Origin of the sequence: Microcoleus sp. w2-18bC1 (assembly GCF_036700365.1) — a bacterium.
Lineage (GTDB): Bacteria > Cyanobacteriota > Cyanobacteriia > Cyanobacteriales > Microcoleaceae > Microcoleus.
Genome location: NZ_JAUBOS010000001.1, coordinates 1 through 57,671 on the forward strand (window position 1 = coordinate 1; position 57,671 = coordinate 57,671).

Sequence of the window (57,671 nt, forward strand, 5' to 3'; positions counted from 1 at the left end):
ACACAATCATTCTGCCTATTCAGGACGGCGATGTCTGAGGGGTGAAACCCCTCAGACATTCGCCAACAGTCTCTTTCAACCGCCTGGTTTTTACCCCTTACAGATTTTGGGCCAGCGAACCGTTGATTCTGTTATTGTAGGCAGTAGCTAGATTATTTTGGGTTTGCGTCCATTTTTCACTACCAGGTTCGCGATTATTTAAAACCATTTGATAACCAGTAATGGCAATTTCAATATTATTCGCTCTATTCCCACTGGGAAAGTCACTAATATGAATACTCAAATTTTCAAGAAGACCGATAATTGAGCTAATTGTTTCTGAGTTTTCGCCGGCAATTAACTTCGGCGCCACTTGCTGTAAAGTCTCGGCAAAAGTAGCATTAAGGAGATGTTGTCGCCCTTCCAGCATAGGGTAAATTACTGCTATATCCCCGTTGCTATCTTGTTCGGCTTGCAATAATTCTAGGAAAAAATTTGCATACTCTTGGAAATTTTCACTGGCAGAGTTATTGCTATCTACGTCATCGTTCATATCTATGAGCGGCGCTAGGTAACTAGCTAGATGTCGGAGGAATTTAGCGCCATTTTCCCCTCCTTGTTCTGCCAAGGTTGATGCTACTAACTCGCACGTTTCCAGAAATCCGCGATCGAGTAATTCTGAGTTATCCTGTAATATTTGCGCTTCGTCTCCGTTGGGGGCATTCAGCAGGGTGTGAATTAATTGCAGATAGGCTTGGGCGCGGTTTTCGTCCATGGTGGGGAGTTGTGAATAACACCGGGATTTATTTTATCATGCTTGGGGTGGGTTTTCTGAGTTACTTCACTTGGGAATTTTAACCGCAGATGTCGGCGGATGTACGCTGATGGACGCAGATGAATTTCGTTTAGTCTGGGAGAGGTGGATGCGTCGAAACCGGGTTTTTATGGGAATACTTCGTTAGATTGGGATGAGATGGGAAAAGACCCGGTTTCTTGGGAATTGTAACCGCAGACTTTTCTTCCTGCTAACGCCTAGATAATGCTACCTTTGGCATTAATCTATCCACAATTTGCTCGATCGCAATTACTGTCCAATCGATATCAGCTTCTGTGGTTTCTCGTCCTAGAGTCAAGCGAATTCCACCCACTGCGCCGATTTCGTCATATCCCATTGCTAATAATATCGGACTGGGAGTTAGTTTGCCGCTGCTACAAGCAGAACCGGAACTAATGCCAATTCCTGCTAAATTTAGCTGCCGCACTAGAGTTTTGCCTGTGATTCGCCCTGTATCTCTCTGCTGGTAAGGGCGGGAGGAAGGGGAGATTATGCAAAAACTGACGTGGTGCGGCAGCCGACAATATCGATCACCAGTTGGTACTAAACTGGGTATGTGGGATAATCGGTCAAAAAGTTGATCGCGCAATCCAATTAACCTCGGTGTTTCCACATCTATTTCCTGCAATGCTAACTCCGCCGCCACCCCAAAACCGACGATTGCCGGCAGCGCTTGTGTCCCGGAACGCATTTTCAATTCTTGGCCACCACCGCTTAACATTGGCACTAATTCAACTCCCGGACGCACGTAAAGCGCCCCGGAACCTTGTGGCCCGTAAAGTTTGTGACTCGAAAGAGAAAGCAAGTCTACGGGCAGTTTCTGTACGTCAACTTGCAGCTTGCCGGCAACTTGAACTGCGTCGGTATGAAACATGATATTGCGATCGCGCGCAATTTGTCCTAATGCCTCAATTGGTTGCAGCGTGCCAACTTCGCTTTGTCCGTAAATGATTGAAATTAACACTGTATTCGATCGCAGCGACTCTTGCAAATCCAAAGGGTGAATTCGCCCAAATTTATCCACCGGTAGGCGCGTCACTTCCCATCCCAAATGTTCGAGTTGTCGCGCCGGTTCTGCTACTGCGGAATGCTCTACGCTGGAGATAATAATATGCTGCGGCTTTGTATAAAGACGGGCAATTCCCATAATTGCCAAATTGTCCGCTTCAGTGCCACCACTCGTAAAAATTATCGATTCCGGTAGCGCGTTAATCAAGCTAGCAACCTGCATTCTTGCTAATTCTAAAGCTGTCGCAGCCCTTTGTCCCCACTCGTGCAAGCTGGAAGGATTTCCCCACTGCTGAGTGAGAGCTTTTTGCATGGCTTGAATCGCTTCTGGGCGTGTCGGCGTTGTAGCACTATAGTCGAGATAAATTTGCATGGCTTTAATTAAATGACGAACTAATAATGAATGATTGACTACCTAATGAATAAGGCACTTATCCTAAAGGCATAAATGATTATTGACTCATGACTCATGATTGTTAAATTATGACTGATCGCAACCGCCAATTGCCAACTAATAACGGCCAAGCCAACTCACAACTGTCAAATCCTAACTCCCAACAGTCAACTCTCAACTCCCAACCCTTCTCTCTTGCAAGCTGTCAACTGTCAACTGCCAACTGTCAACTGACTAATGACTTCCTGGTTTGCAGACGTTGTAGTCTTCGTGGGACAATACTTTTTGGGGAATTAAGAAAGTGCCGCAATCTTCACACAGCATTCTGTAGTTGCGAGTTACAGGAATACTGATTATTAAACGGTTGTGACGCAGGCGTTTGCCGCCGAAATCTCTGTAATTCTTATTGTCGCCCAAAGCTGCTATAATTGACCGGGCTTTAGTAACTACGTGGTCGGGCAGGCCTCTGAGATCGATGATATCTCTAGCAAATGATGCTTCCCTCTCTTGTTTTTTGGTTTGTTTTTCTGCCAGCACTTCAACGTAATGCTGCTGCGCCACCAACTCTTGCGTGCAGCGATGGCACGCTTTACCATATCCTTTGTGACCGCACGGAAAAATTGTTTTTCTTTTAGCCATAAAGCAGCGGTATAGGGTTTGACCCACGCCCCTGAATGCTGCTACCCTACCAGTGATGCTTCCGGCATCGAGGCAGTTCTACAAGACGTAAAATCTGTTCCCTTGCATAAATTTAATAAGTTGTAACTTTACTTGATCCAATAACTTTGAACTTTGGTTCGGCTAATAACCTCTATTTTGTTTAAAATTTTGTGACTGTATTTTATTATCATTTACTCGGTTTGTGTTGTGCTGGGCTGGTGGCGATCAATCTGGCGGGCTGCGGACAAACAAAGCAAGACGTGCAGAATTTACCTCTCAGTCTGGCTCCATTGCCTCAAGACCCCTTGTTGCAAGTATACTTCAATCAGTCGATCGCTTCGAGTTATACAGAGCCTTACCGCCAGCAAACTAGACCTGGAGATGATTTGGAAAAATTGGTCGCTGTGGCGATCGCCAGTGCTAGATCGACGGTAGATGTAGCGGTTCAGGAGTTTCGCTTGCCCAGTATTGCGAGGGTTTTGGCCGATCGACAGCGATCGGGAATTAAAGTGAGATTAATTGTTGAACATATGTATAGTCGCCCTTGGAGCGATTTTAGAGGTCAGGAGTTAGCGAAATTACCGGAAAGAGAGCGCGATCGTTATAGCGAATTTGTCCAACTTGCCGATCGCAATAAAGACGGTAAATTGACTGCCGATGAAATCAAGCAAAATGATGCTTTGGTAATTGTCAAGGATTCGGGTATTCCTGTAATTGATGACACTGCTGACGGCAGTAAAGGCAGCGGTTTGATGCACCACAAATTTGTGGTAATTGATGGCAAAACCGTAATCGTCACTTCTGCTAATTTTACCACAAGTGATATACATGGCGATTTCAAGACACCAGCAAGTCGCGGCAATGCGAACAATTTGGTGAGAATTGAAAATGTTCAAATAGCGCAACTATTTACTCAAGAATTTAACCTCATGTGGGGCGACGGGCCCGGAGGAAAACCGGACAGCAAGTTTGGCATCAAAAAGCCGTTTCGTCAAGTGCAAAAAGTAAGAGTAGGGAATTCGACAATTGCGGTGCAATTTTCGCCGACCTCCCAGACTTTGCCTTGGGAAAAAAGCGTTAACAGTTTGATAAATCGAACTTTGGGTAGTGCGAAAAAGTCGGTCGATTTGGCATTGTTTGTATTTTCGGCTCAGCGGTTGTCAAATACTTTGGAAATTGAAGCTAGCCGGGGAGTTGCGGTGCGAGCTTTAATTGACTCTAATTTTATTTATCGCTCTTACAGTGAAGGGTTGGATATGATGGGGGCGACTTTGATGCAAGATTGCGGGTTAGAAACTGACAATCGCCCTTGGAGAAAGCCACTGACTACTGTGGGAGTCCCGCTGTTACCAATGGGCGATCGCCTGCACCACAAATTCGGCGTTGTGGACGGCAAAACGGTGCTTACAGGTTCTCACAACTGGAGTGAGGCTGCAAATCACGGGAATGACGAGACGCTGCTGGCGATCGAGAGTCCCGTAGTTGCAGCCCATTTTGAGCGGGAGTTCGATCGGCTTTACAAAGGTGCAACCTTGGGAATTCCCGCCCGAATCAAACAGAGAATTGACGCTAAGAAAAAAGAGTGCGATTCACTACAAGCAGCATCAAAATCGGCGACAGCTAAACCTCAAATTGCTGCGGGAAAAAAGTTAGTTAATTTGAATGCCGCGACTCAGGAAGAATTAGAAACTTTGCCTGGGGTTGGCCCGAAGTTAGCCGAGAGAATTATTGCAGCGCGCAAACAGCAACCTTTCACCTCTTTGGACGACGTGGCGCGGGTTCAGGGCATTGGGGACAAGCTTTTAGAGAGATGGCGCGATCGAGTAACTTGGTAGTTAAGTTCGTACTCAGGACTTCATTCCTGACTCCACAAAGTTCGCACGCACTCAGGAGTTCAGTTTTCCCTTTCGCAACTCAGGATCAAAGACTCAAGTCCTCACTAGAAACCTATTGGATCTACTTTGACAACACATCAGCTCTCAAGTTAAAATAACTTCTAAACAAAATGCTATCTATTCAACTGAGAGGTAGAGAGAGATGGAACACGCCAGATTTGTTACGGGGAGGCCACAAATCAAATTTCTAGCTATTTTTCTGGGGGCAATTTTTTTGGCGCTAGCAGCTTTCACAGTTAGCGCCCAGCAGACTAGCGAAGCACAATTTAGGGTCAAAAACGAAAACGCTTTTAATATTAATTTAATTCAATTTAAGCGCACTGAATATGTAGGTCCGTGTGCCGGTACTGTCTTCTCCCCTGATTCGCAAAGCGCTCGATTTGTCTCCAGCAAGACTCCTCCCGGTCCTAACAGAAGGGTAATGATTAAAAATGTGACTGATGGCATGGAAACTAATCCCTATCCTTACACAGACCGAGGTTACAATAAAGGTGAGTTCTCCGAGGATTTTGGATTTAAGTTGGGTAACAGTCACAAAACAAGAACTTTTTCGGTTTTAGAGGGAGAAAATAAGTTTCTCTATGAAATTAAAGAAAATGACCAAGTTATAGAACAGGGTGCGCTTACGGCTGAAGTTTCTATACAAAACTTAGGTACTTTTCCCCGTCAGCAAATTTGTCAAGATCAGGTAGAATGTCGGGATACTTCTGATTGTCGCGATCGTAAAGGCAGAAAAAGAAGTTGCAGACAAGAGTGTTTTCCTGTTCAACAATGTCGCTGTCCTTAACTACTTTCTGTCCAAAAATTATTTTATTTAATTCAGGCCAGAAGACAAAGAGGAATAACAAACCAGAAACAAGATAAGTTATTACTCGTTACCAGGCAGAGCCTAGGAACCAGTTAAGAAAATTAATTGAGTTTTTGTGGAACAGGTCGGAGTGCCTGTTCCACGAGAAATCAAGTAATGGGGTGAAAGTAAAATGCGGCTCCTAACACGATGTATGTTGCTAAAAGCAACACTCCTTCGAGCCAATTCGATCGCCCGTCAAGACTAATTAGATTAGCAATTGTCACGGCAATGGCAACTGCAACTACTTCAAAAGGATTGAAGTTTAAATCCATCGGCTGATGAATTATTAATCCGATAATTACTAACACCGGCGCTACCAGCAAAGCAACTAGCAAACTCGAACCCATTGCGACAGAAACTGACAAATCCATATTGTTTTTCATGGCAACTCCCACCGCAGTTACATACTCGGCCGCGCCGCCAACAATCGGCAACAGAATTACCCCTGTAAACAGTGGCGTCAATCCCAATCCTTTGGTAGTTTCTTCGACAACACCCACGAAAATTTCTGATTCAAAAGCAACAGCAACAGTTGAGGCAACTAGCACTCCTATCCACAACCACAAATTCGGTTTGTGTACAGTAGATTCCTCTTTGGTATTTTGAGGATTTTCTGACTCTAGTTCTAGTAAGCTCACATCGTAAAGATAGCTGTGAGTTTTTAAGGAAAATAGCAGAGTTAGAGCGTAAACTGCAATTAGGACGATCGCAGTTATTAAGGAAAGATTCTGAATGGCTGCGGGTTCGACTCCATTGGATGTGTAAATTACCATTGTCGGCAGCAGGATGGCAATCACTGCTAGAGTCATTGTCGAACCGTTCACTCGCGCGATAATTGGCTTAAATTCTTGTTCTTTGTAGCGAATTCCTCCTAACAGCATGGAAAATCCCATGACTAAGAGCAAGTTGCTGATAATTGTACCGGTTATGCTGGCTTTCACAATGTCAATTAAGCCAGCTTTCAAGGCAACTATTGCAATAATTAATTCCGTAGCATTGCCGAAGACTGCATTTAATAAGCCGCCTATGGAGGGGCCTGTAACGATCGCCACTTCTTCTGTTGCTGTGCTCAACCAAATCGCCAGAGGTATAATGCCTAAAGCGGATGTGATGAAAACTGCGAGGGAGCCCCAGTGCAAATACTCAGCGGCGATGGAAATGGGGATGAAAATTAACAGCGCTATGGAAAGAATCTTTTTGATTGACATAGGAACTCGGATGGTGTAAAGAAGGGTGAGGTCGAGTTGTCGGGGCGATCGCAAAGTTGATTTTACACTATTCAACTATTCTCTGACAATTCTGCTGGCGAGTGCGAGCGATAAATTGGGAATATTTAACCGCAAATGCACCCAGATCGAGGCAGATTGAATATAATAGAATTATATCGACATCGGTGAAAAGATATGTCTCAATCTGTAGTGCCAGTTGTTGAATCAAAGCAAATTGATACTTCACCCACCTTGACCTTTGAAGAATACCGATTTTATCAAACTGATTCCGATCTACAATATGAACTGTACAAAGGCAAATTAATTCCGATGCCAACCGCAACAGTTTTACATATCAAAATTTGCGAATACTTAGTTTACAAATTGCAGCGTTACCTAGCTGAACACAATCTTGACTTAGTAGCAAAAACAGGTCTGGGAGTAAGAACAGAAGAAGATACCTCTCGGATTCCTGATGTAGTTGTTTGCACTCAAAGTCTTTTGGAACAAGCTGCTGCTAGACCAGGTTCTGGTATCCTCGATTTTGAGGAAAAGCCCCTGTTAGTCATAGAAGTAGTGAGTCAAAATCGGCGCGCCGATTATGTGATTAAACGAGCTGAGTACGAACTAGCTAACGTACCTGAATATGTAATTATTGACCCTACACCTAACAAAGAATTGGTGCGAGTTTTAGCCTTTCCTGAAGGTGAAGATATCTATACCCAGACAGATTTTAGGGCGGGGCAACAAATGGTATCTGTAGTATTTCCCAATCTGACATTATCAGTGAATGAAATACTGTCTCCGCCATTAGTTGAAGGGTTGATTAAAGCAGAACAAGCTCGGTTCCAGGAACTTGAGCAGCAAGCTGCGGTGGAGCGCCAACGGGCTGATGAGCAGGGCCAACGGGCTGAAAGATTGGCGGCGAGGTTGCGAGAATTAGGAGTAGATCCCGATCGCATTTAGGAGCTTGGATGACCCAGAAGTCATAAGTTAATTGTTATTAGTTATATCAAATCCGCCCTGCATCGGAATTATTCAGATATCTATGCTTTTCATCTGCGTGAATCCGCGTCAATCCCTTGTCATCTGCGGTTGCAAAATTCTATTTTTTTGACCGCAGATACAGGCAGATAAACACAGATTAACGCAGATGAGTTAGATATATCGATCGCCCTTGATACTGTGCAACTATTCAACCCAACGCACCCGCACAAAATGAGCTTCGCGTCCCCAGAAGTCGTGACTTACAGTAATATCAACAACACTCAAATTAAACGGAATAGCAGTTGTAACGTACCGCTGAGCCAGAGCTCCCACATCAGGGGCTAACTGAGCCGCAGCAGCAGCCGCTGCACCCAAACCTAAAAGTTGCAGAATGGGCCCGCGAGGCAGGGCTAAATTGATGCCAACAGCAAGTCCTGCCGTTAGCAGCATTGCCACCGACAAATTCGTGCCACAGCGGGGATGTACAGCTAAATCCCACTCTCCGCTGGCAATCCGCTGCCAAGCCTCGCGCACTGCCTGACGCAACTGTGCAATGTTAACGTGGCCATACAGATAAAACCCTTGGTCTGTGGACATCCCGCCCAATAACTCATTATCGGTTCTTGCTGTCGTCGCACCAAACGATTGGCCCAGTACCCAAACAGTAGCGTGTTCCAGAGCATGAACTTGGCGCAAAGTCAAGACTTCCTTCAAACCGGGCACAAAATTGAGTTGTCGCAACAAATCAGCATCTTGAGTGGGCTGCGGGGCAAAGTCGAAGGGAAACTGGCCGGTGCGGCCGGAAGCAGAAGCAGTAGTTGTCATATCAAAACGCCTCCATTAATTCGATTAAGTGGATATTTAACATTAGCAATTCGGTTGAGAAAAAGCCGGTCATAAATTATCAATAGTTTTGACTTTAAAACCTAGCAATGGCAGGTTTTGTGCAAAAATTATTAGCCCTCAACCTGCCCTTACTAATAGATCGCACTTATTCCCAGTTTATTGCTCTTGCCGCTGGCCGTCGCGGAATACTCCCGGAATTCGCCGGCCTCTGGTATCGATAATTGTGCCTTTACCGTGAGGCAATCCCTTGCGTAACTCTCCCTCATAGCGGATACCGTTGGAGAACGAACAGTTACCCCTGCCATCAAGTTCTTGAGTATAGAACTGTCCCGAACACCGACTGCCGTCAGCGCGGGTGAACGCTCCTGTACCTAAAGGCTTGCCTCCTAAAAATTGACCCACAAAGCGATCGCCATTAGCAAAAATGAATTGGCCTTGTCCCGTGGGCACGCCTACTTTTTGATCAAGAGAAAACGACCCTATATAGCGATCGCCATTAGTAAAAATAGCGGTCCCGGAACTAACTTTGCCATCTCGGAATATGCCCTCGACGCGGGCGTCGTCCTTAAATATAAATTGTCCTCGACCATTTGGTTTGCCCAGACGGAACTGCCCCTCATAGCGATCGCCGTTGGAATATATGTATACCCCAGCGCCACTGGGCAAACCGTTAACGAACTGTCCGATGTAGCTATCACCGCTGTCATAATCGCACCTAACTCTACCTGTAGCGATAGCTGGCACGCAGCGGCCGGTTCTAGCTTCTGTTCCTTGCGCCATTGAGGGCAAAGGATAAGTCGCGTAACTACCAATTCCCAACACTGATGCAACTAATAAAGCGATTCCACTGGTCCAAGAACGGGAAATCATCAATCAACTTGCTCCTATGCGCTGTTAGATATTATCTTCTTCTGTCCTTTGTCTTTTATCCCATTTGTTGTCAAAAGTTAGCTGAAAACCTCAATCATTTATCCTTTACGAAACTCCGGGCTTGCCATTGCGAAATACCCCCGGAAAGCGCCTACCGCTAGCATCGATCATCGTCCCGACACCGTGAGGCACTCCCTTTCGCAATTCTCCTTCATAGCGCGTCCCGTTGGGGAAAGTGCAGGTGACACTAGCATCAAGTTCTTGATTAAAAAACCTGCCAGAACAGCGAGTGCCGTCTTTGCGTACTAATACCCCTGGGCCAAAGGGGGAACCTGCAAAGAATTGTCCTTCATAGCGATCGCCATTAGTATAAAAAAATTGACCCCGCCCTGCTGGTTGGCTGCTAATAACTTTAGTCTGAAGGTTCTGGACGACTCCGAAGTCTCCCACGTAGCGCTCACCGTTGGGGAAAACCACCGTCCCAGATCTCATCGTGCCGTCTTGGAACACGCCTATGTAGCGGCCATCATCTTTAAAAATGAATGTCCCTCTACCATTGGGCACTCCCCTCCGAAATTGTCCTTCGTAGCGATCGCCATTAGCGTACACGTAAACTCCGCTGCCGTCGGGGAGGCCGTTAACGAAGTTTCCCTCGTAGTTATCGCCTGTCTCGTAATTGCATTTCACTCTTCCCGTAGGAAGGCTGCCTTGGCAGAAGGGAGAGCGTTTTTCTTCTTCGGGTTTTGGATCAGGTGTTGCTTGAGCCATTGATGGCTGGGGATTGAAGAGATTAGTAGCGCTGCCGATAGAAGAAGCAACTAATATCACCATCCCTAATTTTTGAATTGAACCGAGCATGATCAATCTCCTTGAACTTCAATTACTAATAGGGATTTTCTAGAAGCTAATACTCACTGAAAAGTCGTCTATTTTTTAATCCCTGTACTAATTTTACCTTCAGGTTTGAGATCTGCCCTAAATGCAAAAAGGCAAAAACTCTAATTTTTGCCTTTAGCATTTTTCCTGCTTTACTGTCAATTTTCAGCGTCGCGTTGAGCTATTCGGATTTGGGAGACGGCTAATAACTGCATTGGCTGGTTGTGGTTGGCGACTGGCGGGTTTTTCGCCCACACCTTTGGCTACCTCAACGCCGTTTTCCTCCAGAATCACGATCGGATCTGCTCCTTGCTTGAGATCGACCCGTTTCACCAACACTTGCCCGTTAGACAGCCGCTGCCCGACTTTGACATATCGGCTGGTTGGTTCATTCGGTACTTTGACAATCACTTGCGTCTCGTTCCCGACTTTTACCACCCCACTGACTTCAGTGCCTGTAGCGAGGTCAGTAGAAGGCGGTGGCGGAACTACTGGGATCACGGGAGGCGGCGGGGGATTTGGGTCTACCCACTGGGGCGGGCGCTTGTCTACTGGCAGTTCCGGCAGATCCGGCACTCCTATGGGTCTCGCTGCTATTGGTTGGGGCGGGCGCGGGGGTGCTGGAGGGCGACGCTGCGGATTCCGCGCATCTTGGGCTCTACCTCCTATTGGCCCAGTAGTTCCAGGGGGACGGGTGCCAGGACCTCTTCTTACCCTGGCATTGGGGTCTCTCCATTGGGGGGGGCGCTTGTCTACTGGCAGTTCCGGCAGATCCGGCACTCCTATGGGTCTCGCTGCAATGGGTTCGAGTCCAGGCGGGGATGTACGATTACGACCTAACTGAGGAGCATCTAGCCCCGGAACTATGGGTGGCAAGCCAATTTGTCCCCCGGTGCTGCCTCCGGGTAAGGAACCATTTCTGCCACCGGCACCGCCACCTAACCGAGGAGCAGTTGGCCCTGGAACTATGGGACGCGAGTCAATTTGCGCCCCATCACCTTCCGGAAGTAAATTTCCCGATCCATCTCGTAGTTGCTGAGTGCGTCCTCGACGATCCGTGCGTGACATGGGGATAACCGTCTGATTAGGCCTGTTAAGTGGGGGGGGAGCCAATAACTCGGGAAGTTCGGGTAGCACGGCAACTTGTCGCTGTGGCAGTTTGGGGAGTTCTGAGGTAGTCCCACCCGCTCCGTTGGCTCCTGGAGGGATTTGTAATACGATCGGCGGCAGCGGCCCAAAGGGGTCTAACTGAGAAGGATTGGCTGTCACAGGGCCTTGGGGCACGGGCTGAAGCGGAAGCGTTGGATTCCTGTCCTTGTTGTCGCCGATATTTGTTTGAGCCTGTCTGGCCCGTTCGTCTGGGTTGGTCGATCGAATTAACCCTGGAGGCTGGGCGGCTACTACTGGGGACGGGAAAGCCTGAGCTGCTGGGGTGGGGCTGGCAGAGGCGGTCGGAGATGGAGAGGCTGCACTGGGGCTGGGGCTGGGGCTGGCTGTGTTGCTACCCTCGTCGCCACCGCATCCTCCGATCGAGAAAGCTAGTAGTCCTATAGTCGCAAAATATAAAAGTTTGTGCATTGCCGATCGCCCCCAAATGCTTAATTTCAAGATATCCAACAAGGCTCTGCAATTACAGCCTGTTGCCGTTTATCAGTTTATCTGTGTTTCGATGTTATGTGATCGCTTGAAAATTGCCAAGTTTTCCTCACGATCAGATCGGACTCTTCGGCCGCTGGGTTTTGTGGAGCAAGTTAGGATATCAATGGCGCTCGTTGTGGGAAATATTGAAGCAATTAAGGTATTTAAGATAATGGCAAAAGTGATTCTCCAGCGGATTTGGCGATCGGGCTTGGTTTGTGCGAGCGTTTTGGTTGGTCTGGGATCGGTGGGGGGCGAGGTACATTCTGATTCACATCAGCCAGAAACTCAGGTGATGACATTGCTGCCCGATGTGAGTTCCCAGCAGCACGCGCGGCGCAGCTATCCCGTTCCCCGCAGGGGTTCCCGAAGGGTAGGGAATCGGACTATAACGGGATCGGGATTCACAACTGGCCAATTGTACTCTCAGTTTTGGAACCCATCAAATGGTGGCGCTAAACCCCCAGCAAATCAACCCCCTAAGCCACGGGGGAATCCACAGGTATTTCAAGCTAAAATCAAGCGTCGCGCTGGCGGGACGCCGGTGATTGATGTGGTATTCAATGGCAACAAGACTTTTGAGATGATTCTCGATACCGGGGCGAGCGGCACTTTGATTTCTCAGCGGATGGCTACTGCACTGGGAGTGAGGCCGGTGCGTACCATCAGAGCGGGGATCGCTGACGGTAGCGTTGTCGAGTTCCCGATCGGTCTAGTGCGATCGATTCGGGTTGGGGGTGCTGTGATCCAAAATGTCGAAGTGGCGATCGCGAAACAAATGCCCATAGGTCTGCTCGGTCACGATTTCTTTGGCAATTACGATGTCAAAATTAAAAAAGATGTTGTAGAATTTTATGTTCGCTGAAAGTGAGCGGAGTAGGCAAGGAATTTTTGCTCAACTCGTTTCCTATAAAGTGATTCGCAGCCCGGTCAAGGCTTTTAAAATTATTGGTTGAGGCGGTAGCAAAATGTAACCAAATGTGGTATTGTTCTTAGTGTTTCAAGAGCCACCGACGGTTAAACTATCCGTGAAATCCGGCCAAAAAAGCACGGCTGCTGTTGGTGAGAACGGTAACAGTCTGCGACAACGATTCACAGTACAAGCCAAGGCAATCAATTAAACAATTCGCCAAGCCGGTCGAAATAAGTTCCCAAAATGCTGTGGCTGAGGGAATTTTGGTTGGCATTGTTCAGCCGGAGCCTAGAAAATATGTAAACTGATTAGCGGCAGATGTTCCGCAAAATCGGAAATCATGACGATCGAGAAATTAATTATTGTAAATAAGGTATTCACATGGCACAAGCGTCTGTATCTCCTGTAGTGCTGATTATTCTAGACGGCTGGGGTTATCGTGAAGAACAAGACGGAAATGCGATCGCCGCTGCGAAAACACCCGTGATGGACAGTCTCTGGGCTGCTTATCCCAGAACTCTGATTAAAACATCGGGCCGGGCGGTAGGGCTGCCAGACGGGCAAATGGGTAACTCAGAGGTTGGTCACTTGAATCTGGGCGCGGGCCGCGTCGTTCCTCAAGAGTTGGTGCGGATCTCGGATGCAGTGGAAGATGGTTCTTTGCTCGACAACCGGGCGCTGGTTGAGCTTTGCGAGAAAGTCCGCGTCACGGGCGGTAAGTTGCACCTAACTGGTCTTTGTTCTGAAGGTGGGGTTCATTCCCATCTCAGTCATATTAAGGGTTTGCTGCTATTAGCAAAGGCACAGGGAATTTCTGAGGTTTGCATTCACGCGATTACAGACGGCCGTGATACAACTCCGAAAGAGGGTGTCGAAGCTCTAGGCAAGATTGAAAGTTATATCGCAGAGGTAGGGGTCGGTCGGATTGCGACTATTAGCGGTCGCTACTACGCGATGGACAGGGACAAGCGCTGGGATCGGGTGCAGCGCGCTTACGAGGTGATGACGACTGAGGGTGCTCCTGACGGTCGATCGGCTGTGGATGTGTTGCAGGCCTCCTATGCTGAAGGAGTGACCGACGAGTTTGCAGTTCCGACTCGGATTTCGCGCGGGGCGGTGGCATCCGGGGATGGGGTAATTTTCTTTAATTTTCGCCCGGACAGGGCTAGAGAATTGACTCAGGCTTTTGTATCTCCCGATTTTAAGGGGTTTGAACGGCAGTTAATTGAGCCGCTGGCGTTTGCGACTTTTACTCAGTACGACCCGAAACTTTCGGTAATGGTGGCTTTTGAACCGCAGAATTTGAACAATATTCTGGGCGAGGTGATTTCTAAGCACGGTTTGCAGCAGTTGCGGACGGCGGAAACTGAAAAGTACGCTCATGTGACTTATTTTTTTAATGGGGGTCTGGAAGAGCCTTTTATCGGGGAACACCGGGAGTTGGTGCAGAGCCCGATGGTGGGGACTTACGATGAGGCGCCCCAGATGTCGGCGGACATGGTGACGGATGGGGTGGTGACGGCTTTGGAAAGAGGCATCTATTCGTTTATGGTGATTAACTACGCTAACCCGGATATGGTTGGTCATACGGGCATGATGGATGCGACGATAATTGCGATCGAAACTGTGGATAAATGTTTGGGGCGGCTGGTGAGCGCTATTAGTAAAGCTGGGGGAACGGCAATTATTATTGCTGATCACGGAAATGCTGAGCAGATGTTTGACGAGGACGGAAATCCCTGGACGGCTCACACTACTAATCCGGTGCCGTTTATTCTGGTAGAGGGTGAAGGTCGGAAGATTCCGGGTCACGGAACGGATGTTCCTCTGAGGGCGGACGGTTGTTTGGCGGATATTGCGCCGACGATTCTGGAGCTGTTGAGGTTGCCTCAGCCCCCGGAGATGACGGGACGCTCTATGATACGATCGCCTGAGTTTGAAGTTCGTGCCAATCGCACTCCGGTGCGAGTCCGACTCTAGTAGGGACGCAGGATGAGGGACAAAGGTTTTCGCCCTTCTTCGTGTCAATTTAACGTCAAACCCAGTCACAGGATGCTGTTTGACTATTAAGCCTAGATCCCCCCTAGCCAAGGGCGGGCACGGGGGCACCGCCCCTAGGATCGGGGGAAACCGGAAATGGATCAAAGTCCCCCTTTTTAAGGGGGATTTAGGGGGATCTGGACTCAGGTAAAAACGAGATTTATCAAGGCTTTCAGGTTTAAGTTGACACCTATGGACACAGCACTGTGTCCCTGCATAAATTGCGGGCGATCGACCAAATTTGATATGATAATAAATTACTGATTACTAATTACCAATTACTCCAGATTATGAATATTGTTTCTGTGTTACAAGTTATCTGGTCTTTGTCTGCTTTAGGACTGGTGGTTTTTGTGTTGCTGCACAGTCCTAAAGGCGATGGCATTGGAGGGATTGGCGGACAAGCTCAATTGTTTACCAGCGCCAAGAGTGCAGAAACAAGTCTGAACCGGATTACTTGGGGTCTGTCTATTGTTTTTATGGGTTTGACTGTGATTTTGAGTGCTGGTTGGTTGGCGCCTAAGTTATAAGATTTGGATTTTTAACCGCAGATGAACGCAGATAGACGCAGATAATCTCAAGTTCATCTGCGTTTATTTGTGTCTATCTGCGGTTGCAAAAATGCGGTTGTGGAAAGTTACGGTAAAATCTCGATTGCTGGCTGGTTTGGGATTGGCTTTATTTTGTTTTATCCTGATAATTTTTACTCAGGTTAATACTCCGGCGGCGAATCTTTCTTCTTTCCCTAATAGTTTGCCGAATCCACAGGTTCACCCTTTGCCGCCCACGCTGGCCAATTGGCAAGATTCGACGGATAGTGGTGATTATTTTGACCAGGTTAAGCCACCAAATTTCGGTCATTTGTTGTGGTCAAAGTTTCCGATTCAGGTTTATATTGAGCGTCCTGTTGATGCTAATAAGTCTGAAGAATGGGTGGCGGCTGTGTTGGATGTGGTGCGGGAATGGGGGGTTTATTTGCCTTTGGAAGTGGTGGATAGTTCGGAGGTGGCTGATATTAGGATTTTACGTCGGGCTCCGCCTTTGCGTCAAGGGGTTTTGCGATCGCGTTCTGGAGAGGCTACCTATGAATTGTACGCCCGTCGGGATGGGGATAAAACTGTGTTATCTCATCGGTTTTCGGTTTATTTGAATCCGACTCAAGTGGGTAAGTATATTCCGGCGACGGCGCGGCACGAGTTGGGTCACGCTTTGGGAATTTGGGGTCACAGTTTGATGGAAACTGATGTGCTTTATTTTTCTCAGGTGAGAAATCCTCCGCCTATTTCAGCGAGGGATGTTAATACTTTGAAGCGGGTTTACGAACAGCCGACTCGGTTGGGGTGGTAATATTAGTTTTGATATGTAAAATCGTGTCAGTAAAAAGATGAAAGATGAAGCTTTTGGCATTGTGCCAGTTTTTGCGACTGAAACTGATAGTTTGTTTTTGTTGATTCAACATCAAGCCGGACATTGGGCGTTTCCAAAAGGTCACGCGAATCCGGGAGAATCGGCGCTAGAAACTGCGAAGCGGGAGTTTGAGGAGGAAACTGGCATCCGCGATTGTGAAGTGCTTGAGGAGCCTAGTTTTGTGGAACGTTATTCCTTTGTTAAGGAAGGGAAGCCTAGTTCTGTGGAACATTATTCCTCTGCGAAGGAAGGGGAATCAATTGAAAAGACTGTTACTTACTTTTTGGCTTTTGTAAATTCAATGGAAGTTCAGTTGCAAGTAGAGGAAGTTCAAAATTCGGCCTGGAGTTCCTTTGAGGATGCAGTTAAGCTGATTACTTTTGATGGGAATCGGCAAGTTTTAAGGGAAGTCAAAGCATTTTTGGACGCGAGGAAGGAGTGTTAATCAGTCTTGGCTACACACACTTGTTTATGTAGAATGTGCATTATTCACTTTACGCTATAAGTAGCCTGTTAAAGCACTTTTGCGTCCGCGAATGTTAATATCTAGTCCGGTTATACGATCGCAATTAAGTTTGTAGTAAGGACTTTAGTGCTTAGTGACTGCAAGCTTTAAGAGAGAGTTCGATTCCTTACTACAAACAAATTATTTGGTTAGATACCCAACTTCTTCAATAAGTCGGGTATCTAGGTATTCGGTGTGATTATTTGTTGATTTTCTGAGCTTCGGCGTGGTGTTGCAAGCGAGAAAAAACGTTATAGGCGTCGGGGCCGGGAGTATTGTGTTCGACAGCGCCGTCCATGGGGCCGTCAATGGCTTTCCAAGCAGGAATTCCGCCTTTTAGTTCGGCTACTTTTCTAAAGCCTGCTGCACGGAGAAGATTGGCGGCTTCGGCGGTTTGTTCGTCGTTTTCGCCGTAAATGTAGATATCGCGGATGGGTTCTAAACTCGATTGTGCTCGGCCGACTAATTCGTCCATTGGCATCATTACCGCGCCGGTAATGTGGCTTTTGGTGAAGCTTTCAAAATCACGAGCGTCGATGATTGTGAGTCCGGGTTCGCCCCAATCTAAACGGGCTTTGAGGTCGTGGCTAGATGCTTGAGCTTTTAAACCGGGAGGTGTGGGAGTAAAGTCGGGAAGTTTGTCTTTGATGTTGGAAATTTGGTCGGGAATAGTTTTCATGGGTAAAATTTTGTTCAATGTTTTGATTGCCATTGCAATGTAACAAGATGTTTAACTTGAATTCGTCTTTCTAAAGGCAGAATCGAGCATTGAACTAAAGTCGCAGTTACGTTGGTTTCCGGGTTATTAGCTGCGGTTGGGATCGCTACATTTGTTGAGGTTGCTAGAGCCTAGCGGGCTGTGCTTAAAATTGTTTCGGTCGCATTTTGTGCAGAGAATTTGAAGAGTCAGCGCTTGTTTGATTCGCTATTTTATCAAACAATCACATTTTAGTCAATGCCTATTATTTTTAAATGAAATTTGCATAAGTTGTGCGTACCCTCGCGCGGATTTTTGGGAAAAAGTTTAAATGTTTCTCAGCAAGGTTTCTGGTAAAATTTAAAAGTAAAAACAAGTATTTAAAGGTATGGATATGTCTGAGAAAAGTGAAATTGCGGTGCCTATAACTTTGACACCGGAAGAGCAAGCGGTGTGGGATGCGAAGGCGAAAGTTCGGGTACTGCTGAATTTGTGGGATTTGAGCGGCGGGAAGATGAAGGTGAAAAAGGGGGAGTTGACTAAGCGGATTGTGCGGACTAATGAGACGAGTCAGAGATATGTGGAAGTGCTGGGCGAGTTGCAGGCAACTGGGGCGATCGAGTATTCGCTGGTAAATCGGGTGACGCTGGTGGAATTGACGGCGAAGGGGAAAGAAGTTTTAGCGGAAGGCTTGAAAAGTAAGGATTCTCTGTTTGAGTTTGATGGTTCTCAAATTGGTACTCGGCTGGGAAATTCTTTGTTGAAGTGGATTCGGCATCAGGATGGTGCGGCAAGTGTTCGGGTTGAGAAAGCGAAGGGGGATGTAGGGACGATCGCATCCTATGACGATTTTAAGGCTGTGGCGCTGGATGTGTATGACAGCTTGAACCGGGATTATAACTTAGACGATTTAGTGCCGATTTATCGGATGCGACGGACGATCGGCGAAAGGGTAGGGCGATCGGAGTTCAATGAGTGGCTGTTGGAAATGCAGGCTCAAGATATTTTTCAGTTGATCGGCGGTGAGATGAAAGATATCACGCCTGATAAAGCTGAAGATTCGATCAAAACTGAACTTGGTGCAATTCGTTATTATGCCAAACGGCTAAATTCCTAAAATTTGCCTAAATCCTTTTGTAAATTCGTTAACCTCACACAAAAAGCCATGACTAATTCTTCTGTTTCTTCCACTGAAGAGCTTAACGCTGCTCTCTTAAGTCAGAATCCTTTTGCTAAACCTCCTTATCTGAATGCTAGTGATGTTTGGGACAAGGAATTATTTGATTTTGAAACAATAAATTCCCATGCTTCTGATACAGTTTTTCAGGTACTTGAGCAAATTCGTGCAGGTCAATATTCAACAACTTCAATTGCTATAACGGCTCAGGATGGAACTGGCAAAACTCATATTATTAGCCGTATCCGCCATCGCCTACAGAAGGATGGAGGAGGGTTATTTGTCTACGCTAACCAATATGGTGACATACATAAAATCAAGCAAGGCTTTCAGCGAATATTAGCCGAGAGCCTTAGTAATATTGGCAGAGAAGGGGTGACACAGTGGCAAGAACTCGCCACGGCAATGGCTAACCATGCTTTAAAGGTTACCAAAGCAAATGCTAAAGTTTTTTCTACTCAAGAATTTTTGGAAAAATTCAAGGCAAACACACTCCAAAAAGTGAAAACATGGGTAAAAAATTTAACCAAACAATTCCGGCAAGCCAAAAATATTAACGATCCAGATATTGTCAAGGCAATTTTCTGGACGCTTTCAGACGAACAATCACCTTATGCAATCAAATGGTTACAGGGTCAAGAGCTTGCTCAATACAAAGCTAATGAGTTGGAATTACCGAGTCAATGCCAATCTTTTGAGGCGGTTCTACAAATTTTAGATTTGATTAGTGAGTACAATGAACTTGTAATTTGCTTTGACGAATTAGATCAAGAAATCTACGACGATATTAGTGGCTTACACATCAGCCAGATTGTTGCTGGACTAATCAAAGATTTATTTCAAAATCTCAGCAGAGGTTTGATACTGAGCGTAATGATGCCTGCTCAATGGAGCAATAGAATAAAACAACTACCTGGTGGAGTGTACGGTAAGGTTTCTGCTCATGGAAATCCAATTGACTTAAAGTACATGGATGGGGAATCAATTTTTAACTTTGTTACATTTTGGATGAATAAATATTATCAACTGCGAAACTTAGTGTCTCTTGATCCCACGTATCCATTTACTAAAAGTCAACTTAGTGAGCTTGGTAAGGGAAGACCAACTGTCAGAGAGGTTTTAAACTGGTGCAAAGATCATTGTAAGCCTCCTATGGTGAAGCCTGATGATACCACGAAAGAGGAAAGCATTTCTAATCCCGTTGAAATTGCTTTTACCAAAGAGCTAGAGGAAGAGATCACAAATTATTTAGAAGAAAATTTTGTGCTGGCGGATGCTTTATTCTTTGGGTTTCAGACATTAATTGGTCACACCCTTGAAAGGGTTACAGTTAACGAAGTCACGGATAAACTTAAGAAACGTGGAGGCAAAGATGATTACATCAATTTCAAAGTAATTGGTAAAGAGGATGGAAACGATATAAGTATTGGAGTAGCAGTCCTTCAGTATGATGGTGGCCAAGCATTGGGAGCGGGATTGAAAAGGTTAAATGACTACGAAACCTTTGGTATGACTCGCGGTTGTTTGGTTCGTTCGAGAGACAAAAAAATCAGTTCACACTTAGAGCAAAAGTATCTTATACCCCTCATTAAACAGCAAGGTGGAGAGTATGTAGAACTGAAAGAAAATGAAATTAAACCGCTGTTAGCTATTCGGGCTGTTTATCAAAAACGCCAAGTAGATTACGGAGTAAGTGAGGAGCAAATATTTCAGTTTATTTTTGACAAAGGTGCTGAGAAAATGCTGGGAGTTGATAACCCCCTGCTTAAAGAAATTCTTAGCGATCCTTCCTATCAGATGCCTACTGATATGATAGCAGATGATCCCGTAACCCTGGCGGACTTTATGATGGATGATTTATCGGAAGAAATGGAGGAGGCGTGCGACAATTTGCTTAGCGATTTTAATTGATTTTTCATAAACTATCAACTTGATATTCGATAACAGTAAATCCATGTCGCTAGTCAACATTGACAAAGCTATACGTTTACCTGCCCCAGACGTAGAAGCTTTAATCCAAGGGCGAATGATTGCAGCAATAGTTTGGCGAACGTTTAATCCGGGAGAACAATATGCACTTTATCCAACCGATAATTCTAATATGCCCTTGATGAAACCTAAGCAAATGAGCTTGTTTTCAGAGTCAGGGCAATTAGAACTCCCCCTGGTAGTTTTAGATAAAGTTTCGATCAAAGCTTGGGCTAGGTGCGAATTGTGCCAAATGGTGAATGAGCCTGAATCCTTAGAGGCTTTGTCGCGGTTAACAGTCTGGAAAACAGAGGCATTACAGCAAATTCTCCAGCAGCGTCCTTTTATTTTTGTAGCTTACCTGCGGGTTTATTTGCTACCTCAGCCGCTGGAAATGTCTGTGCATCCCAGCGGCAATTTTGTACCTTTGCCAAAATCCCTAAATGTTACTGATTCAACGCCTGTTTTGAGCGATACTATCTTTGCTAAACGCCGTCAAAAGCTGGAAAAACTAGAGCCTCCTGAACATCCAGAATTGGAAGAGTTGCAAAGTGCATTAGTGCATTTATCCACCACCAACCCAAAAGCCAAACAACTAGACGCAGAAATTAAAATGTTTCTAGGTTGGTCGGAAAAATTACCCACAACACAACCAGACCCGGATTTAGATTGGATTAAAACAATTGCACAAATTGGCAACTCTAGCGATGGTAATACATTTGAAAAGTTAGTCCGCAAAAGTTTGGTAAAGCTAGGTTTTGCCAATTCTAACACCAATCCGAAAGCTAGTCTCAATCCAGAATCAACAGGGGGCGCTGGTGGTTTAGACTTTTATTGCGAGACTCCTTATCCAGTAGCGGGAGAGTGCAAAGCTAGCAAACATGAAAGTGTACCTAATAGTGTCACCGCTCAATTGGTTCATTTAGGCTTAACTCATTTGGGTCAAGATAGGTTCGATCGATCGGTTAAAATTATTTTGGCGGCTGGGCCTTTAACTAATCCAGCTAATCAAGCAGCTATTGGTAGTAAAATGAATGTAATTCGCCCTGAAACATTGCAAAAGCTGGTTGAACTGAAAGCTAAGCAACCAGGTTCGATCGATTTATTACAGTTAAAACCTTGTTTGGAACAACAGCCGTTTGGTGAGGAAGCCGATGCTAAGGTTAATCGCTATATTGACGATGTGCGGGAAAAGCTTAAAGTGCGATCGCACCTTGTCAAAATCGTGAAAAATCGTCTAGAAATCAGAGGGGTTGAAAATGTTGGAGTTGATGCTATTGATGGGGCATATTATGCTAATCCAAATCCACCTCAGCCATTGAAGCTTAAAGAAATGCACGAAATTTTAATAGAGCTTTCCTCACCATTGACGGGTTACTTAGGGCGAATTCAAGGAGAGGAGTGGCGGAGCGATCGCTTTTATTTCCTGCGCGATTTATCGCTAGATGATTGAAGCTGAGAAAGGGCGATTCCCTGCGAGATATCTTCGCTTCACGTACTTCATCCAATTTCCTACACAGCATCAGGATCTACGCCCAACTCCCGCAACCTCGCGGCCAACCTTTCAGCACGCTGTTCGACTGTTTGTAGTTGCTGCAATTGAGCTTGTTCGGCTTTAATTAACCCTTCTACCAATGGCGGATCTAAAATTTCATTGACTGATAATCTCAGATTGGGAAATACTACAGATACCATTTCCTCACCCGGCAAGTAATCTACCTGTGTATAAACGTCATCACCTTCGGGAAATGCCATAACTCGCACCCGCTGTCTGTTTTGTGTCGGATCAACAATCACATATTCCGGCACGTTAGCCTGTTCGTATTCTGTTCGTTTAAGTACATAATCTGCTCGCCGATCTTGGCTCACTACTTCTACTACAAATAAAGGTGTTTCGCTCAAGTCTAAGATGCCAGAACCGGGTCTGGCAAGAACTTGTTGCCACAAACTTTCTGTGCAAACAACTACATCGGGAATGCGGGATGTAGCATCTTCTGTTCTGACTCCCACAGAAGTTTTTACGACTAAATCCAGATTATGTTCAGCTAGGTAACGCTGCAATTTATAAACCCAAAATTCGCAGATGCTTGTATGTAATGCGCTAGCCGTTGCCATCGGTATTAATTTGCCTTTGTACAATTCATATTGTACATCGTCATTGCTTTGATAAACTCTGTACTCTTCAAAAGTTAATGTCGGCGAAGTATCGAGCTGTTTTTCTTCGACTGCTGGCACAACAGATTGAGACATATATTTTTACCTATCTCGATAGTTTTCTATTATACTCAATTTTGATTTTAACACTCAAGGCATTGAGTACGAAAAGATCGATCGCCCTTATTGACAATCAAGCAATTTGATCCGGTTAAATATTTGGTTCAGTTCACCATTTGGGCGATCGCCTCAACAAGGCTGTAGCTGCCTCACTGTCGAGAGGTTTAGAGAAAAAGTATCCCTGACCGTACTCGCAGCCGATCGCCCGCATTTGAGCCAATTGGACGGCGGTTTCGACACCTTCTGCCACTACCTCCATCCCCAAACTGCGGGCCAGCATGACGATCGCCCGCACGATTTCCAAATTTTCACCCTTTTCTCCGATGCGACTGACAAAAGAGCGATCGACCTTCAAAATATTAATCGGGAACTTGTGCAAATAACTCAGAGACGAATAACCAGTGCCGAAATCATCAATACACAGCCCGATACCCAAGTCTCTTAACTGCGAAAGCATCGCCGCCGCCGCTTCCCCATCTTCCATCACCACACTCTCAGTAATCTCCAACTTCAAACACCGAGCGTCAACACCCGTTTCCTGCAAAACTTGTTTAATTTGCTCGATCGACTCGGGTTCCGCAAACTGCCTCCCGGAAAGATTTACTGCTACAGTCAGCCGCGAATTTCCCACAGGTAAATTCAAACTTTGCCACTGAATAATTTGGCGACAGCTTTCGTTCAAAACCCACAAACCCAAAGGCATAATTAACCCTGTTTCCTCCGCCATCGCAATAAATTCCATAGGGGAAACTAAACCCCGTTCCGGGTGCAGCCAGCGCACCAAAGACTCAAATCCGATAACATAGCCAGTTTTCAAACAAACGATCGGCTGATAATAAACAGTAAAAGGACATTCCAATTTTAAAGTAGGCAATTGCGGCTTCGGACGCTCCAATCTGCGATCAATTTCACTCATCGGCGAGTTTTCCGCCGCCGTCCCACAGGCAAAATCCACTATCGAATATTTCAAATTTAGTTCTTCAACCGACTCCCGTAAATCGTGTTCCAAGTGCATCAAAGCCACAGCCTGAGTGTGCATCGCACTGGTAAAAACTTCGTAGCGAGCTTTACCGAGAGCTTTGGCGCGGTACATTGCAATATCAGCATCGCGCAAAATATCTCCCGGCCACTGATATTTGTCGGTACTCAAAGCAATGCCAATGCTAGCAGTAATTAAAACTTTATTACCTTCCAAATAAAGCGGTCGTTCGATCGTTTTGAGAATTGCCTTTGCTTGGGCGATCGCCTCATCAACACCTTTAATTTCCTCAAGCAAAATCACAAACTCATCTCCCCCCAGACGAGCCACCGTATCCCCTGGGCGCAAACAAGTCAAGAGACGGCGAGCCACAGCCACCAACAGGCGATCGCCCGTGCGGTGTCCCTGACTGTCATTAATCACCTTAAACCTGTCCAAATCCAGAAACAGCACCGCAAACTGCTCACTCGGATGCCGTTGGGCACGGGCAAAAGCTTGCCCCAACCTGTCAGTCAACAAAGCACGGTTCGGCAACTCTGTCAGCGCATCGTGCAAAGCATCGTGCAACAGTTGTTCTTCAGCCATCTTGCGCTCAGTCACGTCGTGACAGTTGACCACAATTCCCCGCACCGAAGGTTCGTTGAGCAAATTCGTCGCCACCGCTTCCAACACGCACCAGGAACCGTCCTTGTGCTGTACTCGGTATTCCGCCATTCCCAGGCTAACTTTCGGCATTTGCATGACACCTTTGAAAACTTGATCCACTATCAGCAATTCGTCAGGGTGAATCAAGTCAAAGATAGACCGGCCGAGGATTTCCGCCGTCGGGTAGCCCAAAATCCGCTCTAGGGAAGGAGAGACATAGCGGCAAAAGCCTTTCTCGTCGAGAATCACAATAATGTCTCTAGCATTTTCAATCAACGATCGAAAGCGCTTCTCGCTTTGTCGCAGCTCTTGTTCCGTGCGCTTCTGGTCGGTAATATCGGTATTCATGTAAATCAGACCGACAATTTTCCCTGTGCGGTCTTTAATAGCATCGGCCCGCAGCAAAACTTGCAAAGTTTGACCGCTTTTAGTGCAGTTAGTAATTTCACCAAACCAAGAATAACCTTGGGCGATCGTGTCGAGTACCTCCCTGGCGACTGCGGGGTCAGCAAAAACCGCCGATATACCTCCGGCTAGTCTAAATTCCTCTGGGGTGTCCCATTCAAATAGCTGAGAAAACGCTTGATTTTGATAGATGTGAGTGCCGTTCGCATCGCTGATGCCGATCGCGTCACTCGAACTTTCCACCGCCTTGCGAGTCAGCACCAGAGCTTCTTCTGCCAGCTTGCGCTCGGTAATGTCTATCCCTACCAGACAAGCTGCTTTGCCCCGATCGTACTTTTGAGCCACAATCAAATAGTATCCCTCCGACTCTCCCCCGTCGGTTTGTAGCTTAACGTTGAGTTCTTTAACCGCTTCCGTAGCGTCGCCAGCAAAAAACTCCACCACAAAACAGTTAAAATCCGAGCTAGCGCCCAGAAAACCAATATCTTGACCAACAAAAGCCGACGGCGGCAAACCATGCAGTTTGGCTAAGTGCTGGTTAACCCCCAAATAGCGCAAATCCGAGCTAATCCAAGATACTGTTCCCGGAACTGCTTCCAAAATCGTTTGCAGTTGGTCGTTAGCTTGCTGCAATGCTTGCTGCACTTCACATATGGGTTCCGCCAAGTCAGATTGAACTCCTACGAAGTGAGTCAAATTAGCGTTGTCGTCTCGCACGGGAGATAGCGATAATTTGCTCCAAAAAGGAGTGCCGTCTTTGCGGTAATTTTTAATTGGTGTCTGGATTTCTCGACCTTGGCGCAAGGCCTCGCGGATTTTAGCTACGGTAGTTCGATCGGTATCCGGACCTTGCAAAAATCGGCAATTACGCCCCAAGATTTCACTGGCGCAGTAACCTGTCATCCGTTCAAAAGCCGGATTGCAATAAATTATGGGACAATCTGGTGCATTAGCGTCAGCAATGACAATGCCACTGCTAGTAGCTGCCAAAGCTCGATCGCGCAGCCACAGGGCTTCTGATGCAGTATGGCGATCGCCGACATCCCCCACTTCACCTAAATTAGAAATTGACTGGTTCTCCCGATCTCCCATCAGCCGAACTTTCAAGCAAACCTTTACAATTTCCGAGTTGTTTCTTACTCTAACGTTTTTCAGGACTCGCGCAACGCAAATTGTATCTCCACATTTAAGTAAGCGGGATTTCACCTTACTTAGTGGTTAGTTGTATTTTGTACCCTTGCTGTTCGGCATTTAAAAAAGCACATCTTCACTTCTGCAGTGACAAACCCTCCATTCTTCTCCCCCTCAGACTCTCTCCCCCTCTCCCCTTCTCCCCGCGCCCTGGCAATCATGATCTGCAGCAGCTTATTTAGCAGGACTTGTAGCTTGAGAAGTCGGCGGCGCAATATTAATTAATGGCAAAGTTCCGCCTCCTCCCATTACTGTCGGAAACTGGCCGTTCCATTTTTCAATTGCTTGCTGCTGCAAAATTTCGGCTGTTAATGTTTGCCGCTGCAAGCGTTGAGCTTCAGCTTTACCTTTAGCACGGTTAATTTCAGCTTGAGCATCTTGGGTTGCTTTTTGAACGGAAAATTCTGCTTGTTTAGCTTCTTGTTCGGCTATTTGTTTGGATTCAATGGCTTTGCTAAATTCTGGAGAAAAGCCAAAATTTATTAACGAAACATCTCTGACGATGACGCCGTAAGGTTCCAAACGTTTTTTGAGGCTGTTGTCGATTTCTGTTTTGAGTTCGGTGCGCTTAGTGATAATTTCTTCTGCGGTTTTTTTAGAAGTTGCTGCTTTGAGAACTTCCGAAATTGCCGGACTCAGAATGCTGGTCACAATTTGTTCTTCGTCTCCAACTTGTTGAAAAACTTGATTAACTTTGGCGGGGTCAACATTCCAGTTGACTGCCAAATCTGTAGTAATGCTTTGCAAATCTTTGGATGCTGCATCGGCTTTCAAATCTGTTTTTTGTACCCGCACGCTGATAGTTTTGACAGAAGTGACGATCGGTAAAATCGGGTGGATGCCTTCATCTAAAATCACGTCTTGAACTTTCCCGAAGCGCATCATGACGCCCCGTTCCCCTGGGCCGACGAGGGCAAAAGGTCTTAAAATTAAGGCGGCGATGATGAAGACGATGCCACCGACTAAGTAGAGAGCTAGGTTGTACTGAACACTTTGCACGGTTTTCATATGTTGATTCACCTATGTTGTATTACTTGATGTTAGTTTTATATTCGATATTATCTAAGATTATAACTTCATGTTAAGGGTGCAACGACTCATAAATTCATTAATTTTTTTTCACAAAAGTCATATATTTACTAGGGTGTGGGAATCTTTTAGCTCGATGAGCGGGGATGAAAAATGGCACTTGTATAGCAATCCTTGCAGGAGTCGTAAATTTTTACCCCACTCCAACCCTCCCTGCGGGTTCGGGGAGGGAGTAAGAAATTCACCAATGATTTAGGATTGCTATAGCTGGGTGAGATTATTGATGAATAAATGTTTCAATTATCTTGACAAAGTGGATTTTTTTAGATACAGCAGAAGTAGATAGATAGATAGCTCGATCGCTCTTCGACAAGCGATCAAATGGCGATCGGAAAGAGAAAGCTTTCTAGAAAGCGAAAAAATCAGAATTCAACTGCTACTTTTTGGGTAAATTTTAATGGTAAATGGCAGGTGCGTGCCACAAAAACCTTTGCGGGTTGCTGTAAGCCACGAAAGATAGAATTTCCCTCTCCGACCTACAGACTCTATTTGTAAAATTGGCATCTGCCCGACTTGCTCAACCCTCCTGAGTAGAAAAAAAGACTCCTTGGGCAAGTTAGGAATTTATAGCGAAAAACGATAAAAATCAGAGTTTAAAAATGCCCGAAAATAAGTTAAGCTTAGATGAGAACGGTTGAAGAAAAATCAAAATGTTGCAGCGACACCCTTGGCCGCAGACAGTTGAAGAGGCGATCGCCATTCAAGAACAGCTTCGGTCAGAGGTAATTACCGAAAATCAACTGGACACAGTTCGGTACGTCGCCGGTGTAGATGTCGGCTACGACAGTGCAAACGACCTATCGCGGGCCGCTGTAACAGTTCTGAGCTTTCCCGACTTGCAATTGCAGCAGCAAGCTGTGGTTCGCAGTCCTACAACTTTTCCTTATATTCCGGGTTTCCTGTCTTTTCGAGAAGTGCCTGCAGTTCTCGAAGCTTTAGAAAATATCAGTTTGAGGCCAGACTTGATATTGTGCGACGGTCAAGGACTAGCCCATCCCCGCAGGTTCGGTCTTGCCTGCCATTTGGGGGTTTTGACAGGGATTGCCACGATCGGAGTTGCCAAAAATCGATTTATTGGAGAACATTCAGAAGTCGGACTCGACCGGGGCAGTTGGCAACCCTTGCTGCTAGAGGGATCAACGATAGGCGCAGCGCTAAGGACGCAAACAGGGGTAAAGCCGATGTATGTTTCGATAGGTCATAAGGTAAACTTGATAAGTGCGATCGAGTACGTGCTGCGCTGCGCCCCAAAATATCGCTTACCAGAAACAACTCGATCGGCAGACCAACTAACATAGGGATCAGTGGCAAGCGCGGAATGCCTCAAAAAAAAGTAAAAAGACCAAAAAAGCATCCGTCTTTGGACTTTTAATTTTTGAGGGGGCGCGGTTAAGTCGAAAAATCCTCTGAGTCTACTGCCAATCAGCTTTCGGTTCCATCCTTCCAGCGAACTAAAGAATGACTATACCTGAGAAAGAGGTATAAAAGTTGGGGGGTTTATAGAATGATTGAAAGACAGTAACCAGCTTAAAAAATTGGCGGCTCTAACTATAGTGCCCGGGCGTGAACTATTTTTAGTTCACATTTGTAAGTTATGAAATATTCATTCTGCGAGTTAAACCAAAAGCTTAGATTCGTCTGATGAGGTTTCATAATTTACCGTCGGATATCTCACCACTGACTGGGAGTAACCACGACAGTGGGAGGCGAAGGCGCGATCGAGCTAAAAAATCAGAAAAAAACAAGGAGACAGTCATGGCTGAGAAAAGCAAACGCGGATTCGCTTCTATGGATGCAGAAAAACAGCGCGCAATTGCTAGCAAAGGCGGAAAAGCTGCACACGAGAAAGGAACTGCACACGAATTCACCTCTGAAGAAGCCAGACAAGCTGGTCAAAAAGGTGGCGAAGCTGTCAGCAGAAATCGTGAACATATGGCTCAAATTGGTCGCGAAGGCGGTCGGAAAAGCCGCAAGAGCGAAGCTTAAGTCTCTCAAGGCTGGCCTTGTAATGAAAGATTGCACAGTTGCAGCGTGAGAGATAGCACTAGGACAGTAAACGTTTGAGGATGTGGGGCGATCGAAGTTACCGAGGTAGTTCGATCGCCCCACATCCAAAAATTGTTACTAGCGCACCAAAGCTTCGCAAAGGTGAAAACCCCCCAGGAATTAGTTTTTAGCAATCGCTGGCAAATCTTGAACAGCAATTTTTTAACGAAGCTGCACTGCGGTCAATAATTTTGCTGGCAACAAAAGCTGACAAGCGCCATTAAGTCTCTCAAAAAAAGCCAATAGGAGCACTAAAAGCCCCGAAGTCAGGGCTTTTTTGTATAGGTGCACATAATATTTTTAGAAGTGCGATCGAGTCTGTGTCAATAATTCTGATTAAGTTTTTTGTTGAGAAATTCCGTCCTCAAAATAAATCAGTTAATATTTTTTTATATTTTTGAGCCAACCGATACAATCATGACAAACCAGCTCACTTTAGCATGGACAGAAGCTGGGGTGCGTCAAACTCAGACAATTGAAAACGGACAGCCGAGCAAAAATCCGGGAACCGTGAGGCTAGGGCGCGATCCGGCGAAGTGCGATATAGTATTTTCGCATCCCAGCGTATCGGGGCTGCACGTTGAAATATTTTTTAATCAGGAATTGCAGGAGTATGCAGTGCGGAATTTGCGCGAAAGCAATCCGCCCCTGGTAGATGGAAAAATTCTCGCCCAAGGCGAAGCAAAATTGAAATCGGGAAGTCACATCCATTTAGGCCAAGTGCAAATCGAGGTGGTGAATGTCACGGAGGTGCAGGTAGCCGCGCCCCAGACAGTTTTGCTGGGGCCTCCCGCACCTGGTAACTTTCAGCCGACGGGGTCTTCAAAATATGGTTTGCAGTGTCCCAAGTGCAGCCGAATTTCGCCTTACGCACAGTTGAATGCGGGGTGTCCGTGGTGCGGTACTTCTTTGGCGGCGGCGGCGAGTGTGGTTATCTCTCCGTGAAAGTTGGAAAAACAGAGATGTTGCACCATTCTCAACAACGGGCAAGATGCCCGTTCCACAAAGAGTGAATTTTCTTGTGGAACAGGCCGGAAAGCCTGTTCATAAAAGGCTAATTGACAATGGTGCAAGATTTAAGAAAAAGGGAAAATCACGGTATCCGCTAAACACTCTCAACTTCAAAAATCTTTTTTTGCAGAAAGCTCAAAGCCGACGGCTGATGTTTAAAAAATAATCATGAATTCTCAACCCTTGCGCCTGCGACTGACTTGGACAGATACAGCTACGGGGGATTGTCGATCCCCCATACTCGACTTACCCATCGCTTTGGGACGAATTTTTGAAGCTATGCCCGCCACTATCAACGGGAAACGAGTTTCTCGAATTGCCCTCAGCAGCAGTCAAGTTTCTCGCTTTCATGCAGTGATTGGCAGCGAAGGTAACAGTATTTTACTTACTGACACGGGTAGCCGCAACGGTACTTTTGTTAACGGCATTCGCCAAACCCGTTGCGTGCTGGCAAACGGGGATATGCTGCAAGTTGGGCCCTACGCGATCGGCATTTCTTTTGCTGTTAATTCCCCAGAAACGCCGTCTGTCAATTCTCACATTTTCTTTAATCCGCAGACCAATGGGCCAGACCCGGCATTGGGCCAGCAAATAATGTTGCAGCTTCCTCAAACAGCTAGTAGGGGAGAATTTCCGCCGATCGCATTTTTGCACGCTTCTCAAGTGTCAATGCGATCGCTCGAATCTATGGGACTCCCTGTAGCAGAAGTTGATTGGGCGGCCATTGGCGGCGGTTTGGGCAGCTTTATTTGGGTGGATTTGCTCAGAATTTGCGGCGTAAAAATCGATCGAATTGCAGTTTTGGGCATGGAAAACCAGCCTTACGCCCGCTATCTGCGTCTGTGCCTGAATTCTCAAATTCCGCTGCGGGAACGCCTACGATCGAATTCTGACTCTTGTCCAGACAACATTTGGGGGTGGCCTCCCTATGCTTTGCGGGAAGCTTGGCAGGAATTGCTTAAAGGGCGTTTAGGGATGTCGTTGAAGTTGATGTGGCAGGTGTTTGCTGAACCGACTTTTGCCGAAACTTATACGCCTCGCGCGGTGAATGTGTTTGATTCTATTGACAGGGAAGTCGATCGAATTGGGTGGAATCAGATGTTTCGCTACGGTAGAGTGCGGGGAATTCGCAAAACAGATGACGGCAGGTACGCGATCGCTTATTCTCGATCGAATGCGGATCACCGCGAACACGCTTTTTTAATCGCCAAATACGTACACTTAGCCACCGGCTATCCCGCCATTCAATTTCTGCCAGACTTGCAGGCTTATCGCGAAAAAACCCAGGATTTTGAGTCGGTTATCAACGCTTACGAAAAGCACGACGGCGTTTACGAAAAATTGGAGGCCAGCGGCGGCAGCGTGTTAATTAGAGGCCGGGGAATTGTGGCTTCCCGCGTTGTGCAGCGAATTTACGAAGCGCGACAGCGGAACGGCAACATTCAAGTATTGCATTTGATGCGATCGCCCAAACCTCAAGGTAACAAATTTAAACTCGCTGAGCGCAGCGTCGAAAATCACTACGAATTTCAACCTTTCAACTGGCCGAAAGCTTGCTGGGGCGGGGAACTCCGCGTACTTTTGGAACAAGCCGCCCCGGAATTGCGGCCGCAGTTGCTCACAGACTGGGGCGGAACTACTACAGCCCAGCGCAGCGACTGGCGGCGGATTGTCAAAGAAGGTTTAAGTCAAGGATGGTATCAAATTACCTTCGGTGAAGTCGAGCGAGTCGAGCGCGACAGTCAAAACCGCACGGTGACGTACATTCAGGAGAAGGAACTTAAAGGGCAAATTAAGTTAGAAGCTGATTTTATTATTGATGCTACGGGTTTGGACGCTAAGGTAAAAACCAGTCCCTTGTTAAACGATTTGGTAGATCAATATAATCTTCCCCTCAACGGTTTGGGCAGGCTGAGTGTTAACAACGATTTTGAAGTGCCCGAATTGCGGAATTCTTCTGCTAGCAACGGAGAAGGCCGGGTATACGCAGCCGGCGCGATTACTTTGGGAGGGCCTTACGCGCCCGTAGACAGTTTTCTGGGCTTGCAATACGCCGCCTTGCGATCGGTTGAAAGTCTGGCCGCCAACCGATCTCCGGGTGTGCGGAAATTGAGCGTTTGGCGATCGTTTGTGCAGTGGTTGAAGTGGATGTTAAATAAATCTCCAGATTGATTAAAAACAAAACCGTTTCGCATTCAATCTAAAATCCAAAATCTCAAATCTAAAATCGAATGACTCCCACCTTATTTGGTCGATGGCAAACTCGAATTTTATTATTTGCAACAGTCGGCGTTTTAGTAACACTGCCATTTTTTCTGGGTTTAATTACCGCCCAATCAGGCTCAATCTTTTTCTGGATTTTAGGGTATGTAGCGATTTTGGGCATCGGCTGGGATGCTTTATATATCTACATCCAGCAGTTCCGCTGGGATCGAGATTGGCCCGGCGCGTTTCAATTACTCGCTGGGATTTGGGAAGCACTTTTTGTGTTATTTTTAATCAAAATTATCGGTTTACCCGGAATACCTGCACAAAATTTTGACTTGGGAGCTTTTGCTTTGCATTATAGTTTAGTGTGGCTGGCTATTTATCTGGCGTCGCAAACACTGATGCGGATTTTGTTTCCCCACTGGCGTTTCCGAGGCGGCCAATGGTTGTAATAATACCTGTAGCGGCGCGTTTTACCAACAAGAATCGCCTCAAACCAATAATCTCATAAACCCGCTCCGGCGATTCTACCAATTCCCAATTCCCAATTTCCCATGCCCCATTCCCCATGCCCCATTCCCAATTCCCCATGCCCCATTCCCAATTCCCCATCCCCTGTATTTTCTCTTTTTTTTCAGGTTCAGGCTTCCTCGATTTGGGCTTTGAGTCGATCGGCTTTAATGTAGCGTATGTCAATGAAATTTTCCCACCTTTCATGCAAGCATACCGCTATTCTCGGCAGTGCATGAATTTGCCACTACCAGAATACGGATATTGCGAAGGAGAGGAAGCAGATGTAACTCGACTTGTAGGGGGAGAACCAGCTTTTCGGCTGCGGGAATTAATGCAGGATGCCCGCAAGCATCACGATATTGTGGGATTTATCGCGGGGCCGCCTTGTCCTGACTTTTCTATTGGTGGCAAAAATCGGGGTGGGGAAGGAGATAAAGGTCAACTTTCAGCTTCATACATTGAATTGATTTGTCAGCAGCAGCCAGATTTCTTTTTATTTGAAAATGTCAAAGGTTTGTGGAGGACCAAAAAACATAAAGCTTTTTACGACGCACTCAAAAATCAGTTGGCTGATTTGGGATACGTTTTTGCCGAACGTTTAATTAATGCGATAGAATACGGTGTCCCGCAAGATAGGGAGAGAATTATTTTGATTGGGATTAGAAAAAACCTTGTCAAAAATCTGGGCATTTCCCTAGAAGAAAAAAGCCAAATGTTATCCGAAAGTTTATTTCCTTGGGAAAGTCAGATATTATATCCCAAATCAGAAGTTTTTTCTCATCCTTGGCCTGAGAGAAATGCCTTTGCAGCCGATAACTTCTTGCCTTGTCCTGATGACCTGCCCCAAAATTTAACGGTAGAATTTTGGTTCCAAAAAAATGACGTTCTCAACCATCCCAATGCCCAACATTATTTTCAACCAAAAGCTGGCATTAAGCGATTTGCTTCCGTTGATGAAGGAGATGATTCAAAAAAATCTTTCAAGCGATTACACCGATGGCGTTATTCGCCAACAGCTTGTTACGGCAATAACGAAGTTCACTTGCACCCTTACAAACTTCGCCGGATTTCAGTTGCAGAAACATTGGCTATTCAGTCACTGCCAAAAAATTTTGCACTCCCGGCTAAAATGACGTTGACTAATATGTTTAAAACAGTTGGCAATGGGGTTCCTTATTTGGCTGCACAAGGTATTGCCAAAACTATTTTACAGTTTTTATCTCACTAAAAAAACAGAATAGCCAGATACCCGAATTCGCAGGTTTTGTCGGTATCTAAAACTATTTGTAGCGATAAATGGCGCATTGCACACCCTATAATTATTAAAATTCCCAATTACCAGACGTATGTCGTTTAACACAGAAGTGTTATAATAAAGTGTTAAGGTTGAAAACCTATATTTTTTATTTGCCTGCAATTCGCCATGACCGTTAAACCCCGCCGCTATCACATCACTACTTTCGGATGCCAGATGAATAAAGCCGACTCGGAACGGATGGCCGGCATTCTCGAAAATATGGGCTTTGAGTTCTCGGAAGACCCGAACGAAGCTAGCTTGATTCTCTACAATACTTGCACGATTCGCGATAATGCCGAACAAAGAGTTTATTCTAACCTCGGAAGGCAAGCTCATCGCAAGCGCCAAGAACCGGGTTTAACTTTAGTTGTAGCTGGATGCGTCGCGCAGCAGGAAGGTGAAGCGCTGCTGCGAAGAGTGCCGGAATTAGACTTAGTAATGGGGCCGCAACACGCTAACCGACTTGAAGATTTGCTGGAACAAGTTTTTGAGGGCAATCAAGTTGTGGCGACTGAAGCTGTTGAGATTATGGAGGATATTACTAAGCCACGCCGCGACAGCAAGGTGACTGCTTGGGTGAATGTAATTTACGGCTGCAATGAACGCTGCACTTATTGTGTTGTGCCGAATGTTCGCGGGGTTGAACAGTCGCGAATGCCGGAGGCAATTCGCGCGGAAATGGAGGATTTGGGCCGTCAAGGTTACAAAGAAGTAACTTTGTTGGGGCAAAATATTGATGCTTACGGACGCGATTTGCCGGGGACAAAACCGGACGGCAGCAACCAGCATACTTTGACGGATTTGCTTTATTTTGTGCAGGATGTGCCTGGTGTCGATCGCCTCAGATTTGCTACTAGCCACCCGCGCTATTTTACGGAAAGATTGATTAAGGCTTGTGCTGAATTACCGCAGGTTTGCGAGCATTTTCACATTCCTTTTCAGTCGGGAGATAATGATATTTTGAAGGCGATGTCGCGGGGTTATACTCAGGAAAAATATCGCCGGATTATTGATACAATTCGCCGTTATATGCCGGATGCTTCGATTACTGCGGATGCGATTGTCGGCTTTCCCGGTGAGACGGAAGCGCAGTTTGAGAAGACTCTGAAGTTGATCGAAGATGTTGGTTTCGATTTGGTGAATACTGCGGCTTATTCCCCTCGCCCTGGGACGCCGGCGGCTTTGTGGGAAAATCAGTTGACTGAGGAGGTGAAAGCCGATCGCCTGCAACGAATCAATCATGTAGTGACAACAACGGCGATGGAACGATCGCAGCGCTATTTCGGACGCACTGAAGAGGTTTTGGTGGAAGTCCAGAATCTCAAAGATCCAACTCAGGTGATGGGGCGCACTCGCGGCAATCGTCTCACATTTTTTAAGGGCGATATTGCTGAATTGGCGGGTAAAATTGTGCGGGTTAAAATTACAGATATTCGCGCTTTTAGTTTGACGGGGGAAATGCTTTAAATAGCACCGGAATGAGATTAGGGGACGGCTTACTTGTGAACTTTTCTAAGAAGATGTAATTTTTTTTACCGCAGAGAGCGCAGAGGACACAGAGGAAGAGTGGAAGGGAGGAGATAAGTAGTCTTAAAGCGGTTCGTATGTGCCTTAGTTGCGCTCTCTGCGTGTATATTTGTCAAAAAGTACCGGGAGTATTAAAAAATGACAACCATGCGGATCGGGCTATTGTTCGGGGGGCGATCGGGCGAACACGAAGTCTCAATTAGTTCGGCGCGGGCGATCGCCCGTGCCCTCGCTGCGGAGGAAAATGCCTCTAAATACGAAGTTCTGCCCTTTTACATCCAAAAAAACGGCCGCTGGCTGTCGGGAACATTACCTCAACAAGTCTTAGCCACCGGAAAACCTCTGGAAATAGAGGAACAAACAGCACAAAACGACTCGCCCGCTGGACAGTTTCCTAATTTTAATGCCGTAGATGTTTGGTTCCCTGTTTTGCACGGACCAAACGGTGAAGACGGTACGGTGCAAGGGTTACTGAAATTAATGCAAGTTCCTTTTGTCGGTTCCGGCGTTTTAGGTTCGGCGCTGGGAATGGATAAAATTGCCATGAAAATGGCTTTTGCTCAGGCTGGTTTGCCACAGGTAAAATACATCGCTGTCAACCGTTCCGAAATCTGGTCTAATCCTTGCGTTTTCCCCAAACTGTGCGACAAAATTGAAGCAAGTTTGGGCTATCCTTGCTTTGTCAAACCTGCGAATTTGGGATCGTCTGTGGGAATTTCTAAAGCTCGCTCGCGCGCTGAATTAGAAGCAGCACTCGACAGCGCCGCCAGCTACGACAGGCGGATAATTGTCGAAGCGGGTGTGGTTGCTAGAGAATTAGAATGTGCAGTTTTAGGCAACGATAATCCCCAAGCTTCAACGGTGGGAGAAATTACTTTTCAAAGCGATTTCTACGACTACGAAACAAAATATACCCAGGGACAAGCCGACTGCTCAATCCCGGCAAAAGTCAGCGGTGCGATTATCTCGCAAATCCAAGAAATGGCAGTGCAAGCATTTTTGGCTATAGACGCGGCAGGTTTAGCGCGAGTAGACTTTTTCTACATTGAATCAACCGGAGAAGTTTTGATTAACGAAATCAACACTTTCCCCGGCTTTACAGCTACCAGTATGTATCCGCAAATGTGGGCAGCGGACGGCATTTCTTTTCCGGAATTAGTAGACCGTTTAATTCAATTAGCTATTGAACGGCACGGGGAAAAAGGTTGAATTGCGCCCTGCCAACTGCTGCCTTGCCAACAGCAAAAAATATTTTTTTCGCAGGTGATATATCCATATCAGCGCAAACGGTATAACATGGTTGTGGCAGGCAGTGCCTGCCAGCAACCCAATTTCCGCTGCGGGTCGAGCAACTGGGAATTTTCAGCAGTCGGGTATAAATAAATGCACTATAAAATGGTTAACGGAGAACGGCAAATAGCAGTGTCCATCTCGCATCTTGCATCTCAAATTTTAACTCGGTTAACTTAGATGAGACGTTTCACTCAACTGCCGCAGTGGTGGACTTACGGACTGGTATTTCCCCTAGCGGTACTCAACTGCTGGTTAGCCCTCCTAGTCTTTGAATATTTTCGCGCCCTGATTACAGTTTTGGTAGTGGCTACAGTGCTGTCTTTTTTGCTAGATTATCCAGTGCGCTTTCTGCACAGATACGGCTTGAAGCGCGATCGAGCAGTTTTGTCGGTATTGTTTTTGACTTTACTGCTATTGGTGGTTTTAGGTCTCACTCTGGCCCCGATTCTCCTAAACCAAATCACTGATCTCGCCACCCGACTGCCGACTTGGATAGTTTCTGGAACAGAACAGATTGAAGCATTCCACAATTGGGCGGAAAATCGTAATCTCCGCATTGATGTCAGCGGTTTGACTACCCAATTGAGCGATCGACTTTCATTTCAATTGCAGTCTCTCACTGGCGAAATTCTCAGATTTGGTTTGGGTGCTGCAGACAGTCTGTTGAATTTCCTCCTCACAATAGTCGTGACATTCTACTTGCTCTTGCACGGCGATCGCGTATGGGAAGGATTGTTTAAATGGTTTCCTTCCAAGCTGAGCCTTCAATTGCGAGAGTTGCTGGCGCGAAGCTTCCACAACTACTTCGTCGGGCAAGCAACTTTGGCGGGTTTAATGGGACTGTCTATCACTGTTGCTTTTTTAATTATGCGAGTTCCCTTCGGACTTCTGTTCGGTTTGGGTGTGGGTGTAATGACTATGATTCCCTTCGGTGCACCTTTCAGTATTTGCATTGTCAGTTTGCTGATCACATTAAACAACTTTTGGCTCGGCGTCACAGTTTTAGCTGTCGCTACAGTAATTGAGCAAATAATTGAAAGCGGGGTTGCTCCTCGGTTATTAGGCGGTTTTATCGGCCTCAATCCTGTGTGGATTTTAGTGGCGCTGCTGGTGGGAGTTAAGGTGGCGGGAGTCGCAGGTTTGTTAGTGGCTGTGCCGATGGCTGGTTTTATTAAGAATACTGTTGATGTTTTGGAGAGTTCGAGGAACAAGTCGAGGGAAATCGATTCGGTTAGTTCCATTGAACCTATGGAGCAATAAAATTCCTCCATAGGTTCAAATTTTAGATTTTAAGAGGGTTTTTCGAGGCTATTTTGACTTAAGTTTAGTTGGTACTTTAGCTTGCGGCTTTAGAGGTTTTTTACTTCCTGCTTTTGGGTGAGGCTTTCGGGTGCTTTAGCTGCTATCCTTCCTGGATGCAGGCCGGGTCAAAAATCCAGTTTCTACGTTAACGTCGATCGCTCACAACCAAGATTTTTCCGAGAATCCTGGTTTTTTTGAGTGCAGGATTGTTGTTGACTTCGGATATCAATCCTGTGAAAACTTTACGGGAAATGCGGAATATGCAAGCTTGCTACCGTAGTTTGTATTATCGCACTCAGACAGTAATTCGCCAGTGCAGACCCAGTTCGATCGCACTCAAAAGCTGGAATCAACACTTTGCTTACTACTGTCCGGTTTATACCCCACCTGGTAGGGTAAACCCCACCAGTCAAACAGACATCACAAATGCTTGAATTAAAATTAAAGCTCCTTTACTTCTAACTTAATTACAGTAGGTGCTAAAAATGCAAAACCATAATTATAACTCTCGCTCTAACTGCCATCAAATCAATACTATGTCAACCAAAAATATGCCTGCTACCACTGTGACTTCTCGCCGTTTTGCTTTACCGAAAAAACTGGCTTTTTTATCCCTTATTTTACTCGGCTCCACCGCAACTGTTGGGTGCAACGCCCTAACTTCTCAAGTTCCTGGAAGTTCTAACGCCATTCAAGCTGAACCTTCAAGTACAGCGCCTATCTCAGCATTGCCTGCGAATATATTACCCTCTCAAGACTCTAATTTTGTCACTAAAGTTGTTCAGGAAGTCGGCCCGGCAGTGGTGCGGATCAATTCGTCTCGCACGGTGACGAACCCAGTTCCAGATGAGATACCCGAGCAATTCCGCCGCTTCTTCGGTTCAGAATCTCCTATTCAACCGGGAAATCGGGTAGAACGGGGTTCCGGTTCGGGTTTTGTTTTTGGTTCTGATGGCCGCATTTTGACTAACGCTCACGTCGTTAACGGGGCGGATACGGTGACGGTAAAACTGAAGGATGGCCGCGAATTTGTCGGCAAAGTTTTAGGCGTAGATACAGTTACTGATGTGGCTGTTGTTAAAATAGAAGCTAACAATTTGCCTGTGGTGAGTTTGGGCAAATCTGAAGAGTTACAGCCGGGAGAATGGGCGATCGCGATCGGTAATCCCCTCGGTTTGGACAATACTGTGACTGTGGGAATTATTAGCGCTACAGGCCGTTCTAGCGCCGATGTCGGCGTTCCCGACAAGCGCGTCAGCTTTATTCAAACCGACGCTGCGATCAATCCCGGCAATTCCGGCGGCCCGCTGCTGAACCAGCGCGGTCAAGTTATCGGCATGAATACGGCGATTATTCAAGGCGCTCAAGGATTGGGTTTTGCTATTCCGATCGATCGAGCACAACAAATTGCCGACCAATTAGTAACAGCAGGAAAAGCCGAACATCCTTATCTCGGCGTTCGGATGTTAAGCATTACTCCGGAAATCAAGAGAGAATTTAATCAAAATCCCAACACCAAATTGAGGCTGACTGAAGATAAAGGCGTGTTAGTTTTGGGGGTTGCGAAAAATTCTCCCGCGGCACAAGCTGGAGTTCGCCTTGCCGATGTCATCAAGAAAATCAACGGTAAAGAAGTCAGCGATGCTGGCAGCGTACAAGAAATTGTTGAGAAAAGTACAGTGGGCAGCGATCTGCAGCTTGAATTAAGCCGCGGCGGACAACCTGTCACTGTGGCGGTGAAAGCGGGTGCTTTTCCAGCGAATCAGCAGCAGTAGAATTGTTGATTGAAACTTATATCTTGCACGCAGAAGCAAGAGTCCGGCAGGGCTTTAAACCCCTGCCTCAAAGTATCAGTCCTATGAAAGAGGACTGATACTAAGCTACTGTCAATAAATACGGAGTAATTATTAGTCGGTTTTAACCGGATTTTGCTGTAATACGGTTTAAACCCCCGTCGGGATGTCGGGGGTACTCGTTATTGTAAGTTACCATAATTTATATGGGTTATTAAGAGGTAGAAAAATGGCTAACATTAATCGGAGGCGTACTGAAAATATTAACGGTAACTTTTATGTAGACAGTACCTGCATTGATTGTGATACTTGTCGGTGGATGGCATCTGAAGTATTTGGTCAAGCGGGAGAACAGTCTGCGGTTTACCACCAGCCAACTAATGAAACTGAAGAAATGCGATCGCTCGCGGCTCTTTTGTCTTGTCCCACAAGTTCGATCGGCACTGTAGAAAAACCCAAAAGCATCAAACAAGCCCAGCAACTTTTACCCGCACTTGTAGCAGAAAATGTCTACCACTGCGGCTATCATTCAGAGAAATCCTACGCTGCAGCTAGCTATTTAATTGTCCGTCCCGATGGCAATATTTTAGTTGATTCTCCCCGTTTTGTGCCGCCGCTAGTCAAAAACATAGAAGCAATGGGCGGCATTCGCTATATGTACTTGACTCACCGCGACGATGTGGCAGATCATCAACAATACCGCGATCATTTTGCGTGCGATCGCATCCTTCATTCGGACGAAATTAACGCGGGTACTCGCAGTGTAGAAATTCAATTGTCGGGCAGCGAACCGTATCAATTAGCCGATGATGTGTTGATTATATCTGTGCCAGGTCACACGAAAGGTCACACAGTTTTGCTTTACAATAACAAGTTTTTGTTCACCGGTGATCATCTTGCTTGGTCAGAAAGTTTGCAGCAGCTAGTTGGCTTTCGCGAAGTCTGTTGGTATTCTTGGCCAGAACAAATAAAATCTATGCAGAGTTTGGCTAATTACTCGTTTGAATGGGTGTTGCCGGGACACGGCCGCAGGTATTATGCCGATCGGCAAACAATGAGCAATCAAATGCAAAAGTGTATTGCTTGGATGCTCGATGCTTAATGCGATCGGGTTCATAACTCCGACTCAGCCAGATTCATTTGACCCCGGTAGCCTGTGAAAATCCGACTGCCATCTTTGAGAATATGAATCTCCATCTGATCGCTCGCCCAAGTGAGTTGATCCTGAAAAGCAGGATTGAAAAGATGTACGCGCTGGTTGCTGGAAGAAACGAGAGAATCGGGTGAGTGGACTGCTAAAGACTGCACATAAGCACCATCGATTAAAATATCGAGTTGTTCCAGCAACTCCTCAACACCGGCGGGCCCCTGTTGCGATCGCAATTGTTCTAACGTAAAGCCAGTAAACGACATGACATTTAATCCTGCTGCTTTGACTTGGCGTGCCAAATCTGCCAAAGCTGGAGCTTGCCAGAAGGGTTCTCCGCCGGAAAAGGTGACACCCTGGTTGCGAGGGTGACTGAGAATCTGCTGGGCAAGGGTATCAACGCTGATTAGTTGATTGAGCTCAAAAGACCATGAAGCCGGATTAAAGCAACCTGGACACTCCCGCAGGCATCCTTGCACCCAGATCACGGCTCGACAACCGGGCCCATTCACTTCCGACTCGTCTACATATCCCATGATGTTGAGATAGCCTGGGGGAATGTCTAAAAGCTGAAAATATGGGTTTGTTTTCTGAGGTTTCATTGCTTCTGTGCCTCTGGTTTTAATAATGGGTAACGCACTGGAATTCCTATAGCGCGTTCAATGCGATCGCCAAAAACCTTTAGCACTTCAGGATGGACTTGCTTGAGTTGCCTTGTCGGATATAAACAGCCATTGGGCGGATCATTCCCTCGTGCTTCTAGCTGATGCGTTAGGGGGCAAAGTCGCGTCGGCGTGTTGAGTTGGATTTCGTCTGGCAGTAATGCTTGCATCCGCCGGATGTACTCTGCCCGATCCTGTTCGTTCCACTCGGTGAGTAGCATCGTCTGAATTGCCAGGTGTCCTGAATAGAGTTGGCGAAATTGAAGTAAACCGGCCCAAATTTCCTGGAGGTTGATGGTTGGCATGGGGCGATTGATGCGACAGAATGATTCAGCAGCAATGGCATCAACTTTGACAGCTACCCAATCGGCGATCGCCAGTTCGTCACACACCGCGCGATCGCCCAGCAAACTGCCGTTGGTTAATACGCCAACGGGCTTCCCGGTCATTTGCTTCGCCATAACCAGAATTTCGGCTAAATTCAGCGCCAGAGTTGGCTCACCGCTACCGCTGAGGGTGATGGTGTTCACATCGCCGACAGGGAAGGATTGCAGATCCTGTTGAATTTTCTGAGTCGGGACAAAAATCTGGCGGTTGCAACTCTGGTGCTCAATTTCACCTAACTGGCAATACACACAGTTAAATGAGCAAGTAGAATCTGGCCCGATCGGATCAATTCCTAGCGATCGTCCAAAGCGCCAGGATTGCACTGGGCCGTAAACAGAAGTGAAGGGTTTAGTGAAAGTAGACATGGCTTCAGGTCGATCTCCAATTTTATGAAGCTGTACCATTTTGAGCCGGTGGCATCACCACTTTTCTGGCGAGACCCAATTTCTTTAACAGCCAAATTGCCCACCAAGTCGGATCGTACTCCCACCAGCGCCAGCCTGCTTTTGCAACGTTAGGATGGGCGTGGTGGTTATTGTGCCAACCTTCGCCATAGGTGAGAATAGCCGCCCACCAAAGATTGCGGGAGTTATCGTTTGTCTCAAAAGTACGGTATCCCCACAGGTGAGTGACCGAGTTAATAAACCAGGTGCTATGCCAGAGTAAAACAGATCGGACAAACATACCCCAGATCACAAATGACCATCCCCCCAGTGCATACAGCAGTAGCCCCAAGGGGATTTGCAGCAGCAAAAAGTTGCGATTCAGCCAGCAATAAAATCGATCGCGTGTCAGATCGGGGGCAAACCGCTGGTACTGTTCATAATCGAAGAATTCTGAATGGGGATAGAAAATCCACAACATATGGCTCCACCAGAACCCCCGCCGGGCTGAGTAAGGATCTTTATCGATATCCTCGGTATAGGCGTGGTGTAGCCGATGACCCGCCACCCAGAAAATTGGCCCTCCTTGTAGAGCAAAGGTACCGATCAGGGCGATCGCATATTCCAGCCCTTTAGGAACCTGAAAACTGCGATGGCTCAATAGGCGGTGATAGCCCAAACAAATGCCAATACTGCCAAATAACCAGTGCAAAAAGAGAGTCATACCCAAGGCAGACCAGGAGAAGAACCAGGGTGCTAAAAGTGCGAGAGCATGAATTGTGGTGAAAAAGAATACCGCAGTCCAATCCAGTGGATATCGAGTCGGATTTGTTGGCAACAGTTTAGCGGTCATCAATTACCTCACAACACAAAAAAATTGGGAATAAACATTAGAAAAAGCAATCACAGTTACCAGTCAAATAAATGCGCGCGTCTGATTGAACACTAATTGAATTAGGACTTACTCAAAAAACGCGGTTTACGAGAAAAAATCATTGATATCTCCCAGAGATATTGACGCAGAAACCGGGTTTTTGACCCCGCGTGCGTAAGTAAGTCCCACTCAGCTCAAGCAAGCTGCTAGATCGGCATCAGGGGTGGTAATGGCCTGTAAGTTATATTTCTCCGACAGAAGCTTGAATACATTGGGAGAAATAAACGCCGGTAATGTCGGCCCTAGACGAATGTTTTTAATCCCCAAATGCAAGAGAGTTAGCAAGACGGCTACTGCCTTTTGTTCATACCACGACAGAATCATGGAAAGGGGTATATCGTTGACACCTACCTCAAAGGCATTGGCTAGGGCTACAGCAATCTGAATCGCGGAGTAGGCATCGTTGCACTGACCAACATCCATCAGGCGGGGTAGTCCGTCAATGTCACCCATTTGTCGATCGAAGAAGCGAAACTTACCGCAAGCTAGGGTTAGCACCACACAATCATCAGGCACTTTTTCTACGAACTCGGTGTAGTAGTTGCGATCGGGTTTGGCTCCATCACAGCCCCCCACCAGGAAGAAATGGCGGATTTTACGCTGTTTCACAGCCTCAATGATTTTATCTGCCACCCCTAGGACTGTATTGTGGGCAAAACCAACTGTGACTTCCCTGGCGGGTGCATCTTCAGTGAAGCCGGGAAGTGCCAGTGCTTTCTCAATAACGGGAGTAAAATCGGGTGTGCCATTGTCGATCGCACTCAAGTTAATCAGACCCGGATAGCCGACGGGGCCAACGCTAAAGAGTTTATTTTCATAATAGGAATGGGTTGGCATTAAGCAGTTGGTCGTAATCACGATCGCACCGGGGAACTTGCCAAAATCCTTGGTTTGGTTCTGCCAAGCAGTGCCGTAGTGACCGTAGAGATGGGGGTACTGCTGTTTTAGTTTGGGATAGCCGTGGGCTGGTAGAAGTTCGCCGTGGGTGTAAACAGTAATTCCAGTGTCTGCTGTTTGCTTGAGTAAGCCTTCGAGTTGTTTGATGTCATGTCCTGAAACCAGAATCGCCTTCCCTTGCCGTGGATTGAGGGGAACAGGCGTGGGAATTGGGTGCCCATAGCTACCGGTATGTCCGGCATCCAAGAGTTCCATAGAGCGCAGATTGATGGCTCCCACCTCAAGAGCAAGATTCACCCACTCCTGCAAGCCCAAGGTCTGGTTATCGAGGGCGACAAGTGCCTCATAAATGAAACGATACACCCGCTCGTCTTCCTGTCCCACTTCGTAGGCGTGGAAGGTGTAGGAGGCAAGACCCTTAACCCCATATAACACTGTGAGTTTGAGTGAGAAAATATCCACATTCCAGGCAGACTGACTCATGAACTGGATGGAAATCAGCTCACCCTGCTCAACCAGGCTCTCCTCAAAGTTGGGTTCAAAGTCGGAAATTGCAGCCCACGTGGGTGGAGTGTCTGTTGCTTGCTGCACTTGAGCCTTGAGGTTGGCGCGATGGGCGATCGCTTCCTGGAGATACTCAACAAACCGCTTTTCGGAAAAGTTGACATTCGTCATCGTGGCAAAGATCGTTTCGCAGGTGAAGACATCCACTGCATGAGTATCAATGCCTAACTCCTTTGCTTTCAGGGCAATCGGAGCCAACCCGCGCAGATAATAAATCAGCAGATCTTGGATAGCATTCACCTGGGGACTTTTCCCACAAGCACCAAACTGATGGCATCCTTGTCCGCTTGCTGTTTGTTCGCATTGTTCACAGAACATTGATTTTTCCTTTTTGAATTGGTTAGAATTTAAGCAACAACTCAGTTATGAAAGTATTTATCCATCCCTGACTACTTTAACAAATCTGAGTTGACAAGTCTGACAAGCGAATTTCCAAGGTGGTACCCGCCACGTGATTTATCCGTGGAATCAATCCCAAATCTCAAATCTCAAATCCTCAAGAAAGAGCATTTATCTCGCGCAAGTCAATCGAAAATCTAAAATCTAAAATCTAAAATCGATTGACGATGATTCATAGGGACTTGGAAAACCGTTTGCTTGAGTGGGGGATGAGATAGCTATCAAACACGGATGCAATATTGCGAATTAGCAAGCGCCCGATCGCCGTTACTTCAATGCCATCGCCCCAACGTTTAATTAATCCATCGGTTTCTAAGGCATCAAGTTGTGGCAAAACATGAGCAAAATAGTCATTGAAGTCGAGATCGAAGCCGAGATGGTATTTTTGTTCCAAATCTTGCACCGACAGTTGGAATTGACACATTAATTCCATGATTACTGTGCGCCGAATCATATCGTCCTGATTGAGTCTAACGCCTTTTTCGATCGGTAATTCACCCGCATCGATCGCCCCATAAAAGTCTTTTAGTCCCTTGTGGTTTTGGGTATACACATCCTGCAACATACTGATGGAAGTCATGCCAAAGCCCAACAGATCAGATTCGGGCTTAGTGGTATAACCCTGAAAATTACGATGTAGTTGCCCCGCTTGTTGCGCGATCGCCAGTTCATCATTGGGCTTAGCAAAGTGATCCATGCCAATAAATACATAGCCATTTTGCGTCAGTTGAGCGATCGTACTTTGCAGAATTTTCAGCTTTTCACCCGCAGTCGGCAATGCAGATTCCGGCATCCGTTTCTGAATCGGTTTGATCCAGGGAACATAGGCAAAATTAAAGACGGCAATGCGATCGGGATTTAATTGCAAGGTCTTCTGTACCGTTTCCTGGAACGTTGCTTGTGTCTGGAAAGGTAAGCCGTAAATCAAATCTACATTTACACTTTCAAACCCTGCTTCCCGCATCCAATCCATCACATCAAACAACATCGCTTCCGGCTGCACCCGATTGATTGCTTCCTGCACGGTGGGATTAAAGTCTTGAATGCCAAAGCTAATCCGATTGAATCCTAATTGTCGCAAAAAGAGAATATATTCGCGATCGATATAGCTAGGATTGACTTCGATCGATATTTCTGCAGCGTCATCGAACCGAAAATATCGATTTAACTGGTTCCAGAGACACTCTACCTGACTGCGATCGAGATAGTTGGGCGTGCCGCCGCCCCAGTGCAACTGATGCACCAGCCGATCGGCATCCACCAAACTGGCAACTTGGCGAATTTGGCGATCGAGATAGCCTAAATAGGGTTCTACCACCTCCTTGCGCTGGGTAATGATGGTATTGCAGCCGCAGAAATAACAGGGCGTTGCACAAAAGGGGATGTGGCAGTAAAACGATAAGGGGGTTTGTTTGTGATTGCCGACGGCGATCGCGGTTTTAAATGCGTGGCGATCGAAATCAGTGCTTAATTCTGTGGCGGGTGGATAGCTGGTATAGCGAGGTAAAGGCTGGTTGTATTTATTCAACAATGCAGCATCAAATTCAACCGTTTGTGATAACTGTTTCATTAACCGATTTATCCTTCTGTTGTTGTGTAAATTCAGAACCCCGGCATATTTTAGAGATACGATCGATCTTGTTTTCGTGGGGCGAGTTATTTCGCGACAGATTCTCGCTTGGCATGAGGGCTGCGGCCTTCTGTGCTACCGGGGCGATCTTGCCGAGTCAGCAAATCAAAGGTATGGTCTCCAATCGCCGCTTTTACATCGGCTTCGAGTTCGTGCATTACATCCTGGTTAAGGGTAAATGCCGTATTTGCTTCGGCGACAATTCGCTCGATCGTGTCAGCATCCACCGGAAACTCATCAAAGGTTTGGCGATAGCGTTCCTTAAATACTCGCCTTGCTTCTGGTGTTGAGATTTGGGAAAATTCATAGAAATTTGTTCCCTGATCCGGCGGCAGAGACAACGCCGATCGAATCACGTTTTTCAAGCTTTGTCCGCCGGATAAATCACCCATGTAGCGGGTGTAGGCATGGGCAATCAGCAGGACTGGATCGGTTTTTGAGAGGGTTTGAATGCGATCGCGATACACAGAACCCGCTGGCGAAGCCGTAATTTGCTCCCGCCAATTTTCACCGTAATAAAAAGCTAGATCGCCAGCCAGATTCTCAGTGCGATTTAACTCAGGGAAATAGAGGGTTCCGATAATCGGGTGGTTGACATGGCTCTGCAAAGCCGTTTCTAAGGCGCTGTAAACAAAGTACAAATCGGCAAATAGTTTACGCAAAGGTTCCCGTTCCACAATGCCTTTGATAAAGCATTTCATAAATGCCGTATTTTCGGCTGTGGTGTGGGATTGCATCGTGCCTTCTCGGAGGCGTGTGGATAGATTAGTCATGGTAATATCTCCTAATTAATCGCGGTTCTGGACGATTCAGCATTAATCGAGGGCAGTAAATAAAGGCGCAACAACTGCCAGAAAATCACAGCAATCCAGGGTAGTTTTTGGCAAAATTGGATGGCGGCAGGGCGCTGGTTAGTTGAGATTTCTGCTAGCTTCTGATTGGCGATCGCACATCGATCCAAACGGGGAAAGAATTCTGGATGGTGAGTATCTAAAATACTGGGAAACGCCCGTTTTGCTGTTTCATTGGTGTGATGAATCACCTGCTTGTTATATTCATCGGGGTCGATCCCGATCGAGTCATAAAATGTGGAGCGTTCCAACACCGTCATTGTGTGGGTGGCAAACACCGTCAGTAGGAAAAAGCGCGCCCAGAGTCTTGCCTTCCAGTTATTCCAAAGCTTAGGCTGCGATCGCAACAAAGCCTTAAAGAAATCCCCATGCCGATTTTCGTCCTGGCACCAATTCTCGAAGTAGCGAAACAGGGGATAAATTTGATGTTCGGGATGTTGTTCGAGATGGCGATACACCAAAATATAGCGCCAGTAGCCAATTTTTTCCGACAGATAAACAGTATAAATTACCCATTCTGGAGGGAAGAATGTGTAGGTACGATTTTTTGTTAAATAGCCCAGATCGAGAGACAACCCAAAATCTGCCATCGCCTTATTCAAGAAACCGGCATGACGCGCTTCATCCCGTGCCAGTAAGCTAAAGGCTTCCGATAACAACGGTTGGCGATTCTTAAGTTTGCGGGAGAGTTCTTTGAACAACAGAAAACCCGAAAATTCTGAGGTACAGGAGCGCTCTAGAAAGTCAATAAATGCCTTTCGCGTTTCGCCATCAATCTTGTCCCAGCATTGCTCAAACTCTTGATTGCGGACAAAATGGTGGCGGTTATAGTCCGCGCGCAATTCTGCTACAACTGATTCTAATTCCGCTTGTTGCCCTGACAGATCCATTTCGGCAACGGCATCAAAATTGGTGGTGTAAAAGCGGGGTGTTAACAGGGTTTCTTGAACAGGTGCTTTAATGCCAGATGGCAGACCAGCAGACTCCGATTTACTAATTGAACTAACCATAGGAGTGGAGAGTGGATTTTTCGGAATTGATGACTGTGAACCACATTGCCTTAATCCACGATCGCCCACAAGTCAGTTACCAGTGGTATCCTATAGTTACTTGAGGTAAAGCATTGAAGCCAATCGGACGTTTGAGCCATTTCTAAAGAAATATGGAAATTATCGTGAAGGCAACTGTGAAGGGAGTTTATGGTGGAAGCAAGTCAGTGCGTAGAGGTTAAATGTCCGATTCAGTTTGTGCTGGATTTGTTGGACAATAAATGGTCAATTTTGGTTCTACGCGAACTGTTTGGAGGCGCGAGGCGTACCCACGAATTACTCGCGGCACTTCCTGGCATCAGCACCAAAACCCTCACCCAACGCCTCCGAGAGTTGGAATCTCAAGGGCTAGTCGATCGCCGTGTTTATGCCGAGATTCCGCCCCGTGTAGAATATTCCCTCACGCCCAAGGGTCGCCAAATTCAACCGGTGATGGCAGCCTTGCATCAAGTAGGATCGCAGTGGCTGGGACAGGAGAGTTGTATTTGTCCCCTAACACACTCGGATGCTAAGGACGATCGCATGAACGCTTCAGGTCTAATTTCAGATTAAAAATGTCAGAATTATTTATCTCTCTCTTCTCTTCCTCAGTGTCCTCTGCGTCCTCTGCGGTTTAATTATTTCGGTTCTGGGAGGTGAATTCCGTGGGTTAAGTTAACTCCCCCTAAGAACTAGCCTTGGGAATAGCCACCAAAGTCATAGAATTAGCCGGGTAAGTTGCCCTAAAACCATATTTATATACTCTCAAGTCGCAGTTCCAAGTGCTAATTTTATTTACACCGTAGATGTCGGGGCTGATTGAATGGCGATCGGCTGTAAGATTAACAGATAAAGCCAGGCCGATAGTTTGCGCGATCGCCATTTTGATGTAGGCTTTTGTTGCCACTACCCCCAAAGCAGCCAAAAAACCTAACAATAATAGGGTAATCCAACGCGGTTTATTTTCGTGAGTAAGCCACAAAAAGCGTCTATTCATTTTTTATTTTCCCTGGTAAAGGTGGATTATTTTATTACATTATTTGCGGGCAATTTATCGAGATTAATCAGCCGTTCTACATTTAAATTTAATATCGTTTCCGGTTGGATGGGAATGATAAAGTCAAGGTCAATAATTCTACATTCCCCCACTCCCCACTCCCCATCATGTATGAGTGTAACCGGAATTGATATAACTTTTGGGGCGGGCTAGAAGCCCAACCCCTACTCCTCACAATAGTGTGTGTGTAAGATTCCCATTGTGTACCCGGAGAGACTTATTTAACCTTGACTGTAAGCCTCCATTGGCAAACAAGAACAGACAAAATTGCGATCGCCAAACGCATTATCTATCCGGCCCACTGCCGGCCAAAACTTATATTCGCGAGTCCAAGGTGCCGGATAAGCCGCTTGCGCGCGAGTATAAGGACGATTCCACTCATCAACCATCAGAGATTCTGCAGTGTGCGGCGCATTTTTCAAGACGTTATTTTCCGCATCAACATTACCTTTTTCAATCTCCGCAATTTCCGCTCGAATCGCAATCATCGCATCGCAAAAACGGTCTAATTCCTGCTTCGATTCGCTTTCGGTAGGTTCCACCATTACCGTACCAGCAACCGGCCAAGAAACTGTCGGCGCGTGATAGCCGTAATCCATCAACCGTTTAGCAATATCTTCGACTTCAATAGCCGCAGATTTTTTGAGTAATCGCAAATCTAGAATACACTCATGCGCCACCAAACCAGCTTTCCCTTTGTACAAAACCGGATAATAAGATTCTAAGCGTTTGGCCATGTAATTAGCATTAAGAATTGCTACTTTTGTTGCCTCAGTTAAACCCACTCCTCCCATCATCCGAATGTACATCCAAGAAATAGGCAAAATGCTAGCACTTCCCCAAGGCGCGGCGGAAACAGCACCAACTGATATTTGTTGACTGTTGACTGTTGACTGTTGACTGTTAAGAATAGAATGACTGGGCAAAAATTCTACTAAATGAGACATTACCCCAATTGGGCCCATTCCCGGCCCGCCGCCGCCGTGGGGAATACAGAAAGTTTTGTGCAGATTCAAGTGACAAACATCAGCACCAAAATCACCGGGGCGGCACAAACCAACTTGAGCATTCATATTTGCGCCGTCCATATAAACTTGTCCGCCGCAGTTGTGGACAATCTCGCAAATCTCTTTAATTTCTTCCTCAAAAACGCCGTGGGTTGATGGATATGTCACCATCAAAGCCGCCAGTTCATTTTTGTGTTTTTCTGCTTTTTTATGTAAGTCAGCAACATCAATATTGCCTTGAGAATCGCACTCTACTGGAACTACTTTCATCCCCGCCATCACCGCGCTAGCCGGATTTGTACCGTGGGCTGACTGGGGAATTAAACAGAGATTTCGGTGAGATTCGCCTCGGTGTTCGTGGTATTGACGAATAACTAACAAACCCGCGTATTCGCCTTGGGAACCTGCGTTGGGCTGCAAAGAAATTCCCGCGAAACCGGTAATTTCTGCTAGCCACTGTTCTAGTTGCACGAACATCATTTGATACCCGCGAGTTTGATCGGGGGGTGCAAAGGGATGTATCTTGCCAAATTCCGCCCAAGTCACCGGCATCATCTCTGCTGTTGCATTCAATTTCATTGTGCAAGAGCCCAAGGGAATCATCGATGTATTTAGCGATAAATCCTTGGCTTCTAAACGGTGCAAATAGCGCAAAAGTTCAGTTTCCGAATGGTAGCTGTTGAAAACTGGATGGGCGAGATAGCTGCTGGTGCGATCGCAAAAATCTGGTAATGTCAAATAGGAACTCAATGCGTCGGCATCCAGCGGAATGTTGAGAGCATTCTGCCCGTCTGCCCTGATATAATCTTTATTCTGTGCAAAAATTTCCCATAACTCTTGCACATCTTCAACGCTGACAGTTTCATCTAAAGTGATTCCCACTGTCGAATCATCGAAAACTCGGAGATTAATTTTGCGAACTTTAGTAGCTTCTAGAAGTTCTGACAGCGGTTTGTCTCCCAATTCTACCCGCAAAGTATCGAAGAAAGGTTGAGAACCAATTTTGTATCCGAAACTTCTTAAACCAGATGCCAAAAGTGCTGTTAAACTCCATACTTTCTCAGCAATGTCTTTGAGTCCAGACGGGCCATGATAAACAGCATACATACTCGCCATCACTGCCAGCAAAACTTGAGCAGTACAAATATTGCTAGTAGCTTTTTCGCGGCGGATGTGCTGTTCGCGAGTTTGCAATGCCAAACGTAAAGCAGATTTGCCGTTGGCATCTTTAGAAACGCCGACGATTCTCCCCGGAACTTGGCGTTTAAACTCTTCTCGAGTGGCGAAATAGGCTGCGTGGGGCCCTCCGAATCCCATCGGCACTCCGAAGCGCTGAGTGCTTCCTACGGCTATATCCGCGCCGAATTCGCCGGGGGGTGTGAGCAAGCAAAGGCTCAAAATGTCGGCGGCGACTGTGACTAATGCGCCGACTTCGTGTGCCGATCGAATAAAATCGGTATAGTCGTAAATTGCGCCGTCTGTGGCGGGGTATTGCAGGAGAGCGCCGAAAATTGTACGATCGAACTCAAAGCTTTGATGGTCGCCGACAATTACCTCAATTCCCAGCGGCTTAGCGCGAGTTTGCACCACTTCCACAGTTTGAGGGTGGCAATCTTGGGAAACAAAAAACGCTTTTGCCTTATTTTTACTCGCGCCGTAACTTACCGCCATCGCTTCCGCCGCCGCAGTCCCTTCATCCAGCAAAGAAGCGTTGGCAATTTCCAAACCCGTGAGGTCAATTATCATGGTTTGGAAGTTCAGTAAAGCTTCCAATCGCCCTTGAGCAATTTCGGCTTGGTAGGGTGTGTAAGCTGTATACCAGCCGGGATTTTCTAGGATATTCCGCTGGATGACGGGGGGAGTTATGCAATCGTGATATCCTGTGCCGATGTACGATCGAAATACCTGATTTTTTGCAGCAATTTCTTTCAATTCTGCCAAAGCGCTGTACTCGCTTTGCGCTGCGGGAAGTTGTAAGGGTTGAGAAATACGAATCGTCGCAGGAACCGTTTTGTCAATCAACTCATCGAGGCTGGAAAGGCCCAAAACATTGAGCATTTGCTGGATTTCGCTGGGTGTCGGGCCAATGTGCCGGCCCGCAAAACCATTTATGGGGGAAAGGTTTTGCTGCTGACTGGGTTCAAGTTGAGGGCTGTAGAGTACCAAGGCGGATTCTCCTGAATTGACTTTTGCTTCTTTGTTTGTAACATTTTGCTAAGAAAACAAGGAAGATTTTCTGCGTCTATCAAAGTCCGAGAGTCCGACAGCGGTTTCAACCCCTGTCTCATAGCTAAAGTCGTCTGAAGACGACTAAGCAAGATTTTTTGCGTGTATCAAAGTCCGACAGCGGTTTCAACCCCTGTCTCATAGCTAAAGTCGTCTGAAGACGACTTTAGATTAAGGTCGATGGTTGAAACCGCTGTCGAGAGTCAAACGAAGTCTGCCTTAGCGGACAAGCGAGATAAAGGGGGTATTTAAGCCGGATTTGGTATCAGTCGTCTAAAGACGACTTGTGCTAAAAGCCCCGTGGGTTTCAACCCCTGGCGGATTGTGGAATTATCAACAAGCCCTATGCCCCATGCCCTATGCCCCATGCCCTATGCCCTATTCCCCTTCGACCATTTTTCGATACTCTGGGGCCGAGAAAGCGTCGTCTGCTTCGCTGGGATTGTCAACGCGCACTTTCAGCAGCCACCCAGCGCCATAGGGGTCTTCCGCCAAATTTTCGGGAGACTCTATAATTTCATCATTGCGTTCTACAACTGTACCGGTAACTGGTGCTTTCAAGTCTTCAACCGCTTTCACTGACTCGACTGTACCGAAAGCTTCGCCTTTTTCCAACCCTGCACCGACTTCGGGCAAATCTAGAAACACGATATCGCCGAGTTGGTCAACTGCAAAAGCACTAATGCCGATGGTGGCAATTTCGCCTTCGAGTCGGATGTATTCGTGGGTGTCTAGGTATTTCAAGTCATCGGGGTATTTTAGTGCCATATCTTTTCTCACAATAAACAAAGTATCAAGTAAATCTTAGTGAACTATGGGCATTTATTGATGACTAAGTGGAACAAAAAAAATTTTAAACGCTTGCTTTTTGGAGAATTTTCTATCAAACGACTGATGCGCTCTATAATTTTTATTTACGCATTTCTATGTTTTTACGGTTTCTTTTTTTCAGAACGGCTAATTTTTCAACCTCCCCCATCTAGCCAGAGTGATAGCAGGGAAGTTATCAAAGTTAGCTCAGCTAATGGCGTGAAAATTTCTACTGTTCATTTACCTAACCCGCAAGCTAAATATACCATACTTTACAGTCACGGGAATGCGGAAGACTTGGGCGGGATTTTGTGGCTACTCAGAGAGATTCGAGATAACGGTTTTGCTGTGTTTGCCTATGATTATCAAGGTTACGGCACGAGTCAGGGAAATCCTTCTGAGGATAATACTTATCGTGATATTGATGCAGTTTACAATTATTTAACCCAACATTTGGGAATACCTGCCAAGCAAATTATTCTTTACGGGCGTTCTGTGGGGGGTGGGCCGGCAATTGATTTGGCTTCCCGGCAGAAAGTCGGCGGTTTGGTGGTTGAAAGTTCCTTTGTTTCGGCTTTTCGGGTGTTGACGCGGATTCCGCTTTTACCCTTTGACAAGTTTGTGAATATTGATAAGATTGGCAAAGTTCGATCGCCTGTTTTGGTGATTCATGGTAAAGCTGATGAGGTGGTGCATTTTTGGCATGGAGAGAAGTTGTTTGCAGCGGCGAAGCAGCCGAAATTAAATTTTTGGGTTGATGGGGCCGGTCATAATGATTTGATGGATGTGGCGGGCGATCGCTATGCTGCAACTTTGCGAAATTTTGCTAAGCTAGTAGATGAATCTTCTCGACCAAGATGAGCAACGGGCTAGAAGCCCGTTCCACAAGAACACATACACTTACACTTTATAGCCTTTCTCAGTAACATGAGGTGCACGCTTGATAAGCGGGCATAGGGCATAGGGCATAGGGCATACCTCACCAAGATTGAGAACTGCTGTACCTAATTTAACAGGGGCGATTTTGCGATTTATAAAATGGTTTTTTCACCACATTAGCCGGATAGTTTTTCCCGCGAATTTCGACTTCTAATTGCTGACCGATTTTAGCTAATTTTGCCGGAACAAATGCGAGGGCAACTGCACGATTCAAAGTAGGCGATAATGTACCGCTAGTAACTTCTCCTACTTTTTCGCCTTCAAATATTACCGGATAGCCGTGGCGCGCAATGTGCCGCCCCTGCATTTCTAGCCCTACCAACCGCTTCGATACTCCACTCGCTTTTTGCTGTTCCAAAACCTCACGGCCAATAAAATCGCCTTTGGTGTCGAGGTGAACTACCCAACCCAATCCAGCTTCTAAAGGCGTGATATTGTCGTCGATATCTTGACCGTAAAGAGCCATTGCTGCTTCTAAACGCAAGGTATCTCTCGCACCCAATCCGCAGGGAACAACGCCAGCAGCTAACAATTTTTGCCACAGTTCTTTTCCAACTTCGGCATCCACCATGATTTCAAACCCATCTTCGCCGGTGTAACCAGTTCTGGCGATAAAACTAGGTTGTCCCAACAGGTTTGTTTCTAAGTGACCAAATGCCTTAATTGGTGTGAGGCTGTCTTCCACAAAAGGCTGGAGATAGTTAACAGCTTCTGGCCCTTGAATGGCAATTAAAACTTTATCTTCGGAGATGTCTGTAAAACACAGTTCGCTCAATTCTAAGTGAGTGGTGATCCATGCTTTGTCGGCGATGCGAGTGGCGGCGTTGACAATGATTACTGCACGTTCTTCGCTAGTGATGGGGTCTGGTTCTTGGCAGTAGAAAATAATGTCGTCTAAGATGCAGCCTTGGGCATTTAGCAAGACTGTATATTGAGCTTGACCGGGTTGCAAGCGGCTCAAGTCTGAGGGTACTAAGGGTTGAAATTTTTCTCTTACTTGTTTCCCTCTCAAACCAAATTTTCCCATGTGGGAAATGTCGAACATTCCTGCTTGCTGGCGTACTGCTTGGTGTTCGCTGCTGATGCCTGCGTACTGTACTGCCATCTCCCACCCGGAAAAGGGCACCATTCGGGCTTTGAGTTCTAATGATAGGTCGTACAGAGGCGTGCGGGCAAGTTGGCTCGGACTCTCTGGATTGTTGGGTTCAGTTGACTTTGCCACAGGTAGCGCTTTGGTTGCGGGTAGACTGTTTTGATTTTAGGGGAAAATTGGTTTTCGCGGTGTGTGGCACGATCGAATTTAAGGACACGGCTATGGTGTTTCGGTACAAGTCGCGATCGAATTTAAGCACGCGGTGGTAATGTTTCGGTAAAAATTAGGACACACCAGTGATGTATCCCTAATTTTAATTTATGGAGAATAGCGGGCTCGAACCGCTGACCCCTACAATGCCATTGTAGTGCTCTACCAACTGAGCTAATTCCCCTTTCTTTTCGCGCTCTCAATCATGCCTTAACTGACCAATATTTGTCAAGCTTTTTGGGGAAATTAGTTTTGAGCCTTCGGCTGGCAAGGCTTTCGGCTTTTTTTTCACAAAACTCTCCTCGCTTCTGGACAATGGTCAATCGCCTACTATCATTTAGTAAGTGTGTTGGGATATTTCGCTCAAATGGCTCAAACAAGACCCCATGAGGAAGTAGACGACTAGCAGAGCGGCGGCTGATACCGCAACTAGGGTGCCGGCTAGCATTAGTGAAAATTCCCGTTGCGCGATCGCCTCTTGCATTAAGTGCAAAGACCAGGCAACGAGGGCAACGTCAATTATTAAAATAGGAACCAGCATAAGTTACGATTTGTAACAGCTTACCTATTGTAACAAAACTTTTCACTTCGTGCAGATCGGCTCACCTGTATTTAACTTTTGCTGTAAAACCCGAAGGGAGCAGCGGAAAGCTACTGAGAAAAAATGATAGCTTTTCTTAATAATTACAATATGCAAAGTAAATGAGAGCTAGCTCAGCTTTAGATGTGGCGCTTTTGACTCTTGAGCGAACGCTCACGCTTTTTTGAGGGGGTAGGGTGCGTTAGCGAAGCCCGCCCCTACGGGGGCTACGCCAACGAAGAGGATCGACCTTGGACTATAACTGATTTGATAGCAGTGCGATCGCACCCTGACCCGATTCAAATTTGGTAAAATAGGTGTACTTTTAATTAAAATAAAATGAACGGCTGTTGAGGATATAAACTATGTTAACCCAAACTCAAAAACTCTACTCGCCAGAGGAATATTTGGCACTAGAGGAAGTGGCCGAGTCTAAAAGTGAATATATTGATGGCGAGATAGTTCCTATGACTGGTGGTACTCCAAATCATAATGATATTGCGGGCAATTTTTATGCTCATTTAAAATTTGCGCTCCGGGG

General features: G+C 46.3%; 51 protein-coding genes and 1 tRNA gene (1 of these 52 running past the window's edge). 27 read left to right on the forward strand and 25 right to left on the reverse strand.

Annotation, left to right across the window (positions count from 1 at the left end):
* Window positions 1–97 precede the first annotated feature (97 nt).
* The 3 genes from QT979_RS00005 to QT979_RS00015 form a co-directional block, all read right to left on the reverse strand.
* Window positions 98–754 carry a hypothetical protein gene (locus tag QT979_RS00005; protein ID WP_333212106.1) on the reverse strand — a complete coding sequence of 219 codons (657 nt, stop codon included), beginning with the start codon at window positions 752–754 and terminating at the stop codon, window positions 98–100.
* Between the two features lie 250 nt (window positions 755–1,004).
* A complete protein-coding gene (locus QT979_RS00010; RefSeq protein WP_333212104.1) occupies window positions 1,005–2,195 on the reverse strand; it encodes a cysteine desulfurase family protein in 1,191 nt (396 codons plus the stop codon).
* 255 nt (window positions 2,196–2,450) lie between these two features.
* Complete coding sequence (locus tag QT979_RS00015; RefSeq protein WP_333212102.1) at window positions 2,451–2,855, reverse strand: DUF7682 family zinc-binding protein; 405 nt, start codon at window positions 2,853–2,855, stop codon at window positions 2,451–2,453.
* A gap of 191 nt (window positions 2,856–3,046) precedes the next feature.
* Here QT979_RS00015 and QT979_RS00020 point away from each other — a divergent pair, with 191 nt between their 5' ends.
* Both QT979_RS00020 and QT979_RS00025 read left to right on the forward strand, forming a co-directional pair.
* Window positions 3,047–4,711, forward strand: coding sequence for a DUF655 domain-containing protein (locus QT979_RS00020; protein WP_333307314.1), 1,665 nt, complete (start codon window positions 3,047–3,049; stop codon window positions 4,709–4,711).
* Window positions 4,712–4,913: 202 nt separating this feature from the next.
* A complete protein-coding gene (locus QT979_RS00025; RefSeq protein ID WP_333212098.1) occupies window positions 4,914–5,558 on the forward strand; it encodes a hypothetical protein in 645 nt (214 codons plus the stop codon).
* Between the two features lie 170 nt (window positions 5,559–5,728).
* Here QT979_RS00025 and cax read toward each other — a convergent pair whose 3' ends face one another.
* The gene (gene cax, locus QT979_RS00030; RefSeq protein ID WP_333212121.1) at window positions 5,729–6,829 is read right to left on the reverse strand and encodes a calcium/proton exchanger; all 1,101 of its coding nucleotides are present in this window, start codon (window positions 6,827–6,829) and stop codon (window positions 5,729–5,731) included.
* A 195-nt stretch (window positions 6,830–7,024) separates the two neighbouring features.
* On the opposite strand from cax, the gene QT979_RS00035 reads away from it, so the two are divergent.
* Window positions 7,025–7,795, forward strand: a complete 771-nt coding sequence (locus QT979_RS00035) for a Uma2 family endonuclease (RefSeq protein WP_333307317.1) — start codon at window positions 7,025–7,027, stop codon at window positions 7,793–7,795.
* A gap of 225 nt (window positions 7,796–8,020) precedes the next feature.
* Here QT979_RS00035 and QT979_RS00040 read toward each other — a convergent pair whose 3' ends face one another.
* The 4 genes from QT979_RS00040 to QT979_RS00055 form a co-directional block, all read right to left on the reverse strand.
* Entirely contained in the window at window positions 8,021–8,641 is a 621-nt protein-coding gene (locus QT979_RS00040; protein WP_333307320.1) for a DUF6391 domain-containing protein, read from the reverse strand.
* Between the two features lie 177 nt (window positions 8,642–8,818).
* A complete protein-coding gene (locus QT979_RS00045; RefSeq protein ID WP_333212119.1) occupies window positions 8,819–9,532 on the reverse strand; it encodes an MORN motif-containing protein in 714 nt (237 codons plus the stop codon).
* Between the two features lie 105 nt (window positions 9,533–9,637).
* On the reverse strand, window positions 9,638–10,390 hold the full coding sequence (locus QT979_RS00050) for an MORN motif-containing protein (protein ID WP_333041824.1): 753 nt from the start codon (window positions 10,388–10,390) through the stop codon (window positions 9,638–9,640).
* A 183-nt stretch (window positions 10,391–10,573) separates the two neighbouring features.
* Window positions 10,574–12,016: a hypothetical protein gene (locus tag QT979_RS00055; RefSeq protein ID WP_333307324.1), complete on the reverse strand. Its 1,443-nt coding sequence runs from the start codon at window positions 12,014–12,016 to the stop codon at window positions 10,574–10,576.
* Between the two features lie 154 nt (window positions 12,017–12,170).
* Between QT979_RS00055 and QT979_RS00060 the strand changes: the two genes are divergently transcribed.
* The 5 genes from QT979_RS00060 to QT979_RS00080 all read left to right on the forward strand — a co-directional run bounded on the left by QT979_RS00060 (window position 12,171) and on the right by QT979_RS00080 (window position 16,851).
* Window positions 12,171–12,911 carry a retropepsin-like aspartic protease gene (locus QT979_RS00060; RefSeq protein WP_333212091.1) on the forward strand — a complete coding sequence of 247 codons (741 nt, stop codon included), beginning with the start codon at window positions 12,171–12,173 and terminating at the stop codon, window positions 12,909–12,911.
* A 429-nt stretch (window positions 12,912–13,340) separates the two neighbouring features.
* The gene (gene gpmI / locus QT979_RS00065) at window positions 13,341–14,939 is read left to right on the forward strand and encodes a 2,3-bisphosphoglycerate-independent phosphoglycerate mutase (RefSeq protein WP_333212089.1); all 1,599 of its coding nucleotides are present in this window, start codon (window positions 13,341–13,343) and stop codon (window positions 14,937–14,939) included.
* Between the two features lie 350 nt (window positions 14,940–15,289).
* Window positions 15,290–15,529 (forward strand): preprotein translocase subunit SecG, encoded by a 240-nt coding sequence (gene secG, locus QT979_RS00070; RefSeq protein WP_015175238.1) that lies wholly within the window; start codon window positions 15,290–15,292, stop codon window positions 15,527–15,529.
* Between the two features lie 91 nt (window positions 15,530–15,620).
* Entirely contained in the window at window positions 15,621–16,346 is a 726-nt protein-coding gene (locus QT979_RS00075) for a peptidase (RefSeq protein WP_333307328.1), read from the forward strand.
* Between the two features lie 37 nt (window positions 16,347–16,383).
* On the forward strand, window positions 16,384–16,851 hold the full coding sequence (locus tag QT979_RS00080) for an NUDIX domain-containing protein (protein WP_333212086.1): 468 nt from the start codon (window positions 16,384–16,386) through the stop codon (window positions 16,849–16,851).
* A gap of 259 nt (window positions 16,852–17,110) precedes the next feature.
* Here the strand turns inward: QT979_RS00080 and QT979_RS00085 are convergent, their stop codons facing one another.
* Window positions 17,111–17,590, reverse strand: coding sequence for a rhodanese-like domain-containing protein (locus QT979_RS00085; RefSeq protein ID WP_333307331.1), 480 nt, complete (start codon window positions 17,588–17,590; stop codon window positions 17,111–17,113).
* A gap of 412 nt (window positions 17,591–18,002) precedes the next feature.
* On the opposite strand from QT979_RS00085, the gene QT979_RS00090 reads away from it, so the two are divergent.
* From QT979_RS00090 to QT979_RS00100, 3 genes are read left to right on the forward strand one after another with little or no spacing between them, the layout of a single operon-like run.
* On the forward strand, window positions 18,003–18,725 hold the full coding sequence (locus QT979_RS00090) for a hypothetical protein (protein WP_333307333.1): 723 nt from the start codon (window positions 18,003–18,005) through the stop codon (window positions 18,723–18,725).
* A 48-nt stretch (window positions 18,726–18,773) separates the two neighbouring features.
* Window positions 18,774–20,696 carry a P-loop NTPase fold protein gene (locus QT979_RS00095; RefSeq protein WP_333307336.1) on the forward strand — a complete coding sequence of 641 codons (1,923 nt, stop codon included), beginning with the start codon at window positions 18,774–18,776 and terminating at the stop codon, window positions 20,694–20,696.
* 43 nt (window positions 20,697–20,739) lie between these two features.
* Window positions 20,740–22,206 carry a DUF1802 family protein gene (locus QT979_RS00100; protein ID WP_333307339.1) on the forward strand — a complete coding sequence of 489 codons (1,467 nt, stop codon included), beginning with the start codon at window positions 20,740–20,742 and terminating at the stop codon, window positions 22,204–22,206.
* A 59-nt stretch (window positions 22,207–22,265) separates the two neighbouring features.
* Here the strand turns inward: QT979_RS00100 and QT979_RS00105 are convergent, their stop codons facing one another.
* From QT979_RS00105 to QT979_RS00115, 3 genes are all read right to left on the reverse strand, one after another.
* A complete protein-coding gene (locus QT979_RS00105; RefSeq protein WP_333307342.1) occupies window positions 22,266–23,003 on the reverse strand; it encodes a Uma2 family endonuclease in 738 nt (245 codons plus the stop codon).
* 133 nt (window positions 23,004–23,136) lie between these two features.
* Complete coding sequence (locus tag QT979_RS00110) at window positions 23,137–26,148, reverse strand: EAL domain-containing protein (RefSeq protein WP_333307344.1); 3,012 nt, start codon at window positions 26,146–26,148, stop codon at window positions 23,137–23,139.
* 273 nt (window positions 26,149–26,421) lie between these two features.
* Window positions 26,422–27,255 (reverse strand): prohibitin family protein, encoded by an 834-nt coding sequence (locus QT979_RS00115; protein ID WP_333307347.1) that lies wholly within the window; start codon window positions 27,253–27,255, stop codon window positions 26,422–26,424.
* A 731-nt stretch (window positions 27,256–27,986) separates the two neighbouring features.
* Here QT979_RS00115 and nfi point away from each other — a divergent pair.
* The 12 genes from nfi to QT979_RS00175 all read left to right on the forward strand — a co-directional run bounded on the left by nfi (window position 27,987) and on the right by QT979_RS00175 (window position 41,428).
* Complete coding sequence (gene nfi / locus QT979_RS00120; RefSeq protein ID WP_333307350.1) at window positions 27,987–28,634, forward strand: deoxyribonuclease V; 648 nt, start codon at window positions 27,987–27,989, stop codon at window positions 28,632–28,634.
* Window positions 28,635–29,091: 457 nt separating this feature from the next.
* A complete protein-coding gene (locus QT979_RS00125; protein ID WP_333083789.1) occupies window positions 29,092–29,322 on the forward strand; it encodes a KGG domain-containing protein in 231 nt (76 codons plus the stop codon).
* A 477-nt stretch (window positions 29,323–29,799) separates the two neighbouring features.
* Window positions 29,800–30,327: an FHA domain-containing protein gene (locus tag QT979_RS00130; protein ID WP_333212069.1), complete on the forward strand. Its 528-nt coding sequence runs from the start codon at window positions 29,800–29,802 to the stop codon at window positions 30,325–30,327.
* Between the two features lie 234 nt (window positions 30,328–30,561).
* Window positions 30,562–32,565, forward strand: a complete 2,004-nt coding sequence (locus tag QT979_RS00135; protein WP_333307353.1) for an FHA domain-containing protein — start codon at window positions 30,562–30,564, stop codon at window positions 32,563–32,565.
* A gap of 59 nt (window positions 32,566–32,624) precedes the next feature.
* Window positions 32,625–33,053, forward strand: coding sequence for a hypothetical protein (locus QT979_RS00140; RefSeq protein ID WP_333307356.1), 429 nt, complete (start codon window positions 32,625–32,627; stop codon window positions 33,051–33,053).
* 137 nt (window positions 33,054–33,190) lie between these two features.
* Complete coding sequence (locus tag QT979_RS00145; RefSeq protein WP_333307359.1) at window positions 33,191–34,342, forward strand: DNA cytosine methyltransferase; 1,152 nt, start codon at window positions 33,191–33,193, stop codon at window positions 34,340–34,342.
* Window positions 34,343–34,537: 195 nt separating this feature from the next.
* Window positions 34,538–35,878, forward strand: coding sequence for a tRNA (N6-isopentenyl adenosine(37)-C2)-methylthiotransferase MiaB (gene miaB, locus QT979_RS00150; RefSeq protein ID WP_333163413.1), 1,341 nt, complete (start codon window positions 34,538–34,540; stop codon window positions 35,876–35,878).
* A 198-nt stretch (window positions 35,879–36,076) separates the two neighbouring features.
* Window positions 36,077–37,147: a D-alanine--D-alanine ligase family protein gene (locus QT979_RS00155; RefSeq protein WP_333230599.1), complete on the forward strand. Its 1,071-nt coding sequence runs from the start codon at window positions 36,077–36,079 to the stop codon at window positions 37,145–37,147.
* 261 nt (window positions 37,148–37,408) lie between these two features.
* Window positions 37,409–38,491: an AI-2E family transporter gene (locus QT979_RS00160; protein ID WP_333307362.1), complete on the forward strand. Its 1,083-nt coding sequence runs from the start codon at window positions 37,409–37,411 to the stop codon at window positions 38,489–38,491.
* Between the two features lie 236 nt (window positions 38,492–38,727).
* Window positions 38,728–38,967, forward strand: coding sequence for a hypothetical protein (locus QT979_RS00165; RefSeq protein ID WP_333230598.1), 240 nt, complete (start codon window positions 38,728–38,730; stop codon window positions 38,965–38,967).
* Window positions 38,968–39,069: 102 nt separating this feature from the next.
* Window positions 39,070–40,308 (forward strand): HhoA/HhoB/HtrA family serine endopeptidase, encoded by a 1,239-nt coding sequence (locus tag QT979_RS00170; protein ID WP_445242618.1) that lies wholly within the window; start codon window positions 39,070–39,072, stop codon window positions 40,306–40,308.
* Window positions 40,309–40,555: 247 nt separating this feature from the next.
* Window positions 40,556–41,428 (forward strand): MBL fold metallo-hydrolase, encoded by an 873-nt coding sequence (locus QT979_RS00175; protein WP_333307367.1) that lies wholly within the window; start codon window positions 40,556–40,558, stop codon window positions 41,426–41,428.
* A gap of 11 nt (window positions 41,429–41,439) precedes the next feature.
* Here the strand turns inward: QT979_RS00175 and QT979_RS00180 are convergent, their stop codons facing one another.
* The 7 genes from QT979_RS00180 to acsF form a co-directional block, all read right to left on the reverse strand.
* Window positions 41,440–42,075: a 4Fe-4S single cluster domain-containing protein gene (locus QT979_RS00180; RefSeq protein ID WP_333307370.1), complete on the reverse strand. Its 636-nt coding sequence runs from the start codon at window positions 42,073–42,075 to the stop codon at window positions 41,440–41,442.
* Entirely contained in the window at window positions 42,072–42,887 is an 816-nt protein-coding gene (locus tag QT979_RS00185) for a radical SAM protein (RefSeq protein ID WP_333307372.1), read from the reverse strand. Before QT979_RS00185 ends, QT979_RS00180 begins: the two co-directional genes overlap by 4 nt.
* 22 nt (window positions 42,888–42,909) lie before the next feature.
* Window positions 42,910–43,758, reverse strand: a complete 849-nt coding sequence (locus QT979_RS00190; RefSeq protein ID WP_333212046.1) for a fatty acid desaturase — start codon at window positions 43,756–43,758, stop codon at window positions 42,910–42,912.
* A 210-nt stretch (window positions 43,759–43,968) separates the two neighbouring features.
* Window positions 43,969–45,618, reverse strand: a complete 1,650-nt coding sequence (hcp, locus tag QT979_RS00195) for a hydroxylamine reductase (protein WP_333307376.1) — start codon at window positions 45,616–45,618, stop codon at window positions 43,969–43,971.
* A 253-nt stretch (window positions 45,619–45,871) separates the two neighbouring features.
* Window positions 45,872–47,269 (reverse strand): oxygen-independent coproporphyrinogen III oxidase, encoded by a 1,398-nt coding sequence (hemN, locus tag QT979_RS00200; protein WP_333307379.1) that lies wholly within the window; start codon window positions 47,267–47,269, stop codon window positions 45,872–45,874.
* Between the two features lie 86 nt (window positions 47,270–47,355).
* On the reverse strand, window positions 47,356–48,102 hold the full coding sequence (locus tag QT979_RS00205) for a heme oxygenase (biliverdin-producing) (RefSeq protein WP_333307382.1): 747 nt from the start codon (window positions 48,100–48,102) through the stop codon (window positions 47,356–47,358).
* Window positions 48,103–48,113: 11 nt separating this feature from the next.
* Window positions 48,114–49,190 (reverse strand): magnesium-protoporphyrin IX monomethyl ester (oxidative) cyclase, encoded by a 1,077-nt coding sequence (acsF, locus tag QT979_RS00210; protein ID WP_333307385.1) that lies wholly within the window; start codon window positions 49,188–49,190, stop codon window positions 48,114–48,116.
* A 189-nt stretch (window positions 49,191–49,379) separates the two neighbouring features.
* On the opposite strand from acsF, the gene QT979_RS00215 reads away from it, so the two are divergent.
* Window positions 49,380–49,781, forward strand: coding sequence for a helix-turn-helix domain-containing protein (locus tag QT979_RS00215; RefSeq protein ID WP_333212037.1), 402 nt, complete (start codon window positions 49,380–49,382; stop codon window positions 49,779–49,781).
* 112 nt (window positions 49,782–49,893) lie between these two features.
* On the opposite strand, the gene QT979_RS00220 is transcribed toward QT979_RS00215, so the two are convergent.
* The 3 genes from QT979_RS00220 to gcvH form a co-directional block, all read right to left on the reverse strand.
* Window positions 49,894–50,205, reverse strand: coding sequence for a hypothetical protein (locus QT979_RS00220; protein ID WP_333307388.1), 312 nt, complete (start codon window positions 50,203–50,205; stop codon window positions 49,894–49,896).
* 281 nt (window positions 50,206–50,486) lie between these two features.
* Window positions 50,487–53,438, reverse strand: a complete 2,952-nt coding sequence (gene gcvP / locus QT979_RS00225) for an aminomethyl-transferring glycine dehydrogenase (protein ID WP_333307391.1) — start codon at window positions 53,436–53,438, stop codon at window positions 50,487–50,489.
* Window positions 53,439–53,876: 438 nt separating this feature from the next.
* Window positions 53,877–54,266: a glycine cleavage system protein GcvH gene (gene gcvH, locus QT979_RS00230; protein WP_333307394.1), complete on the reverse strand. Its 390-nt coding sequence runs from the start codon at window positions 54,264–54,266 to the stop codon at window positions 53,877–53,879.
* 261 nt (window positions 54,267–54,527) lie between these two features.
* Between gcvH and QT979_RS00235 the strand changes: the two genes are divergently transcribed.
* Window positions 54,528–55,169: an alpha/beta hydrolase gene (locus tag QT979_RS00235; protein WP_445304745.1), complete on the forward strand. Its 642-nt coding sequence runs from the start codon at window positions 54,528–54,530 to the stop codon at window positions 55,167–55,169.
* 148 nt (window positions 55,170–55,317) lie between these two features.
* Here the strand turns inward: QT979_RS00235 and gcvT are convergent, their stop codons facing one another.
* The 3 genes from gcvT to QT979_RS00250 all read right to left on the reverse strand — a co-directional run bounded on the left by gcvT (window position 55,318) and on the right by QT979_RS00250 (window position 57,091).
* A complete protein-coding gene (gene gcvT / locus QT979_RS00240) occupies window positions 55,318–56,469 on the reverse strand; it encodes a glycine cleavage system aminomethyltransferase GcvT (RefSeq protein ID WP_333307400.1) in 1,152 nt (383 codons plus the stop codon).
* Between the two features lie 192 nt (window positions 56,470–56,661).
* Window positions 56,662–56,734 (reverse strand) — tRNA-Ala (locus QT979_RS00245).
* Window positions 56,735–56,887: 153 nt separating this feature from the next.
* Window positions 56,888–57,091 carry a hypothetical protein gene (locus tag QT979_RS00250; protein ID WP_333058474.1) on the reverse strand — a complete coding sequence of 68 codons (204 nt, stop codon included), beginning with the start codon at window positions 57,089–57,091 and terminating at the stop codon, window positions 56,888–56,890.
* A 201-nt stretch (window positions 57,092–57,292) separates the two neighbouring features.
* Here QT979_RS00250 and QT979_RS00255 point away from each other — a divergent pair, with 201 nt between their 5' ends.
* Both QT979_RS00255 and QT979_RS00260 read left to right on the forward strand, forming a co-directional pair.
* Window positions 57,293–57,442 carry a hypothetical protein gene (locus QT979_RS00255; RefSeq protein ID WP_333212026.1) on the forward strand — a complete coding sequence of 50 codons (150 nt, stop codon included), beginning with the start codon at window positions 57,293–57,295 and terminating at the stop codon, window positions 57,440–57,442.
* A gap of 53 nt (window positions 57,443–57,495) precedes the next feature.
* A protein-coding gene (locus tag QT979_RS00260; RefSeq protein ID WP_333212024.1) for a Uma2 family endonuclease crosses the window boundary here: on the forward strand, window positions 57,496–57,671 show its 5' end (the start). It continues 412 nt past the right edge of the window; 176 of the gene's 588 nt are visible here — the first part of the coding sequence; the start codon lies at window positions 57,496–57,498; its stop codon lies beyond the right edge, outside the window.

Excerpts from the sequence above, each read along its gene's own strand:
- QT979_RS00005 (WP_333212106.1), bottom strand. The coding sequence starts at position 754 with ATGGACGAAAACCGCGCCCAAGCCTATCTGCAATTAATTCACACCCTG.
- QT979_RS00010 (WP_333212104.1), bottom strand. The coding sequence starts at position 2,195 with ATGCAAATTTATCTCGACTATAGTGCTACAACGCCGACACGCCCAGAA.
- QT979_RS00015 (WP_333212102.1), bottom strand. The coding sequence starts at position 2,855 with ATGGCTAAAAGAAAAACAATTTTTCCGTGCGGTCACAAAGGATATGGT.
- QT979_RS00025 (WP_333212098.1), top strand. The coding sequence starts at position 4,914 with ATGGAACACGCCAGATTTGTTACGGGGAGGCCACAAATCAAATTTCTA.
- cax (WP_333212121.1), bottom strand. The coding sequence starts at position 6,829 with ATGTCAATCAAAAAGATTCTTTCCATAGCGCTGTTAATTTTCATCCCC.
- QT979_RS00035 (WP_333307317.1), top strand. The coding sequence starts at position 7,025 with ATGTCTCAATCTGTAGTGCCAGTTGTTGAATCAAAGCAAATTGATACT.
- QT979_RS00040 (WP_333307320.1), bottom strand. The coding sequence starts at position 8,641 with ATGACAACTACTGCTTCTGCTTCCGGCCGCACCGGCCAGTTTCCCTTC.
- QT979_RS00045 (WP_333212119.1), bottom strand. The coding sequence starts at position 9,532 with ATGATTTCCCGTTCTTGGACCAGTGGAATCGCTTTATTAGTTGCATCA.
- QT979_RS00050 (WP_333041824.1), bottom strand. The coding sequence starts at position 10,390 with ATGCTCGGTTCAATTCAAAAATTAGGGATGGTGATATTAGTTGCTTCT.
- QT979_RS00060 (WP_333212091.1), top strand. The coding sequence starts at position 12,171 with ATGGCGCTCGTTGTGGGAAATATTGAAGCAATTAAGGTATTTAAGATA.
- gpmI (WP_333212089.1), top strand. The coding sequence starts at position 13,341 with ATGGCACAAGCGTCTGTATCTCCTGTAGTGCTGATTATTCTAGACGGC.
- secG (WP_015175238.1), top strand. The coding sequence starts at position 15,290 with ATGAATATTGTTTCTGTGTTACAAGTTATCTGGTCTTTGTCTGCTTTA.
- QT979_RS00075 (WP_333307328.1), top strand. The coding sequence starts at position 15,621 with ATGCGGTTGTGGAAAGTTACGGTAAAATCTCGATTGCTGGCTGGTTTG.
- QT979_RS00080 (WP_333212086.1), top strand. The coding sequence starts at position 16,384 with ATGAAAGATGAAGCTTTTGGCATTGTGCCAGTTTTTGCGACTGAAACT.
- QT979_RS00085 (WP_333307331.1), bottom strand. The coding sequence starts at position 17,590 with ATGAAAACTATTCCCGACCAAATTTCCAACATCAAAGACAAACTTCCC.
- QT979_RS00090 (WP_333307333.1), top strand. The coding sequence starts at position 18,003 with ATGTCTGAGAAAAGTGAAATTGCGGTGCCTATAACTTTGACACCGGAA.
- QT979_RS00095 (WP_333307336.1), top strand. The coding sequence starts at position 18,774 with ATGACTAATTCTTCTGTTTCTTCCACTGAAGAGCTTAACGCTGCTCTC.
- QT979_RS00100 (WP_333307339.1), top strand. The coding sequence starts at position 20,740 with ATGTCGCTAGTCAACATTGACAAAGCTATACGTTTACCTGCCCCAGAC.
- QT979_RS00105 (WP_333307342.1), bottom strand. The coding sequence starts at position 23,003 with ATGTCTCAATCTGTTGTGCCAGCAGTCGAAGAAAAACAGCTCGATACT.
- QT979_RS00110 (WP_333307344.1), bottom strand. The coding sequence starts at position 26,148 with ATGGGAGATCGGGAGAACCAGTCAATTTCTAATTTAGGTGAAGTGGGG.
- QT979_RS00115 (WP_333307347.1), bottom strand. The coding sequence starts at position 27,255 with ATGAAAACCGTGCAAAGTGTTCAGTACAACCTAGCTCTCTACTTAGTC.
- nfi (WP_333307350.1), top strand. The coding sequence starts at position 27,987 with ATGTTGCAGCGACACCCTTGGCCGCAGACAGTTGAAGAGGCGATCGCC.
- QT979_RS00125 (WP_333083789.1), top strand. The coding sequence starts at position 29,092 with ATGGCTGAGAAAAGCAAACGCGGATTCGCTTCTATGGATGCAGAAAAA.
- QT979_RS00130 (WP_333212069.1), top strand. The coding sequence starts at position 29,800 with ATGACAAACCAGCTCACTTTAGCATGGACAGAAGCTGGGGTGCGTCAA.
- QT979_RS00135 (WP_333307353.1), top strand. The coding sequence starts at position 30,562 with ATGAATTCTCAACCCTTGCGCCTGCGACTGACTTGGACAGATACAGCT.
- QT979_RS00140 (WP_333307356.1), top strand. The coding sequence starts at position 32,625 with ATGACTCCCACCTTATTTGGTCGATGGCAAACTCGAATTTTATTATTT.
- QT979_RS00145 (WP_333307359.1), top strand. The coding sequence starts at position 33,191 with ATGCCCCATTCCCAATTCCCCATCCCCTGTATTTTCTCTTTTTTTTCA.
- miaB (WP_333163413.1), top strand. The coding sequence starts at position 34,538 with ATGACCGTTAAACCCCGCCGCTATCACATCACTACTTTCGGATGCCAG.
- QT979_RS00155 (WP_333230599.1), top strand. The coding sequence starts at position 36,077 with ATGACAACCATGCGGATCGGGCTATTGTTCGGGGGGCGATCGGGCGAA.
- QT979_RS00160 (WP_333307362.1), top strand. The coding sequence starts at position 37,409 with ATGAGACGTTTCACTCAACTGCCGCAGTGGTGGACTTACGGACTGGTA.
- QT979_RS00170 (WP_445242618.1), top strand. The coding sequence starts at position 39,070 with ATGTCAACCAAAAATATGCCTGCTACCACTGTGACTTCTCGCCGTTTT.
- QT979_RS00175 (WP_333307367.1), top strand. The coding sequence starts at position 40,556 with ATGGCTAACATTAATCGGAGGCGTACTGAAAATATTAACGGTAACTTT.
- QT979_RS00180 (WP_333307370.1), bottom strand. The coding sequence starts at position 42,075 with ATGAAACCTCAGAAAACAAACCCATATTTTCAGCTTTTAGACATTCCC.
- QT979_RS00185 (WP_333307372.1), bottom strand. The coding sequence starts at position 42,887 with ATGTCTACTTTCACTAAACCCTTCACTTCTGTTTACGGCCCAGTGCAA.
- QT979_RS00190 (WP_333212046.1), bottom strand. The coding sequence starts at position 43,758 with ATGACCGCTAAACTGTTGCCAACAAATCCGACTCGATATCCACTGGAT.
- hcp (WP_333307376.1), bottom strand. The coding sequence starts at position 45,618 with ATGTTCTGTGAACAATGCGAACAAACAGCAAGCGGACAAGGATGCCAT.
- hemN (WP_333307379.1), bottom strand. The coding sequence starts at position 47,269 with ATGAAACAGTTATCACAAACGGTTGAATTTGATGCTGCATTGTTGAAT.
- QT979_RS00205 (WP_333307382.1), bottom strand. The coding sequence starts at position 48,102 with ATGACTAATCTATCCACACGCCTCCGAGAAGGCACGATGCAATCCCAC.
- acsF (WP_333307385.1), bottom strand. The coding sequence starts at position 49,190 with ATGGTTAGTTCAATTAGTAAATCGGAGTCTGCTGGTCTGCCATCTGGC.
- QT979_RS00215 (WP_333212037.1), top strand. The coding sequence starts at position 49,380 with ATGGTGGAAGCAAGTCAGTGCGTAGAGGTTAAATGTCCGATTCAGTTT.
- QT979_RS00220 (WP_333307388.1), bottom strand. The coding sequence starts at position 50,205 with ATGAATAGACGCTTTTTGTGGCTTACTCACGAAAATAAACCGCGTTGG.
- gcvH (WP_333307394.1), bottom strand. The coding sequence starts at position 54,266 with ATGGCACTAAAATACCCCGATGACTTGAAATACCTAGACACCCACGAA.
- QT979_RS00250 (WP_333058474.1), bottom strand. The coding sequence starts at position 57,091 with ATGCTGGTTCCTATTTTAATAATTGACGTTGCCCTCGTTGCCTGGTCT.